General features: G+C 69.3%; 53 protein-coding genes and 1 pseudogene (1 of these 54 running past the window's edge). 35 read left to right on the top strand and 19 right to left on the bottom strand.

The window, feature by feature from the left end; genetic code table 11:
- Positions 1–360: the final stretch of an FAD-dependent monooxygenase gene (locus ACFOSH_RS04555; RefSeq protein WP_378237376.1), read on the top strand. The gene continues 1098 nt to the left of window position 1, outside the view; the window shows 360 of its 1458 coding nt (coding positions 1099–1458); its start codon lies beyond the left edge, outside the window; its stop codon occupies positions 358–360.
- A gap of 105 nt (positions 361–465) precedes the next feature.
- Here ACFOSH_RS04555 and ACFOSH_RS04550 read toward each other — a convergent pair whose 3' ends face one another.
- The 5 genes from ACFOSH_RS04550 to ACFOSH_RS04530 all read right to left on the bottom strand — a co-directional run bounded on the left by ACFOSH_RS04550 (position 466) and on the right by ACFOSH_RS04530 (position 5959).
- Positions 466–1968, bottom strand: a complete 1503-nt coding sequence (locus ACFOSH_RS04550) for an MDR family MFS transporter (RefSeq protein WP_378237375.1) — start codon at positions 1966–1968, stop codon at positions 466–468.
- Between the two features lie 78 nt (positions 1969–2046).
- Complete coding sequence (locus ACFOSH_RS04545) at positions 2047–2613, bottom strand: TetR/AcrR family transcriptional regulator (protein ID WP_378237373.1); 567 nt, start codon at positions 2611–2613, stop codon at positions 2047–2049.
- A gap of 70 nt (positions 2614–2683) precedes the next feature.
- Positions 2684–3238, bottom strand: a complete 555-nt coding sequence (locus tag ACFOSH_RS04540; RefSeq protein ID WP_378237371.1) for a flavin reductase family protein — start codon at positions 3236–3238, stop codon at positions 2684–2686.
- A gap of 213 nt (positions 3239–3451) precedes the next feature.
- Positions 3452–4912, bottom strand: coding sequence for an FAD-dependent monooxygenase (locus tag ACFOSH_RS04535; RefSeq protein ID WP_378237370.1), 1461 nt, complete (start codon positions 4910–4912; stop codon positions 3452–3454).
- A 9-nt stretch (positions 4913–4921) separates the two neighbouring features.
- Entirely contained in the window at positions 4922–5959 is a 1038-nt protein-coding gene (locus ACFOSH_RS04530; RefSeq protein WP_378237369.1) for a methyltransferase, read from the bottom strand.
- Positions 5960–6130: 171 nt separating this feature from the next.
- Here ACFOSH_RS04530 and ACFOSH_RS04525 point away from each other — a divergent pair, with 171 nt between their 5' ends.
- Positions 6131–7387, top strand: a complete 1257-nt coding sequence (locus ACFOSH_RS04525) for a beta-ketoacyl-[acyl-carrier-protein] synthase family protein (protein WP_378237368.1) — start codon at positions 6131–6133, stop codon at positions 7385–7387.
- 63 nt (positions 7388–7450) lie between these two features.
- On the opposite strand, the gene ACFOSH_RS04520 is transcribed toward ACFOSH_RS04525, so the two are convergent.
- From ACFOSH_RS04520 to ACFOSH_RS04510, 3 genes are all read right to left on the bottom strand, one after another.
- Entirely contained in the window at positions 7451–8233 is a 783-nt protein-coding gene (locus ACFOSH_RS04520; protein WP_378237366.1) for an AfsR/SARP family transcriptional regulator, read from the bottom strand.
- A gap of 176 nt (positions 8234–8409) precedes the next feature.
- Positions 8410–9186 (bottom strand): cyclase family protein, encoded by a 777-nt coding sequence (locus ACFOSH_RS04515; protein ID WP_378237365.1) that lies wholly within the window; start codon positions 9184–9186, stop codon positions 8410–8412.
- Position 9187: 1 nt separating this feature from the next.
- Positions 9188–10825, bottom strand: a complete 1638-nt coding sequence (locus tag ACFOSH_RS04510; RefSeq protein ID WP_378237364.1) for an FAD-dependent oxidoreductase — start codon at positions 10823–10825, stop codon at positions 9188–9190.
- 162 nt (positions 10826–10987) lie between these two features.
- Between ACFOSH_RS04510 and ACFOSH_RS04505 the strand changes: the two genes are divergently transcribed.
- Genes ACFOSH_RS04505 through ACFOSH_RS04490 form a run of 4 tightly spaced genes read left to right on the top strand, consistent with a single transcriptional unit; the run spans position 10988 to position 14877 of the window.
- A complete protein-coding gene (locus ACFOSH_RS04505) occupies positions 10988–12550 on the top strand; it encodes a class I adenylate-forming enzyme family protein (protein WP_378237363.1) in 1563 nt (520 codons plus the stop codon).
- Position 12551: 1 nt separating this feature from the next.
- Positions 12552–12857 carry an antibiotic biosynthesis monooxygenase family protein gene (locus ACFOSH_RS04500; RefSeq protein ID WP_378237362.1) on the top strand — a complete coding sequence of 102 codons (306 nt, stop codon included), beginning with the start codon at positions 12552–12554 and terminating at the stop codon, positions 12855–12857.
- A complete protein-coding gene (locus ACFOSH_RS04495; protein WP_378237361.1) occupies positions 12854–13876 on the top strand; it encodes a methyltransferase in 1023 nt (340 codons plus the stop codon). The genes ACFOSH_RS04500 and ACFOSH_RS04495 overlap by 4 nt, the downstream gene beginning before the upstream one ends.
- Before the next feature lie 56 nt (positions 13877–13932).
- Positions 13933–14877, top strand: a complete 945-nt coding sequence (locus ACFOSH_RS04490) for an acyltransferase domain-containing protein (protein WP_378237360.1) — start codon at positions 13933–13935, stop codon at positions 14875–14877.
- Positions 14878–15052: 175 nt separating this feature from the next.
- Here the strand turns inward: ACFOSH_RS04490 and ACFOSH_RS04485 are convergent, their stop codons facing one another.
- Positions 15053–15460 (bottom strand): nuclear transport factor 2 family protein, encoded by a 408-nt coding sequence (locus ACFOSH_RS04485; RefSeq protein WP_378237359.1) that lies wholly within the window; start codon positions 15458–15460, stop codon positions 15053–15055.
- A 146-nt stretch (positions 15461–15606) separates the two neighbouring features.
- Here ACFOSH_RS04485 and ACFOSH_RS04480 point away from each other — a divergent pair, with 146 nt between their 5' ends.
- Together ACFOSH_RS04480 and ACFOSH_RS04475 are read left to right on the top strand one after the other, a co-directional pair.
- On the top strand, positions 15607–16506 hold the full coding sequence (locus ACFOSH_RS04480; RefSeq protein WP_378237357.1) for an SRPBCC family protein: 900 nt from the start codon (positions 15607–15609) through the stop codon (positions 16504–16506).
- Positions 16503–17183: a class I SAM-dependent methyltransferase gene (locus tag ACFOSH_RS04475; RefSeq protein WP_378237356.1), complete on the top strand. Its 681-nt coding sequence runs from the start codon at positions 16503–16505 to the stop codon at positions 17181–17183. Before ACFOSH_RS04480 ends, ACFOSH_RS04475 begins: the two co-directional genes overlap by 4 nt.
- Positions 17184–17189: 6 nt before the next feature.
- On the opposite strand, the gene ACFOSH_RS04470 is transcribed toward ACFOSH_RS04475, so the two are convergent.
- Positions 17190–17978, bottom strand: a complete 789-nt coding sequence (locus ACFOSH_RS04470; RefSeq protein ID WP_378237355.1) for an isocitrate lyase/PEP mutase family protein — start codon at positions 17976–17978, stop codon at positions 17190–17192.
- A 4-nt stretch (positions 17979–17982) separates the two neighbouring features.
- The gene (locus ACFOSH_RS04465) at positions 17983–18561 is read right to left on the bottom strand and encodes a TetR/AcrR family transcriptional regulator C-terminal domain-containing protein (RefSeq protein ID WP_378237354.1); all 579 of its coding nucleotides are present in this window, start codon (positions 18559–18561) and stop codon (positions 17983–17985) included.
- Positions 18562–18701: 140 nt separating this feature from the next.
- Here ACFOSH_RS04465 and ACFOSH_RS04460 point away from each other — a divergent pair, with 140 nt between their 5' ends.
- Complete coding sequence (locus tag ACFOSH_RS04460; RefSeq protein WP_378237353.1) at positions 18702–20018, top strand: DHA2 family efflux MFS transporter permease subunit; 1317 nt, start codon at positions 18702–18704, stop codon at positions 20016–20018.
- Here ACFOSH_RS04460 and ACFOSH_RS04455 read toward each other — a convergent pair.
- Positions 20011–20814, bottom strand: a complete 804-nt coding sequence (locus ACFOSH_RS04455; protein ID WP_378237352.1) for a dienelactone hydrolase family protein — start codon at positions 20812–20814, stop codon at positions 20011–20013. The two genes, ACFOSH_RS04460 and ACFOSH_RS04455, sit on opposite strands and share 8 nt — an antisense overlap.
- Here ACFOSH_RS04455 and ACFOSH_RS04450 point away from each other — a divergent pair.
- The 22 genes from ACFOSH_RS04450 (at position 20795) to ACFOSH_RS04345 (ending at position 50409) form a co-directional block, all read left to right on the top strand.
- Positions 20795–21874, top strand: coding sequence for a GlxA family transcriptional regulator (locus tag ACFOSH_RS04450; RefSeq protein WP_378237351.1), 1080 nt, complete (start codon positions 20795–20797; stop codon positions 21872–21874). The two genes, ACFOSH_RS04455 and ACFOSH_RS04450, sit on opposite strands and share 20 nt — an antisense overlap.
- A 115-nt stretch (positions 21875–21989) precedes the next feature.
- On the top strand, positions 21990–23192 hold the full coding sequence (locus tag ACFOSH_RS04445) for an ROK family transcriptional regulator (RefSeq protein WP_378237350.1): 1203 nt from the start codon (positions 21990–21992) through the stop codon (positions 23190–23192).
- 14 nt (positions 23193–23206) lie between these two features.
- On the top strand, positions 23207–23689 hold the full coding sequence (locus ACFOSH_RS04440) for a hypothetical protein (RefSeq protein ID WP_378237349.1): 483 nt from the start codon (positions 23207–23209) through the stop codon (positions 23687–23689).
- Positions 23690–23909: 220 nt separating this feature from the next.
- Positions 23910–25109 (top strand): ROK family protein, encoded by a 1200-nt coding sequence (locus tag ACFOSH_RS04435; protein ID WP_378237348.1) that lies wholly within the window; start codon positions 23910–23912, stop codon positions 25107–25109.
- On the top strand, positions 25106–26608 hold the full coding sequence (locus ACFOSH_RS04430; RefSeq protein ID WP_378237347.1) for a sugar ABC transporter ATP-binding protein: 1503 nt from the start codon (positions 25106–25108) through the stop codon (positions 26606–26608). The genes ACFOSH_RS04435 and ACFOSH_RS04430 overlap by 4 nt, the downstream gene beginning before the upstream one ends.
- A gap of 35 nt (positions 26609–26643) precedes the next feature.
- On the top strand, positions 26644–27621 hold the full coding sequence (locus ACFOSH_RS04425) for an ABC transporter permease (RefSeq protein ID WP_378237551.1): 978 nt from the start codon (positions 26644–26646) through the stop codon (positions 27619–27621).
- A gap of 34 nt (positions 27622–27655) precedes the next feature.
- Entirely contained in the window at positions 27656–28708 is a 1053-nt protein-coding gene (locus tag ACFOSH_RS04420) for a substrate-binding domain-containing protein (protein ID WP_378237346.1), read from the top strand.
- Positions 28709–28749: 41 nt separating this feature from the next.
- A complete protein-coding gene (locus ACFOSH_RS04415; protein WP_378237345.1) occupies positions 28750–29919 on the top strand; it encodes a Gfo/Idh/MocA family protein in 1170 nt (389 codons plus the stop codon).
- Between the two features lie 120 nt (positions 29920–30039).
- Positions 30040–31197: an inositol-3-phosphate synthase gene (locus ACFOSH_RS04410; protein WP_378237344.1), complete on the top strand. Its 1158-nt coding sequence runs from the start codon at positions 30040–30042 to the stop codon at positions 31195–31197.
- Complete coding sequence (locus ACFOSH_RS04405; RefSeq protein WP_378237343.1) at positions 31194–32042, top strand: SCO3242 family prenyltransferase; 849 nt, start codon at positions 31194–31196, stop codon at positions 32040–32042. Before ACFOSH_RS04410 ends, ACFOSH_RS04405 begins: the two co-directional genes overlap by 4 nt.
- Positions 32039–33454, top strand: a complete 1416-nt coding sequence (locus tag ACFOSH_RS04400) for an EboA domain-containing protein (protein ID WP_378237342.1) — start codon at positions 32039–32041, stop codon at positions 33452–33454. The genes ACFOSH_RS04405 and ACFOSH_RS04400 overlap by 4 nt, the downstream gene beginning before the upstream one ends.
- A gap of 2 nt (positions 33455–33456) precedes the next feature.
- The gene (locus ACFOSH_RS04395) at positions 33457–34320 is read left to right on the top strand and encodes a TatD family hydrolase (RefSeq protein WP_378237341.1); all 864 of its coding nucleotides are present in this window, start codon (positions 33457–33459) and stop codon (positions 34318–34320) included.
- Entirely contained in the window at positions 34317–35396 is a 1080-nt protein-coding gene (gene eboE, locus ACFOSH_RS04390) for a metabolite traffic protein EboE (RefSeq protein WP_378237340.1), read from the top strand. Before ACFOSH_RS04395 ends, eboE begins: the two co-directional genes overlap by 4 nt.
- Positions 35393–36766 carry an alkaline phosphatase family protein gene (locus ACFOSH_RS04385; protein ID WP_378237339.1) on the top strand — a complete coding sequence of 458 codons (1374 nt, stop codon included), beginning with the start codon at positions 35393–35395 and terminating at the stop codon, positions 36764–36766. Before eboE ends, ACFOSH_RS04385 begins: the two co-directional genes overlap by 4 nt.
- A gap of 224 nt (positions 36767–36990) precedes the next feature.
- Positions 36991–40083: a ThuA domain-containing protein gene (locus tag ACFOSH_RS04380; RefSeq protein ID WP_378237550.1), complete on the top strand. Its 3093-nt coding sequence runs from the start codon at positions 36991–36993 to the stop codon at positions 40081–40083.
- Positions 40083–41087: a sugar phosphate isomerase/epimerase family protein gene (locus ACFOSH_RS04375; RefSeq protein WP_005157792.1), complete on the top strand. Its 1005-nt coding sequence runs from the start codon at positions 40083–40085 to the stop codon at positions 41085–41087. The genes ACFOSH_RS04380 and ACFOSH_RS04375 overlap by 1 nt, the downstream gene beginning before the upstream one ends.
- 10 nt (positions 41088–41097) lie before the next feature.
- A complete protein-coding gene (locus tag ACFOSH_RS04370; protein WP_378237338.1) occupies positions 41098–41994 on the top strand; it encodes a sugar phosphate isomerase/epimerase family protein in 897 nt (298 codons plus the stop codon).
- 14 nt (positions 41995–42008) lie between these two features.
- Complete coding sequence (locus ACFOSH_RS04365) at positions 42009–43037, top strand: multicopper oxidase domain-containing protein (RefSeq protein ID WP_378237337.1); 1029 nt, start codon at positions 42009–42011, stop codon at positions 43035–43037.
- A gap of 13 nt (positions 43038–43050) precedes the next feature.
- Positions 43051–47016, top strand: a complete 3966-nt coding sequence (locus ACFOSH_RS04360) for a ThuA domain-containing protein (protein ID WP_378237336.1) — start codon at positions 43051–43053, stop codon at positions 47014–47016.
- A gap of 69 nt (positions 47017–47085) precedes the next feature.
- Positions 47086–48969 carry an OmpL47-type beta-barrel domain-containing protein gene (locus ACFOSH_RS04355; RefSeq protein ID WP_378237335.1) on the top strand — a complete coding sequence of 628 codons (1884 nt, stop codon included), beginning with the start codon at positions 47086–47088 and terminating at the stop codon, positions 48967–48969.
- A 70-nt stretch (positions 48970–49039) separates the two neighbouring features.
- Positions 49040–49903, top strand: coding sequence for a sigma-70 family RNA polymerase sigma factor (locus ACFOSH_RS04350; protein ID WP_378237334.1), 864 nt, complete (start codon positions 49040–49042; stop codon positions 49901–49903).
- 29 nt (positions 49904–49932) lie between these two features.
- Positions 49933–50409 (top strand): carboxymuconolactone decarboxylase family protein, encoded by a 477-nt coding sequence (locus ACFOSH_RS04345; protein WP_378237333.1) that lies wholly within the window; start codon positions 49933–49935, stop codon positions 50407–50409.
- A 53-nt stretch (positions 50410–50462) separates the two neighbouring features.
- Here ACFOSH_RS04345 and ACFOSH_RS04340 read toward each other — a convergent pair whose 3' ends face one another.
- Entirely contained in the window at positions 50463–52211 is a 1749-nt protein-coding gene (locus ACFOSH_RS04340) for a BCCT family transporter (protein WP_378237332.1), read from the bottom strand.
- Positions 52212–52439: 228 nt separating this feature from the next.
- Complete coding sequence (locus tag ACFOSH_RS04335; RefSeq protein ID WP_378237331.1) at positions 52440–52583, bottom strand: hypothetical protein; 144 nt, start codon at positions 52581–52583, stop codon at positions 52440–52442.
- Positions 52584–52669: 86 nt separating this feature from the next.
- On the opposite strand from ACFOSH_RS04335, the gene ACFOSH_RS04330 reads away from it, so the two are divergent.
- Positions 52670–53626, top strand: a complete 957-nt coding sequence (locus ACFOSH_RS04330; protein ID WP_378237330.1) for a GlxA family transcriptional regulator — start codon at positions 52670–52672, stop codon at positions 53624–53626.
- Positions 53627–53651: 25 nt separating this feature from the next.
- A complete protein-coding gene (locus ACFOSH_RS04325) occupies positions 53652–53996 on the top strand; it encodes a hypothetical protein (RefSeq protein WP_378237329.1) in 345 nt (114 codons plus the stop codon).
- A 36-nt stretch (positions 53997–54032) separates the two neighbouring features.
- Here ACFOSH_RS04325 and ACFOSH_RS04320 read toward each other — a convergent pair whose 3' ends face one another.
- The 4 genes from ACFOSH_RS04320 to ACFOSH_RS04305 all read right to left on the bottom strand — a co-directional run bounded on the left by ACFOSH_RS04320 (position 54033) and on the right by ACFOSH_RS04305 (position 55371).
- The gene (locus tag ACFOSH_RS04320; protein ID WP_378237328.1) at positions 54033–54527 is read right to left on the bottom strand and encodes a hypothetical protein; all 495 of its coding nucleotides are present in this window, start codon (positions 54525–54527) and stop codon (positions 54033–54035) included.
- Positions 54528–54570: 43 nt separating this feature from the next.
- Positions 54571–54771 (bottom strand): hypothetical protein, encoded by a 201-nt coding sequence (locus tag ACFOSH_RS04315; protein ID WP_378237327.1) that lies wholly within the window; start codon positions 54769–54771, stop codon positions 54571–54573.
- 94 nt (positions 54772–54865) lie between these two features.
- Positions 54866–55096 (bottom strand): hypothetical protein, encoded by a 231-nt coding sequence (locus ACFOSH_RS04310; RefSeq protein WP_378237326.1) that lies wholly within the window; start codon positions 55094–55096, stop codon positions 54866–54868.
- Positions 55093–55371 carry a hypothetical protein gene (locus ACFOSH_RS04305; RefSeq protein WP_378237325.1) on the bottom strand — a complete coding sequence of 93 codons (279 nt, stop codon included), beginning with the start codon at positions 55369–55371 and terminating at the stop codon, positions 55093–55095. The genes ACFOSH_RS04310 and ACFOSH_RS04305 overlap by 4 nt, the downstream gene beginning before the upstream one ends.
- Before the next feature lie 130 nt (positions 55372–55501).
- Here ACFOSH_RS04305 and ACFOSH_RS04300 point away from each other — a divergent pair, with 130 nt between their 5' ends.
- Both ACFOSH_RS04300 and ACFOSH_RS04295 read left to right on the top strand, forming a co-directional pair.
- Positions 55502–56071: a TetR/AcrR family transcriptional regulator gene (locus tag ACFOSH_RS04300; RefSeq protein ID WP_378237323.1), complete on the top strand. Its 570-nt coding sequence runs from the start codon at positions 55502–55504 to the stop codon at positions 56069–56071.
- Positions 56072–56091: 20 nt separating this feature from the next.
- Positions 56092–57288, top strand: coding sequence for an FAD-dependent monooxygenase (locus tag ACFOSH_RS04295; protein ID WP_378237322.1), 1197 nt, complete (start codon positions 56092–56094; stop codon positions 57286–57288).
- A 200-nt stretch (positions 57289–57488) separates the two neighbouring features.
- On the opposite strand, the pseudogene ACFOSH_RS04290 reads toward ACFOSH_RS04295, so the two are convergent.
- Positions 57489–57671: pseudogene (locus ACFOSH_RS04290) on the bottom strand (HNH endonuclease signature motif containing protein); the annotation flags it as partial.

Raw genomic sequence — 57671 nt, 5'->3', positions numbered from 1 at the left:
GCGATCGACGAGGTGAACCTGCACCTTTCGCGCCTGCTCACCGGCCTCGACGCGCGATACCCGGCGCCGGAGGGCGCGCATCCGCTGGTGGGCGCGCTGGTTCCGCCGATCGCGCTGGACGGCGGGGTCCGCGTGGCCGAACTGCTGCGCTCGGCGAAACCGCTGCTGCTCGACCTGACCGGGCGGTTCCCGCTGCCGCCGGGCTGGGCGGGCCGCGTCGAGCGGGTCGAGCACAAGGCCGCCGGGGGAACCGGTCCCGGCGCGATCCTCATCCGCCCGGACGGGTATGTGGCCTGGGCGGCCGAGGACGGCGACCAGGGCCTCGCCGAGGCGCTGAGGACCTGGTTCGGAACTTCCTGAGCGAGGGAAGAAGGCCGCCTTGCCGGTGGGGGATCCGGCAAGGCGGCCTTCTTTTATCGGTGTCCTCTGTGGACTGTACACACAGGACGGACACGGGTTACGGGCTCAGACGTCGATCTCGACGTCCTCGTCGACCTTGATGTTCTTCAGCAGGGCGCTGAGCAGGAGGCCGGCGGCGACCACCGGGACGGTCCAGAGGAAGACCTCCGAGATGGCGTCCGCGTAGGCCTGGTGCACCAGCGCCTGGGTTTCGGGCGACAGCGAGCCGACCGACTCCGCCGAGGCGGCCTCCTGGGTCAGCCCGGCCGTGGTCAGCCGTGAGCCGAGCCAGCCGGAGAACAGCGCGGCCATCACGGCGAACCCGACCGCCCCGCCGATCCGCTGGGAGAACGTCCCGGCCGCGATCGCGGCCCCCATGTCGGCCTCGGGCGCGGTCACCTGGATCGCCACCAGCAGCGGCTGCATGCACAGCCCGATCGCGATCCCGAACAGCGCCATGTACGCCATCAGCAGGAACTGGCTGGTGTCCGGCGTCATGCTGGAGAACAGCAGGAGCGACACGATCCCGAGCGCGGTGCCGAGCACCGGGGCCCACTTGTACCGCCGCCACTTGGTGATGAGGTTGCCGCTGACCGTCGAAACCACCATGAGGGCGAGGATGTTCGGCAGTTGCAGCAACGCGGTGTTCGTCGCGGTGCGCCCCATGGCCAGCTGCACGAAGAGCGGCACGAAGGCCGGGACGACGGTGGCCCAGGTGTGCACGAAGACGTTGGCCAGGCAGGCGAGCGTGACCGACGAGACCTTGAACATCCGCGGCGGCATGATCGGCTCCGGCGCCGTGAGCTGCCTCGCCACGAACAGCACCAGCAGCACCACGGACGCGCCGATGAGCAGCAGGATCGTGGAGGAGCTCCAGGCGTACTCGCCGCCGCCCCACGAGGTGACCAGGGTGATCGCCGCGACCAGGCCCGCCAGCAGGACGAAGCCGAGGAAGTCGATCGGCCGGTCGGACCGCTTGGGCGGGAGCTTCAGCGCACGGAAGATCGCCACCAGCGCGATCAGGCCCAGCGGCAGGTTGATGTAGAAGATCCAGCGCCACGACAGCGCGTCGGTGAGCAGGCCGCCCAGCAGCGGTCCGGCGATCGCGCCGACGCCGAGCACACTGCCGAACATGCCCATGTACTTGCCGCGTTCGGCGGGCGGGACGACCTCCGCGATCACGGTGATCGTCAACACCGTCAGCCCGCCGGCCCCGATCCCTTGCAGGGCACGGAAAGCCACCAGCTGGACCATGGTCTGCGCCAGCCCGCTGAGCGCGGAGCCGACGAGGAAGGTGGTCAGCGCGAACAGGTACAGCCGTCGCGTGCCGAACATGTCGGAAAGCTTGCCGTACAACGGGGTGGTGATCCCCGCGACGATCACGTAGGTGTTGAAGAGCCAGGAAAGGTAGGGCAGTCCGTCGAGTTCGCCGACGATCTTCGGCGCGGCCGTCGACACGATCGTCAGGTCCAGCGCGCTGAGCGTCATGCACACCATGATCGAGATGACGATGACGCGCAGCTGGCCGCGCTGGAGACTGCCCGTCTGCGCTTCTTGTTCTGTGGCCATTTCGGTGCCTTCCGGTGGATGAGGGCAGGATCGGGCGCCGGCCCTCCCCCGGGAAAGGGCCGGAAAGTGCGGTGGAGCTCAGAGACCGCGTTCGAGCAGGTCCAGTGCTTCGTCGACGAGGTCTTCGACGGTCTTGTCCGGAACCGACCACGAAGCCCTCGCCGCGCAGTGCATCGCGCCGAACACCGAGGTCACGAGCAGGCTCGGGTAGATCGGATGCGGGGAGGCGTCACCCAGCCGCTCGGTGACGGCGTCGATCAGGGCAGGGAAGATCTCTTCTTCGTCTTCGGGTTGAGCCAGCGTGAGCAGTTCGGGATGCCGTTGCCAGAGCTCGAGTTCGTCCGGCGACGGCGCGTACGAATCGGCGATCTGCTTCGCCACGCCCCGCAGCGACCGCAGCGGCGTTTCGTCCGCGGGCTGGGCGTTGAACAGGTCCAAGAGTTCCTGCGCCGTCCAATTGCTGTCCGGCGTCAACGCTTCGTCCTTGCTGGAGAAGTAGTTGAAGAACGTCCGCGGGGCGATGTCGGCCGCCGTGCTGATGGCGTCGACGGTCACCTCGCCGGGACTGCTCGCCAGGGCGAGCCGGACGGCGGCCATCTTGATCTCGTGCCGTTTCCGGGCGCGATGACGTTCCCTGCGGGACATGGATTGCAGAGTATGCCAACTTTGCACGGTCTGCAAGTTAGAGTACGTGAGCTTCCCGTACCGCCAGTGCTCAGCCTTCGGTGGCATGGGTGAGCGCCACCGCCATCGTGTCCTCGTCGGCGGGCCAGGTGCCGTAGCGACGGCGCCAGTACATGAGCGGGCTCCGCGCTTCGTGCGCCGCGCCGTGCGTGAGCGCGCCCAGCACCACGACGTGGTCCCCGGCGTCCACGGTCCGGACGACCTGGCATTCGGCGTGCGCGACGGTGTCCCACGGCAGCCACGGGAGCCCCGATCGCGGGCTGGCTTCCCAAGGCACGGAAGCGAACCTGTCGCTCGTGCGGGAGGCGAAGAGCACGGAGGTGTCCTCGCGGTTGTCGCGGAGGAAGTTGACCACGAAGCCGCCGCGGTCCACCAGCGCGGCGAGCACGGAACTGGCGCGGTGCAGGCAGACCAGCAACAGCGGCGGGTCCTGCGAGACACTGCACGCGGCGCTGCACGTGACGCCGACGGGCTCGCCGCCACCGTCCAAAGTGGTCACCACGGTGACGCCGGAGGGGAACGCGCTCATGATCGACCGGAACGTCTCCGGATCGACCACCTGCCGGGGGAGTGGGGTTTCCGTCATACCGCTCACGGTGCCGACCGGCCTTCGAGGACGGCTGGTGCCGCCGGGGGCAGAGGGGCGGGGAGGGGAGGGCCGGAGGGGCGGCGGCGGTGAGTGGTCGGTCCAGGTGGTCGTGAGTGGTAAGTGTCGTTAGAACGACCCGAAACACTCACGACCAACCCGACCGTCGCCTCACCGCCGCCCGCTCCCCCCTGCCCTGCCTCCCGGCGCCCCCTACAGCGGCGCCCCGAACCAGGTGCGCAGCGCGAGGTCCAGGCCCGCTTCGTCCGCGTCCGGATCGCCCGCCCAGCAGACGTAGCCGTCCGGCCGCACGAGCATCGCGGGCCCCTCGAACTCCCCTTCGACGGCCGTCACCCGGTCCTTCCACCGCTCCGCGGCCGCGCCGGCCAGCACGCCGAGACCGTCGTGGAAGTACCCGCTGAGCCGCTGGACGCCGTCGGGGGTCAGCACGTCCAGGTCGGGCATGCGCGCGCCGGTGAGGGGGTGCTCGCCGGGCAGGTCGTACCGGACGTCGAGCGCGGAGCCGAGACCGGTGAAGTGGCGGTTCACCTGGTCGATGCGCAGGAGGTCGGTGAACGTCTCCCGGACGGCGTCCAGCCGGGGGTCGGGGTCGAACAGCGCGCACTGCGTCCGGGTGTTGCGCAACACCGTCTGCCCCACCGGATGCCGCTCGGTGTGATAGGTGTCGAGCAGTTCGGCGGTGCCCCACCCATTCACCGCCGCCGCGAGTTTCCAGCCGAGGTTCATCGCGTCCTGCAGCCCCATGTTCAGCCCCGGCCCGCCGGACGGGAAGTGCACGTGGGCCGCGTCGCCCGCGAGCAGCACCCGGCCTTCCCGGTATCGCTCGGCCTGGCGGGAGACGTCGGTCAAGCGTGTGAGCCACTGGATCCCGGTCAGACCGCAGTCGTGCCCGACGAGTTCGGTGATCGCCTCGCGCATCTCCGTCTCGGTGACCGGCAGGCCGCGGTCCGGCCAGACGTGGTCGTAGCGGAACACCATGGCGCGGTAGATCCCCGGTTCGAACAGCGGCACCGCCGAGAACCACGCCCGCAGGTCGCGCCGGATGACACCGTACGGGCGCAACGGCCCCATGCCCTCGCCCTTGGGCAGTTCGCCCGAGAACTCGGCGTCCGCCATGAGCACGGCCAGTCCCGGTTCCTGGCCGGGGAAAGGGATCCCGGCGAGTTTGCGGGTCCGGCTGCGGCCGCCGTCGCAGCCGACGACGTAGCCCGCCCGCACCCGGTATTCGCCGTCCGGCCCGGTGATGGTGGCCGTGACGCCGTCTTCGTCCTGCGCCAGCGCGGTGAGTTCGTGCCCCCGGCGGATTTCGGTGCCGAGCTCTTCGGCGCGTGCGGTGAGCAGGCGTTCCGTGTCGACCTGTTTCTGGTACAGGCCATAGGGATGACGGGTCTCCAGGGCCTGGTAGTCCAACCCGACCGGGAGGCTCGCGAAGTGCCCGCCCGAGAGCAGCGGCGCGCCGTCGAGGAACCGGTCGTGGATGCCGCGCAGTTCGAGGAGTTCGATGCTGCGGGCATGGATGCCCAGCGCCTTCGAGAACGCGTAAGGCTCTTCCAGCCGCTCGACGACCAGCGGGCGGACCCCGGCCAGCCGCAGTTCGGCGGCGAGCATCATTCCGGTCGGCCCGCCGCCGACCACCAGGACGTCGTAGTCCACTTCACTCCCTCAGTTCGGTTTGACGGCGATCACGAAGTGGTCGCGCGTGATGGTGTCGGTCCGGAAGGCCCGTTCGTTCCGGAAGCCGGCCGCGGCCAGCCAGCCCTGGCACTCGGCGACGCTGTACTGCGAGTTGTCGTCGCGGATGATCGCGCTGTTGATGCGCTGCAGCAACGTGTCGAGCCGTTCGTCGCCACGGTCGATCATCGCGTCGTAGACGACGATCGAGCCGCCGGGGCGGAGCGCGGCGTAGGCGCGGTCGATCAGGTCGAGGCGCGATTCGGTCGGCCAGTCGGCGAGGACGTGGCCCAGGATCAGGACGTCCACCGCGGGCATCAGTTCGGCGAAGAAGTCGCCGCCGGTGAACTTCACCCGGTCCGCCACGCCGAGGTCCTTGAGCAGTTCGTCCGCCAGCGGCGCCAGTCCCGGAAGGTCGAAGACCTCGCCGGACAGATGCGGGTGGGCGAGCGCGATCCGTGCCGCGACGTTGCCCCGCGCGCCGCCCACGTCGGCGAAGCTGCGATAGCGGCTCCAGTCGATCTCGCGGGCGAGTTCGTCGCCGGTGAACCCGTTGTGCGCGTCCATATGCGCCATCACGTGCCGGGCCTTGTCGAGGTCCTGGTAGAACGTCGGGTAGGCGGCGGGGCCGAGGCCCGCCACCGGCGAGGTCGCCTTGCCCTCCCGCAGCGCTTCGGTGAGCTTGCCCCACGCGTGGTAGTGCATGTTCGCGTGCTGCTTGGCTGTCCCGCCCAGGTACGTCGGGGCGCCGGGGACCAGGAATTCCGAGGCCAGCGCGCTGTTGCGGTACTCGGTGCCGTCGCTTTCGAGCAGGCCCAGTTCGCACAGGACGTCCAGGAACTCCGGGAACAGGCGGTGTTTCACGCCGAGCGCCAGCCGGGTGGACTCGGCGGTCGCGGGGGCTTCGGCGAGCAGTTCGAACACGCCGAGTTCCACGGCGCTCTGCATCGCCTTCGCCCGGAAATAGGCGGTGTTGAGCTCGATCACCGAACGGGCACGAGCCACCGCGGTCGTGGTTTCTTCGGGCATGGGAAGACCTTTCGCTCGCCGGCGCGGCGGGAACCACACCGTGGGACGGCGATCACCGTGACAGCGCCGGTTCGCGCGCCCGTCGAGCGCGCCGCGTCCAAGACGAGTCGAGGACGCTACGAACGCGGACGCGCATCCTCGCCCGGTAACTGCGGTGGAGAGAGGTGGCGGATGCGGCGAGCGCGACGAGTGGTGGTGACCGGGATCGGGGTGGTGGCCCCGGGCGGGATCGGCACCCGGAACTACTGGGATCTGTTGACCGCCGGGAGAACGGCGACCAGGACCATTTCCCTGTTCGACGCGGGCCCCTTCCGGTCGAGGGTGGCGGCGGAATGCGACTTCGACCCGGTGGCGGCCGGGTTGAGCCGCCGTCAGATCCGGGCGTGGGACCGGACGACGCAGTTCGCCGTCGTCGCCGCGAGGGAGGCGCTGGCCGACAGCGGGCTCGGCGGCGCTTCGACCCCCGAGCGCACCGGCGTGATGGTCGGCACCGCGTGCGGGATGACGATCAGTCTCGACCGCGAGTACGCGATCGTCAGCGACGAGGGGAGCGGCTGGCTGGTCGACGACCGGCACGGCGCGCCCTATCTGTACGACTACTTCGTGCCGTCCTCGATGGCGAAGGAGATCGCCTGGGAGACCGACGCGCAAGGCCCGGTCGGCATCGTCTCGACCGGCTGCACCTCGGGGATCGACGTGCTGATCCACGCGAGCGACCTGATCGCCGACGGCGCGGCCGACGTCATGCTCGCCGGTGCCTCCGACGCGGCGATCTCCCCGATCACCGTGGCCTGTTTCGACGCGATCAAGGCCACCACGCCGCGTAACGACGATCCGGCGACCGCGTCCCGGCCGTTCGACCGGACCCGCAACGGGTTCGCCCTCGCCGAGGGATCGGCGCTGGTCGTGCTGGAGGAGTACGAGCACGCCCGGCGGCGCGGCGCGCACATCTACGCGGAGATCGCCGGGCACGCGTCCCGCAGCAACGCCTATTCGATGACCGGCCTCCGGCCCGACGGCGCGGAGCTCGCCGACGCGATCACCTCGGCGCTCGACATGGCGCGGCTCGACCCCACGGCCCTCGACTACGTCAACGCGCACGGGTCCGCGACGAAACAGAACGACCTGCACGAAACGGCCGCGTACAAGCGAAGCCTCGGAGCGCACGCCCACCGGGTGCCGGTCAGTTCGATCAAGTCCATGATCGGGCATTCGCTCGGCGCTGTCTGCGCGCTGGAGGTGGTGGCCTGCGCGCTCGCCATCGAACATTCGGTGATCCCGCCGACGGCCAACCTGACCGAGCCGGACCCCGAACTCGATCTCGACTATGTGCCGATCACGGCCCGCGAACAGCGGACGAACGCGGTACTGAGCGTGTCGAGCGGCTTCGGCGGCTTCCAGAGCGCGATGGTCCTCACGCGACCCTGAACCGGAAGTACGTGAAGGCCCCCTTCATTGCGCCAGGCGCAGTGAAGGGGGCCTTCACGTACTTCACGGCATGGACTGCAGCAGGTGTTCCGCCGAACGCGGCCGCTCGACACCGACCAGGACGTCGTGATGCAGCTGGTGCAGGGGTTGCGAAGGGGCGATCCCGAGCTCGCGGTCGAGGGTGCGCTGAAGGCGCTGGTAGGTCTCGAGCGCGTCCGCCCGCCGCCCGACGGCGTGCAGGGCCACGATGAGCTGTTCGTGCAGCCATTCGTCGTAGGGATGCGCGTGCGTCAGGAAACGCAGCTCCGGGATCAGCTCGCGGTAGCGCCCGAGGTGCGCGTCGGCGAGGGTCCGCATGCGCAGCGCGCGCATCCTGATCTCGTCGAGGTGGGTGATGTAGGGCGTGAGGATCGGGCCCGCCGGGATGTCCGAAAGCACCGGTCCGCGCCACAGGGCCAGTGCCGCGCGGAGCCGGTCCGCGGCCCGGACGGCGTCTCCGGCGACCAGGGCGGCGCCGCCTTCCTCGGTGAGCCGTTCGAAGACGAACGTGTCGATCTCCGCCGGGTCGGCGTGCAGGACGTAGCCGGGGGCGCGAGTGGTGATGAACGGCCCGGAAAACCTTGCCCGGTACCGTTTTCGGAGCTGGTAGATGTAGGTCTGCGCGGTGGTCAGCGCGCTGCGCGGCGGCTGCTCGCCCCACAGTTCGTCGATGATGGCGGACCGGTCGACGACCTGGTTCGCCCGCAGCAGCAACTGGGCCAGCGTCCACCGGATCTTGGTGGCCGAAGGCAGGTCGAGTTCTCCGTCGAAGTGGACCTCGAGCGGTCCGAGCAAGGTGAAGATCATGCCTCCTTGCTACTCGCCCCTGCCCCACCTCCGGAAGCGGAATCGCCTTAAGTGGCAGGGAAAACGGGCTCCTCGATGAGCCCGCATCCCTCCGGGGAAACAGTCCGGCTCAACCACGGGGTACCCCTCGTGCGAGCCGGTGGCGGGGCACCGCCGTGGCATGCCCCGCCGCCCGCTCAGCTCTCGTCGACGATCGCGACCGCGCGGGCCCAGCCCGCCCCCGCACCGGCGAGCTTCACCGGCAGGCAGCTGACGGTGAACCCGGTCGGCGCGGGCAGCGCGGCCAGATTGCTCAGCCGCTCGATCTGGCAGTACTCGCGTTCCCTGCCGAGGAAGTGCGCCGGCCACAGCACGCCGTCGTCGCCGGTCCGCTGGTACTCGCGGATCATGTGGCCGAACGGCGCGTCCAGGCTGAACGCGTCGGTGCCGATCACCCGCACGCCCAGATCGAGCAGGAACGCCGTGGCGGACCGGTCGAGCCCGGTGAAATCGGTGAAGTAGGCCGGGGTGCCGGACCGGACGTCCGCCCCGGTGCGCAGCAGCACGATCTCGCCGGGACCCGGGGTGTGCCCGATGTCCGAGCAGGCGCGGCGCAGGCGGGCGGCGTCGATCGTGCCGGTGCCCGCGTCGCTGATGTCGAGCAGGACCCCCGGCCCGATGAACCAGTCGAGCGGCAGTTCGTCGATGTGGCGCGGTGTCCCGTACGACGTCTTCGTGCCGTAATGCGACGGGGCGTCCACATGGGTCCCGGTGTGCGTCGTCAGCGTCATCGTGTCGAGGCTGAGCAGCTCGCCGTCGGGCAGCACGGCCGGATCGAAGTCGAGCCCGTGGTTGTCCCGCATGCCTTCGGCCATGTGCACGGCGCCTTCGGCGGGGGAGAGCACCTCGTGCACCACGGGATTCGGCTCCCAGACCTTCGCGTCGACAGGCGTCGAAAGATCGATGATCCGCACGTCAGACCTCCTCGGCCGGGACGGCTTCCGCCTGCCGCAGCCCGACCTCGCGCAGGACGCCGTCGAGGTCCGCGGTCACCGAACCCTTGGCCGCCAGATGACCGTCCGGCCTGATCAGCGCGAACCCGCCCTCGGGAATCCCGACCGCGGTCCGGACCGCCCGGCCGGGGTCGGTGAGCGGCCTCGCCCCGCAGCTTCCGACGGGCGCCGCCGACAGCGTGCGGACCGAAACCGCCGCCCCGTGCCCGTCGATGACGTCGTCCAGCGCCGCGGCCACAGCGGCCGCGCCCGTGCCCTGTCCGGCGTCGGCCAGCAGCGTCCACCGGGGATCGGTGAGTTCGGCGGCGATCGCCTGCCAGCCGGGATGCGCGGCGGCCTGCCGTGCCGACCAGGCCACCCGATGGCCCGGAAGCAGCCCGTCCCCGTTCCCGGACGGCAGGCTGAGCGGGCTTGCCGAGTAGTCGAGGGCCAGCCCGGACATGGTGGTCATGATCTTGCGCTCGACCCGCCGCTTCAGGGGTTTCACCAGGTCCAGGAAGCCCAGCCCGAGCGGCAGGGCGATCGGTGCGACGGCGTTGCGCAGGGCGATCAGCGCGGTCGCGGTGCGCGTGGTGCGCATCAGCACCTCGCCGACCGGCGTGCGCTCGTGCTGGTAGCTGTCGAGCAGCTCCTCGCTCGCGTGTCCCCGGACGACGTCGGCGAGTTTCCACGCGAGGTTGTACGCGTCCTGGACGCCGGTGTTCATGCCCTGTCCCGACGCCGGGCTGTGCACGTGAGCCGCGTCCCCGGCGACGAAGCACCGGCCCTCGCGCATCCGGTCGATCATGCGCTGCTGGATGGTGAACACCGAGACCCAGGTGGGCCGCTCCACCCGGACCTCGCGGCCGAGCGCGCGGGCGATCTTGCCCTGGAACCGCTCGGCGACGAGGCGTGGGTCGTCGGACTGGGCGACGTCGGCGGTGTCGACCAGCCGCCACTTGCCCGGCGTCGGGAACGGCACCATCAGCACCGTCCCGTCGCCGCCGTGGATCCAGTGCAGGCTGTCGCGCGGCAGGTCGGCGTCGATGACGGCGTCGGCGATCAGCCACGTCTCCGTCGACTCTCCCGACAGGTTCAGCCCGAGCGCGCGGCGGACCGTGCTGTGCCCGCCGTCGGCCCCGATCAGCCACGGGACGACGCACCGTTCCTCCCGGCCGGAGGCGTGCCGCAGCCGGCCGGTCACCTGGTGCTCGTCCTGGTCGAGGCCGGTGAGTTCGACCCCCCATTCGACTTCGACCCCGCGTCCGGCCAACGCGGTCCGCAGCACCTCTTCGGTGAGGACCTGGTCGATCTGCAGGGTGAAGGGATACCGGGTGGGCAGGTGGTCGTAGCCGCTGCCGAACCGGATCATCGCGCGGCCGTTGCGGTGCATGGTGAAACCGTCGACCCGCTGACCGCGGCCGAGGATCTCGTCGGACAGGCCCATCTGTTCGTAGATCTCGAGGGTGCGGGCGTGGATGGCGGTCGCGCGGCTGGTCACCGCGGGACCGTCGGCGCGGTCGACCACCCGCACCCGCACACCGCGGCGGGTCAGTTCGAGCGCGGCGGTGAGGCCGACCGGTCCCGCTCCGGCCACCAGGACGTCTGGGATCTGCTCCATCAGCGGTTCACTCCTTTTCCGGGCAACCCCGGGAGAGTCCACTCCGGACTTCGATTCCCGGACGCCGCCCGTTCGAGCACCGGCTCGGCGGGCGCTCGAACCGCGGCCGAACGCCGTGCCGCACCGTCGGGTCCCGACCAAGGCGGGAAAGGAGCCGACTCGATGCCGGAAGAGGAGCACGTGGTGGCGGGTCCGCCGCTCGCGGTGCTGGGCGGGCTGCCCGGCGGGCCGCGGGTGGAGCAGCTGCTCGAACGGGCCGTCGGCGCCGCGCCCGGCAGGCTGGCGGTCGCCTCGCTCACCTATGCCGAACTCGACCGCGCCTCGACCCGGTTCGCGCTGGCGTTGCGGGAGCGGGGGATCGGGCGGGGTGACGTCGTGGCCTTGCCGATGGCGCTCGACCGGCGGTTCGCCATCGGGTTCTTCGGGATCGCGAAGGCGGGGGCGGTGAGCGCGCTCGTCAATCCGCTGCTGCGGGAAGAGGCGCTCGCGCACGTGCTGGCGCTCTGCGAGGCGAAGACGGCGTTCGTCACCGAAGGGCAGCACCGGGTGCTCGCAGCGGTCCGCGACAGGTTGCCGGCGCTCGAAAACGTCTTCCTGCTCGGTGAAGGCACGGAGACCGGTCTGTCCTCAATGGACGATCTGATCGCCGCGGCCCCCGAGGCGACGCTGCCGGAACCCACGGCCGGGCCGGACGATCTGGCGTGCCTGCAGTTCACCAGCGGGACCACCGGACCGGCCAAGGCCGTGCGGCTCAGCCACCGGAACCTCACCGTCAACGCCGCCCAGACCGCTTGGTGCCACCGGCTTTCGGCGGATTCGGTGCTGGTGAACCATTTGCCGACGTTCCACCTGATGCACCTGACCATCGGGGTCACCGTCTCGGCCCGGCACGTGCTGTGTCCCGGCGACGATCTCCTCGGGGCTGTCGCGACGGCCGACGCCGAGGGCGGGACGCACTTCTACAGCCTGCCTGTGCGCCTGGCCCGGCTCGCCGCCCGGCCGGAGTTGCCGTCGCTGCGGGTGCCGTCGCTCCAGGCGATCCTCTCCGGCGGTTCGGCGATGCCGCCTTCCGCGACGGACACGCTGTCCGCCGCGTTCGGCGTGCCTGTCGTCCAGGGATTCGGGCTGGCGGAGACGGCGCCGTCGACCCACCTCGGCAGCCTCGACCGGCCGAAGACGGGTTCGTCCGGCCCGCCCGTTCCCGGCACGTCCGCCCGCGTCGTCGACCTCGACACCGGCGTGCCGCTCGGGCCGGGCGCGAACGGGGAGATCCAGGTGCGGGGGCCGCAACTGATGCTCGGTTACCTCGGCCGGGACCGGGACGAGGATCTGCCGGGCGGCTGGCTGGCCACCGGGGACGTCGGCCACCACGACGAAGACGGCTACCTGTTCGTCGTGGACCGGATCAAGGACGTCTTCAAATGCGACAACTGGCTGGTGACCCCCAGCGAGATCGAAAAGGTGCTGAGCCGGCATCCCGGTGTCGCCGACTGCGTCGTCCTCGACCTGCCCCACGAGTTCAGCGGTGCCGTCGCGCACGCCGTCGTCGTCCCCTCGGCCGACCCGGCCACGACGGAGGAACTGGCGTCGTTCGTCAACACCCGGCTGCCCTACTACGAACATCTGCACGGCGTCCATTTAGTCGACTCGGTCCACCGGTCGCCGACGGGCAAGGTGCAGCGGCGTGATCTGCGAGAACAGTTGATGGCGAAGACAAGGAGATAGCGTGTTCATCTTCATCGACCGGATGACCGTGACCGGTGACCTGGCGGACTACCAGCGGATCATCGGCCGGATTTCCGAACATATGGCCGCCCAGCCCGGTTTCCGGTCCCACCGGCTGTACCGGAACTCGAAGAATCCCCTCGAATACGTGGAAATCGCCGAATGGGAGAACGCGGAGCTGCACAAGGCGGCCACCGGGCAGGCGGGATTCCGCGAGCCGCTCGGCGAGCTGCTGAAGCACGCGACCGTCGATTTCGCCACCTACGAGCAGGTTTCCGCGCACGACGCCGCCGAGGTGACCCGGTGAGCGCGACGGCCTTGCCGCGTTCGGTGCGGCGGTTCCGGGAACTGTTCCTGAGCGCCGCCTGCGCGGCCGCCGTGCGCGCGGCGGCGCGGCTCGGGCTCGCGGACGCCATCGGGGAGGAGGCCGAGCCGGTGTCCACTGTGGCCGAACGGCTCGGCGTCGACGCCGGGGCGCTGCGGCGGCTGCTGCGGGCGCTGGCCAGCAACGGCATCTTCGCCGAGGCACCGGACGACGGGTTCGTGCACACGGAGATGTCGAAACTGCTCCGGGAAGACGCGCCCCGCAGCCTGAAGTACAGCGCGCTCTGGGCGACCGAGCCGTGGACGTGGACGCTGTGGCCGCATCTCGACGAGGCTGTCCGCACCGGCCGGCCGGTCTTCGAAGACTTGCACGGCAAGGAGTTCTTCGGCTACCTGCACGCCGAGGCGCCGGAGTCGGCGGAGGTCTTCGACCGCGCGATGACCCAGTCGAGCAGGCTTTCGGCGATCGCCATCGCGGACGAACTCGACCTGTCCGGCGCCGAAGTCGTGGCCGACATCGCCGGTGGCCAGGGGCATGTCCTGGCGACGCTGCTCGAACGCCATCCCGGCCTCCGCGGCGTGCTGTTCGACCTGCCGGAGGTCGTCGCCAACGCCGATCCGCGGCTCACCGGGAAGGGGGCGCTGGCGGCCCGGACCGAACTCGTCCCCGGCGACTGCCGTCACGGCGTGTCCGCGGACGCCGACGTGTACGTGCTGAAGAACATCCTCGAATGGGACGACGAAAGCACGATCGCCACCCTGCGCGGGATCGCGGGCGGCCGCCCCGGTGCCCGGGTGTACGTGCTGGAGAACCTGCTCGACGGCAGTCCGGAGCTGAAGTTCACCACAGCGATGGATCTGTTGCTGCTGCTGAACGTCGGCGGCCGCAAGCACACCAGGGACGGGCTCGCCGACCTCGTCCGCCGGTCGGGGCTGCGTCTCGACGAGGTGCGCCCGGTGAACTCCTATCTCCATCTGTTCGCCTGCACCGTGCCGGAATAGCGGAGCTGGCCCGCCGGTCCCTCGGGGGCGGGCGGGCCCTTCGCCGAGAGGACGTCGTGTCGGACATCGCCTTCCTGTTTCCCGGCCAGGGCGCCCAAAACCCGGGCATGGCCGTGGAGTTGTACGACGAGGAGCCCGTGTTCACCGCCGTGCTGGACGAACTGTTCGGCCTGCTCGGCGCGGAGGGCGCGGCCCTGCGCCGGGACTGGCTCAGTGCGGAACCCCTGGTACCGCTCGAAGACGCGTCGAGGGCGCAGCCGTTGCTGTTCGCCGTCGGCTACGCGCTCGGCCGGACGCTCGTCGCGCGCGGCGTCGTGCCGTCCGCGGTGCTGGGGCACAGCATCGGCGAGCTGGCCGCGGCCGCGCTCGCGGGGGTGTTCGATCTGCCGCACGCGGCGCGGATCCTGTCCTGCCGGAGCCGGGTGCTGGCCGAGGTGCCGGCGGGAGGTCTCCTCGCCGTCGCGGCCCGGCCCGAAGCCGTCACCCCGTTCCTGACCGGCGAGGTCGTGATCGGCGCGTACAACGCGCCCGCGCAGACGGTGCTGGCCGGCTCCGCCGGTCCGCTCGCGGAGGTGGCCGCCGTCCTCACCGAGGCGGGCCTGGTCCATCAGCGCGTCGCGGCCCGGCAACCGTTCCATTCCCCGGCCGTCGCCGAGGCCGCGACGCGGTTCGAGGACGGGTTCACCGCCGCGGAACTGCGTCCGCCGTCGATTCCGGTGCATTCGACCCGCACGGCCGCGGTGGTGACCGCCGACGAGGCCGTGAGCCCGGCTTTCTGGGCGGGGCAGCTGGCCGCGCCCGTCCGCTTCCGGTCCGCTTTGGACAGTCTGCTCGACGGCGGCGCGCGGACACTGGTGGAAGTGGGCCCGCGCGGCCTTTCCCTGCTCGCCCTGCGCCATCCACGGGTCCGCCGTGGCGGGCACCAGGTGCTCAGCGCCCTGCCGGCCACCTCCGCGGGCACCCGCGAGACCTGGACCACCCTCCTGGACACCCTGACCTGACCCCCGTGCTCCCCACGGCCACACCCGTGCTTACCGGGGGCATACCCGTGCTTACCGGGGTATGACCCCTCCAAGCACGCGTGATGCCCCTCCAAGCACGCGTGATGCCGTGGGGAGCACGCGTGAAGGGCTCCTTTCCTCGGTCGAGCCGAGGGAAGGAGCCCTTCGGTGTGGTTCAGGGCAGGTCGTCGCGGGTGACGAAACGGGCCTTCACGCGCAGTTCGCCGTTCTCCCGCACCAGGATGTCGCGGCAGACGCACGTCCGGCGCAGCTGGGGATCCTTGCCCTGGAACGTCGAGAACACCAGCGCGTAGCACGTCGCCTGGAGGTTTCCGTCCGGCAGTTCCTCGACGTCCACCATCCCGTGCCAGTGCCGCCGCTGCTCGCCCGCCGCCTTCTGCTCGGCCGCGGCCTTGCTCATCGTCGCGATCAGTTCGGCCCGGCCGCGCAGGGGTTCCGGCTCGCCGGGGCCGGTGAACGTGCCGTCCTCGGTGAAGGTGGCCGCCCAGTCCTCCGCCGCACCGGCGTCGAGCAGGTGCATGTGCCGCGCGTAGAACTGCTGGACCTCGACATACGGGCTCACGGTGTCTCCTCATCCTCGATGTGCGCCGAGGATCACCCAGCGGCTTCGACTCCCGTTCGCGCGCGCCGCGTCCATCCCTGCTGGACGTCTGCTCGAAGCCGGGCCGCGATCGTGGGCGCACCAGCCGACGAGGAATGGAGACAGCGGTGCGGAAATCGATCGTCGAAGACCAGGTGATGGTGGCGGCTCCCGCCGAACTGGTCCGCCAGCTGATCTGTGACGTGACTTCCTGGCCACAGTGGTACCGACCGGCCGTGCACGCCGAATTCCTCGAACCGGACCTGTTGCGGCACTGGATGCTCGTCGACGACAGCAGCGTCCGGACCTGGACCGAGCGCCGCCGCCTGTCCGACGACGGCACGCAGGTCGTCGCGGTACGCGAAGACGGCGGCGGGGCGGAGGTCACGACCTGGACCGTCGAGGAGCAGCCGTACGGCAAGACGGCCCTGCGCGTGCGGACGGAATTCTCCGCCGTCGGCAGGGAAGCCGAAGACGCGATCGCGGACGAGAACCGGGAATTCCTGGCGGCCGTGCGAGACCGCGCCGAGCGAGACGAGGAACTGGAGCGCCTGGTCATCTCGTTCGAGGACCCGCTTTTCGTCTCCGGCGGGATGGAGGACTGCTACGCCTACCTGTTCGAGGCGGACAAGTGGCCGGAGCGCGTCCCCCACGTGCTCGCGCTCGCACTGGAACAGCCCGAGCCGACGGTCCAGTTCTTCGACATGGACACGCGCTCCGCCGACGGTTCGGAGCACACCACCCGGTCGGTCCGGATCTGCCTGAGCGGGAACAAGATCGTCTACAAGCAGATCAAGCCGCCCGCCACGATGAACGCGCACACCGGCCACTGGACGTTCACCGAGACACCCGAAGGCATCCTGCTGGGCGCGCGGCACACCTGCACCATCAGGCCGGAGGGGATGCACCTGCTCGGCGAGGGCACCACCGTCGAGGGCGCCCGCCGGTACCTCCGGAAGGTGTTGAGCGCCAACAGCATGGGCAACCTGCGCCTCACCAAGGAGTACGCCGAGGAGCTCGCCAAATGACCGGGGGAACAGCGGAACCCCGCACGGACGAGGTACTCGCCGGCGCGGCCGTGTACAGCCGGAAGCCCATCCTCGCCGCCTACGACCTGTGGGTCCTCGGGTTCGTGTGCTCGCGGGTCTGGCGGTGCCCCAACACGAACATGAAACGGCTCTACGACCGCAATGTCGAGGCAAGGCATCTCGACCTCGGTCCCGGTACCGGGTTCTTCCTCGACAAGGCGAAGTTCCCGGTCGCGGATCCGTCGATCGTGTTGCTGGACCTCAACGAGGACGCCCTGCGCCGCACCGGCGCCAGGCTGGCGCGGTATCGCCCCGAGGCCTACCGGCGTGACGTGTTCGAGCCGCTCGACCTCGGTGAGGCGCGGTTCGGCTCGGTGGGCCTGAACTTCCTGCTGCACTGCCTTCCCGGTTCGATGGAGCACAAGGCGACGGTGTTCGACCAGGTGCTGCCCTACGTCGAACCCGGCGGACGGATCTTCGGCAGTACCGTGCTCGCCCGCGGCGTCGAGCACGGCAAACTGGCGCCGAAAGCGCTGGAATCGCTCAACGGCGACGGCGTGATGAACAACCTCGAAGACTCCTTCGAGGAGCTGGACGCCCAGTTGGCCGCGCGGTTCTCCCGCTATCGCCTGTGGGCGCAGGGTTCGGTGGGGCTGTTCGAGGTGACCGTGGTCTGAGTGTCCTCAGTGGACATCCGGGGTGAGGAGGCCGTTGAGCTCGCCGTAGCCGACGGCCTCCTCCAGCCGCGTGTACGTGCCTGTCGAGAAGAGCTCGCGGGCGCTTTCCCGTGCGACGGCGTACGCGGCCTGGCTGATCCCGGAGCCGACGCTCACCCGCGCGACCCCGAGGCCGGCCAGTTCCTTGACGCTCGGCGCGCCCGGGTGGGCCATCACGTTCACCGGCGCGTCGATGCCCTCGACGAGCGCGGCGATCACGGCGGGATCGGTGGCGCCGGGCACGAAGATCCCGTCCGCGCCCGCCGCCAGGTAGGCCGCGGCACGCTCCAGCGTCTCCGGCACCCCGCCGAGCCCCCGGAGGAAGGTGTCGATCCGGGCGTTGACGAACACCTCGGCGCTCGCCGCGCGGGCCGCCGCGATGCGCGGGACCACCTCTTCGGGCGGGCGCGGGCCGTCCTCGATGTTGATCCCGGCCGCGCCGGCCGCCACCACCGCGGCGACGGTTTCGGTGACGCCACCGGGTGTGTCCGCGTAGCCGCCCTCGATGTCGGCGGTCACCGGAACCGTTGTCACGCGGGCGATCCTGGCGATCAGGTCCACCGCGAGGTCGCGGCCGAGCAGGTCGCCGTCGGGGACGCCGAGGCTCCACGCCACCCCGGCGCTGGTGGTGGCGATCGCCGCGGCGCCCGCGTCCTCGATGATCCGGGCGCTCGCGACGTCCCACGCGTTGGCCAGCACCAGCGGGCTCGACGGGACGTGCAGGGAACGGAACAGCCGGGCGGTTTCGGTCGTCATGGGCTCAGTCCAGCAGTTTCGCGACACCGGAGTCTGGCGGGTTTGCGACATCGACGTCGGCGCGCAGCCCGGCGATCAGGCGGGCGAGGCCGTACTCGAAGGAGGCGGCCGGATCTTCGGCGTGGTCGCTCTCGGCGTGCTGCTGTTCGTCGATCGCGCAGCCGAGGGTGTACCGGCTGATGGCGAGGATCGCGTGCGTCGCGTCCTCTTCGCCGAAACCGGCCGCCAGCAACGGTTTGATCAGCGGCGTCATCGCCGTCCGCTCGGTGGGGCGGGAGCCCGCGTGCAGGCGCGCGCCGTCCCGGTAGGACAGCAGCGTGCGGCGGATGGTGCGGGCGCGCCGGGCCAGCCACTCGGCCCAGTCGTCCATCGCCGCGGGATCGTCCAGCGGGGCGAGCTGGTCGTCCAGCATGGTTTCGGCCATCTGATCGAGCAGCGCCTGCTTGCTCTTGAAGTGCGTGTAGAGCGCGGGACCCCGCACACCGAGCTTTTCCCCGAGCTTGCGCAGGCTCAAACCGTCCAGCCCGACCTCGTCGAGGAGTTCGAGCGCGGCTCGAACGTAGCCATCCCGTCTCACGACCATGGGCACACCTTCGCCCGTCCGTATCGGACTTGACAACTCGGGTTGATCTTATCACCGTTAAGATCTTAACGACGATAAGAGTGGCAGGTAGGATGATCGGGAGTACTGATGACGAGCGCATAACCCCCGCGCTGTGGGGGTTGGCTTCGATCTTGATCCTCGGCGGGTTCCTGTCGATGTTCACCTCGACCGTCGTCAACGTCGCGCTGGGCACGATCGCGGCCGGATTCCGGGCATCGCTCGGTACCGCTCAGTGGATCGCCACCGGCTATCTGCTCGCGCTCGCCGCGATGGTGCCGGTGAGCGGCTGGGCGAGCCGCCGCTTCGGGACGACAAGGCTCTGGCTGGGGTGCGTCGGCCTGTTCGCGGGGTTCTCCGCGCTCTGCGCGACGGCGACGTCGATCGAGGCGCTGATCGTCTTCCGTGTCCTGCAAGGCGCCGCGGGCGGACTGCTGGTCCCGGCGGGACAGATCCTGTTCGCGATGGCGGCGGGGCCGAAGCGGCTCGGCCGGATGATGGCCGTGCTGAGCATCCCGATCTACCTCGCGCCGGTGCTCGGCACCCTGGCGGGCAGCGTGCTCACCGAGCGGTTCGGCGTGCCGTGGCTGTTCCTGGTGAACGTGCCGATCGCGGTGATCGGCCTGCTGCTGGGCCGGAAATGGCTGCCGAGGGATGGACCCGCCGTCGCTCAGCCGCTGGACCGGCGCGGTCTGGCCCTCACCGTGACCGGGCTGCCGTTGCTCGTCTACGGCTTCGCCGAGACAGCCCCGATCCCGGTCGCCGCCGGGGCGATCCTGCTCGCCGTCTTCGCGGTCACCGCGCTGCGATCACCCGCCCCGTTGCTCGATCTGCGGCTGTTCGGCGACCGCGCGTTCGCCTCGGCCGCCGCCGTCATCTTCGGCATGGGGGCCGCGCTGTTCGGCGCGATGATCGTCCTGCCGCTGTACTACCTCGACGTCCGGCACGAAAGTCTCGTCGCCACCGGGTTCCTGACCGCGCCGCTGGCACTCGGCACGGTGCTGGCGCTTCCGCTCGCGGGCAGGCTGACCGACCGGATCGGCGGCGCGCGGGTGATCTTCGCCGGGTTGATCGTCACGATCGCCGGGACGGTGCCGCTGGCGCTGCTCACCGGATCCGACGGCTACTGGTGGCTCTCGGCCGTGCAGTTCGTCCGCGGCTGCGGCATCGGGCTGACCACGACCCCGGCGCTCGCCGCCGGGCTGGTGTCGGTGCCCCGGGAGCGCGTTTCCCACGCGATGCCCCTGTTCGCCATGCTGCAACGGATCGGCGGATCCTTCGGGACGTCGATCCTGACCGTGCTCGTCGCCGCGCGCCTCGCCGCCGCTCCGGGGACCGCGGCGGCCATCGCGGGCACGCACTGGTGGATCGTCGGGATCACCGCGATCGTGCTGATCCCGTCGTGGCTCCTCGTCCGCGCCGAGGCCCGGCTCAGCTGAGCCGATCGGCGAGGAAGGCCAGGATCTCGTCTCTCGCCCGAAGGGTGGGGTGGCCTTCCTGGTCGACGAAGTGGGCGGTGACGACGCTGTGGGGGCAGCCCACGATTTCCCGGAAGAACGGCGGCGGTTCGGGGTTGGCCGCCTCGGCCGGGAGGACGCGACCGTCGAACGCGTCGCCGAGAAGTGCCCGGTACGCGGCGAATCGCTGTCCGGTGCACCACCGGTCGTTCTCGAAGCGGTAAGCGAGCACCTTCAGTCCGTCTCGCTCGACGCGCTCGCGTATCGCGGCGGCGTCCGCCTCACTGATCTCCAGCCCGCCGGGGTCGTCCAGCGGCAACGAAGGGTGGTTGACCACAGGCGCGATGACGGCCGGTTCGAGGGTCATGCTCAGGGCGAAGTTGCCGGTGAAGCAGAGGCCGATCGCGCCGACGCCCGGCCCGCCGCACTCCTCGAACGCCTTCCTCGCCAGCCCTCGCAGCCAGGTCACGACGGGGCTCGTGCCGCCGCCGGCGAAGGCCCGGAACTCGGCGCTGACGCAGGCGCGGCGCGCGACTTTATCGCCGTCGGCGGCGGTCGGGAAAGCGCCGTCGACACCGAAGAGGGACGGAAGGTAGACCGTGAAACCCGCGTCCCGGATCCAACGTGCGAAGCGGACGACGTCCGGGCTGATCCCGGGCATCTCCGGCATCAGCACCACCGCCGCCCCGGATCCGGCGACATAGACGGTTTTGCCGACGCCGTCGACGTCGACAAGTCGTTTCGAGAAGTCCGCGAGGGTGTCGTCCGCGATCGTCATCGGTCCATCGTCCGGTGCGCCGTCCGATCCGGACAGGGGCGAGATCGCCACCCGGCCGGGTAATCTCGCCATCATGGTGACCCCGCCGCGCATCGGAGTACTCGCCTATCCGGGATGCTTCGCGTCGGAGGTCTTCGGCGTTCCCGATCTCCTCACGATGGCCTCGCATGTCGCCGCGGCCGGGGATCCTCCGTACGAGGTCTCGATTCTGTCGCCGAGGCGGCGCGTGGTCGCCTCCGGCGGAGCGGTGATCACGGTTTCCCCGGTGCGGCGGGTCGATGTCCTGGTCGTCCCCGGGTTCGAGCTTTCGCCGGGACTGGACCTCGATACGCGGCTCAGGTCGCTGCGCCCCGAGATCGAAACCATCAAGTCGGTCTTCCAGTCGGGGGTCGCGGTGGTTTCGATCTGTGTCGGCGCGTTCCTGCTGGCCGACGCCGGCCTGCTCGACAAGCGGCGGTCGACGACTTCGTGGCTTTTCGCCGACCGGCTGGCGGACCGATGCCCCGGCACCGAGGTCCTCCCGGAGAAACTCGTGGTCACCGACAGCGGGGTGACCACGACGGGCGCGTTCAGCGCGATGTACGACTTCGCCCTCGGTCTCGTCCGTGCACACCACGGCGGCCGGGTCGCCCGCGCGACCGCGCGGATCGCCCTCGTCGACGACGCGCGGTCGAGTCAGGCGCCGTATGTCGACACGGACCTGTTGCCCGCCACCGGCAGGGGATTCTCCCAAGGCGTCAAGCGACGGCTGGACCAGAACCTGCACGAGCGCTACGACCTCGGGCTGCTCGCCGCGACGTTCCACGTCAGCACGCGGACGCTCCTGCGGCGGTTTCGCGACGAGACCGGCAAGACGCCGCTCGGATACCTGCAGGAGGCGCGGGTGCGCCGATCGAAACACCTGCTCGAAACCACGGAGAGAACGGTCGCCGGGATCGCCGCCGAGGTCGGCTATCGCGATCCCGGGACGTTCAGCACGGTCTTCGCCCGGCTGACCGGGCACCGGCCGCGGGACTACCGCGCGATGTTCAGGCGAAGCCGAGTGTCCACAGTGGACTAGCGTCCTCGGGTGGGTTTGTTCCCGCCATGGAGCCCTTGAGGGTTTCGAATCCCGTGAGCGCGTCTCCGCCGTGGCATTCGGGACACTCGGTGGGCAACGCCGTAGGCTCAGGGGAATGAGCACGGCATCCACCACGGAGCATCCGATGGTCGAAACCCGGCACCAGACCCAGTTGCTCACGCTGCTGCGGGACGAAGGGCCGATGTCCCGGGTCGAACTGGGGGAGCGGCTGGAATTGCCGCGTGCCCGGGTGGGCGCCGAGGTCGCGCGCCTCGCCGAGGTCGGCCTCGTCGAAACAGCGGGCCCGTCGGCGAGCCGGGGCGGCAGGCGGTCCACGCTGGTACGGCTGGCGGGAGACCTGCGGGTGCTCTCCGTCGACGTCGGCGCGACGTCGGTCGGGGTCGCCCTCACCGACGCGTCGTGCGAGGTGCTGGTGCACACCGTCGAGGACTGCGACGTCCGGCAGGGGCCGCACGCGGTCCTCAAACGCGTGGCCGCCCTCGCGGAGAAGATCCGCGAAGAGGTGCCGGGCAAGCTGATCGCCGCCGGGATCGGCCTCCCCGGGCCGGTGAGCTTCGCCGAGGGCATGGCGGTCGCGCCGCCGATAATGCCCGGCTGGGACCGGTTCTCCGTGCGCGACCATCTCGGCGGGCTGCTGCGCTGCCCGATCACCGTCGACAACGACGTGAACTCGATGGCGCTCGGCGAACGGCACGCCGGGGTCGCCCGCTCCATCGACGACCTGGTGTTCGTCAAGATCGGTACCGGTATCGGCTGCGGGATCGTGCTGGGCGGCAAGGTGTACCGCGGCGTCGCCGGCACCGCGGGCGACATCGGGCACATCCGCCTCGACGACTACGGGCCGACCTGCGCCTGCGGCGAGACAGGCTGCCTCGAGGCGTACTTCGGCGGCGCCGCGCTGGCCCGCGACGGACTGACCCTGGCCCGCAGCGGCCGGTCGACCTACCTCGCCGACGTCGTCGCGGCCCGCGGCGCGATCACCGCCCAGGACGTCGGCCGCGCGGCGGCTTCGGGCGACTTCGGCGCCGTCAACCTGATCCGCGACGGCGGACGGCGGCTCGGCCAGGTGGTCGCCTCGCTGGTGAGCTTCGTGAACCCGGGCATGGTCGTGATCGGCGGCGGCGTCGCGCAGCTCGGGCATCAGCTGCTCGCCGAGATCCGCAGCTCGGTCTACCGGCGGTCGCTGCCGCTCGCGACCGGGAACCTGCCGATCGTGCTGTCCGAACTGGGCGACACCGCCGGGGTCATCGGGGCCGCCTGGTCCGCTACGGACAGGGCTTTCACGCTGAGCAGCTGACGAGAGGAACTTCGTTGCGCCGCATCGGAATCACCGGGCACTCGAATCTGTCCGAGACGACGGCGCCGTTGATCGCCGATGCTCTTCACCGGGTGCTCGCCGTCCTGCCGGACGGGCCTCTCGTGGGCGTGACCTGCCTGGCCCGTGGCGCCGATCAGCTCTTCGCTCGCGCCGTGCTCGATCTCGGCGGCTCGCTGGAGGTCGTCCTCCCCGCGCACGACTACCGCGATCGGAAGGTCAAACCGGACAACGCGGCCGACTTCGACGAGCTGCTCGGCCGGGCGGCGGTCGTCGACACCCTGCCCTTCCCCGAGTCCGGCCGCGAGGCCTACATGGCGGCCGGCGAACGGGTGCTGGCCAAGGTGGAGGCCATGATCGCGGTCTGGGATGGCGGGCCTTCCGGCGGCCACGGGGGCACCGCCGACGTCGTCGAGGCGGCACGTGAGCGTGGTCTGCCGGTGACGCTCGTCTGGCCCGTCGGAGCTACCCGCGAGTGACCTCGGAGCACGTTGGGCATCCACGCGATTCCGATTAGTAACGTCAAGATCGTGCAGACTTTCGCTCGACAAGTACGAAAGTCTGCACTGTTCTGGACGGCTATTCGGGTGACGACGGGCATTTCTGTCCTGTTGTCACCTTGACGAGTGACACGGACCACCCTACTTTCGCTGGCTAAGTAACAAAGTTTGTTACGGCCGATTCGTAAGTGAGGGATGTGTGGCCGGGACCGATCCACGCACGGCGAACCTCGCCGCGCTCCTGCGGGCGTTGCGCGCGGGGCCGCTTTCGCGCACCCAGCTCGCGGCGCGCTGCGGGCTCACCAAGGCGGCCGTCTCCGGGCTGATCACCGAACTGACCGACCGCGGCCTCGTCCGCTCCGCCGGGCTCCAAGGCGGCGGCAACGGCAGGCCCAGCCAGCTGGTCGAGCTGAACGGCGCCAGCGCCTGCGGGCTCGCGCTCAGTGTCGAGGCCGACCGCTTCGCCGCCGTCGTCACGAACCTCGACGGCCGCGTCGTCGCCGAGCGCACCGAGACCGCCGACGTCGCCGCGCTCGGCCTGCACCGGAGCATGGACGAACTCGCCTTCCTCGCCGGGCAGGTGCTGCGCGACGACCGGCCCGTCGGGGTCACGGTGTCCGTTCCCGGCCTGGTCGACTCGGCCGCCGCCGTGCTGCGGTTCGCGCCGACCCTGCGCTGGCGCGACGCCGAGATCGCCGACCTCCTCGCCGCCCGGCTCGGCCTGCCCGCCGACGCCATCGCGGTCGACAACGAGGCCAACCTCGGCGCGGTCGGCGAAGCGGTCGCCGGTGTCGGCCGCGGCGTGCGCGAGCTCTTCTACCTCAGCGGCGGGATGGGCGTCGGCGGCGGACTCGTGTCCGGCGGCGCGATCCTGCGCGGTGCCAGGGGTTTCGCCGGCGAGGTCGGGCACATCACCGTCGACCCGTCGGGCGAGCAGTGCCCCTGCGGGCGCGTCGGCTGCCTGGAGACCAAGGCCGGGCTCAACGCCGTCCTGCGCGGCGCCGCCTCGCCCGGTGACCCGCTGCACGATCCCGCGCTCGGCGTCGACGGCCGGGTCGGGCTGCTCAAGCACCGCGTGCAGCGCGGCGACCAGCGCGCGGTCGGCGCGGTCTCGGAACTCGGGGTCGCGCTCGGCATCGCGGTGTCCACTGTGGTCGACGTGCTCGACCCGGACGTCGTCGTACTCGGCGGCTACTTCGCCGAACTGGGCGAATGGCTGGTCGAGCCGGTGCGCCGCGAACTGTCCGCGCGTCCGCTCGGACACGAGCCCGCCTGCCGCGTCGAGCCGTCGCCGCTGGGCACCACCGCCCCGCTGCGCGGCGCCGCGCATCTGGCCATCGAACGACTTTTCGCCGATCCGACGCTCGTCCCGCTCACTTCCCAGGAGGCACCGGCATGACCCTGCTATCCGTCCGGGGGATCGTGAAGACGTTCCCGGGGGTGCGCGCCCTCGACGGGGTCGACTTCGACGTCGAGCCCGGCGAGGTGCACTGTCTCCTCGGCCAGAACGGCGCCGGCAAGTCCACGCTGATCAAGACGCTCGCCGGGGCCCACCGTCCCGACGGCGGCGAGATCTTCTGGCAGGGCGAGCCGGTGACGCTGCCGTCGCCGGTCGCCGCGCTGAAGATCGGGATCGCGACCATGTACCAGGAACTCGACCTGGTGCCCGGCCTTTCCGTGGCGGACAACATCTTCCTCGGCCGCGAGCGCGCGAAGTTCGGGTTCACGCGGATCACCGAGTCCCGGAACAAGGCCGCGAAGCTGATGGCCCGCCTCGGGCATCCCGAGATCACGCCGTCGACCGAGGTCGGCAAGCTGTCCGCGGCCGGGCAGCAGCTGGTCTCGATGGCGCGGGCGCTCGCGTACGACGCGAAGCTGCTGGTGATGGACGAGCCCACCGCGGCGCTGGCGGGCGAAGAGGTCGACAACCTGTTCCGCATCGTCGGCGAACTGACCGCCGAGGGCGTCGCGATCATCTACATCTCCCACCGGCTCGAAGAACTGCGCCGGATCGGGCACCGCGTCACCGTGCTCAAGGACGGCAAGACCGTTTCCACCGGCCTCGACGCCAAGGAGACGCCGACCTCCGACCTCGTCGCGCTGATGGCGGGCCGCAAGGTCGAGACCGTCTTCGGCCCGCGTCACCAGGAGCACGTGGACCCGGACAACGAGGTCCTCAAGGTGGAGAACCTGACCACCGTCGGCGAGTTCGAGAACGTGAACTTCACCGTGCACGCCGGTGAGGTCGTCGGGATCGCGGGCCTCGTCGGCTCGGGCCGCAGCGAACTGCTGGAGACGATCTTCGGCGCGCGCAAGCAGGACACGGGTTCGGTGTCTGTCGACGGCGAGCCGGTCCGGCCGGGCAGCGTGTCCGCGGCGGTCAAGGCCGGGATCGGCCTGGCGCCGGAGGAACGCAAGAGCCAGGGGCTGCTGCTGGACCTGCCCGTCGTGCACAACGTGACGCTGGCGAGCCTCTCCAAGTACGCGACGTTCGGCTTCACCGAACGGGGCAAGGAACTCGACGACGCCGGGGAAAGCCTGCGGCGTCTCGATCTCCGGCCCGCCGACCCGCACCGGATCATCCGCACGCTGTCCGGCGGCAACCAGCAGAAGGCGGTGCTCGCCCGCTGGCTGGTCCGCGGCTGCCGGGTCCTGCTGCTGGACGAGCCGACGCGCGGGGTCGACGTCGGCGCGCGGGCCGAGCTGTACCGGCTGATCGAGGAACTGGCCGCGACCGGCGTCGCGATCGTGCTGGTCAGCAGCGAGATCCCCGAAGTACTCGGACTGTCCGACCGGGTGCTGGTGCTGCGTGAAGGACGTGTCCTGGCTGAAAAGCCGTCTGCGGAGCTGACAGAGGCGGATGTGCTCGACGTGATTCTCGAGGGGAGTGCGGCGTGACTGACCAAGCCGAGTCGCTGCGTACGGAAAAGGCCGTGGAACCCTTGCCACCCAAGAAGCAAGGCTTCAAGTTCACCGTCGACCCCAGGCTGCTCGGGCTGACCGGTGTCCTGGTGATCCTGTGCATCGTCGGGAGCGTGACCCGGCCCGACCAGTTCTTCACCGACGGCAACATCTCCACGATCCTGCGGCTCGCCGCGGCGATCGGGGTGGTCAGCGTCGGGATGACGTTCGTGATCATCGCCGGCGGCATCGACCTCTCGGTCGGGTCGATCGTGGCGCTCTCCAGTGTCTGGCTGACCACCTTGGCCACCCAGGCCTACGGCCCGTTCGTGATGATCCTTTGTGGACTCCTGGTCGGCCTCGGCTGCGGGCTGGTCAACGGGATCCTGGTGTCCTACGGGAAGATCGTGCCGTTCATCGCGACACTGGCGATGTACGTCTCCGCCCGCGGGCTCGCGGAACGCATCAGCGGCCGCCGCACGCAGGTGGTGTCGGAGGCGAGCTTCCTGGAGTTCTTCCGCGGCGACCTGCTCGGCATCCCGGTGCTGATCTGGATGTTCGCGCTGGTGTTCGCCATCGGCTGGGTGGTGCTGAACCGCACCACCTTCGGCCGCCGCACCTTCGCCGTCGGCGGCAACGCCGAGGCCTCGCGGCTGGCGGGCATCAACGTCAAGCGCCACACCGCACTCGTCTACGGCGTCGCCGGCCTCTGCTGCGGCATCGCCGCGCTGATGGTCGTCGCCCGCACCACCGCGGGCGCCTCGACCAACGGCATGCTCTACGAACTCGACGCCATCGCGGCGGTCGTCATCGGCGGCACCCTGCTCACCGGTGGCCGCGGCTCGCTCATCGGCACCCTGATCGGCGTGCTGATCTTCACCGTGCTGTCCAACATCTTCACGCTCAACAACCTGGACACCGACATCCAGAACATCGCCAAGGGCGTGATCATCGTGCTGGCCGCGCTCCTGCAGTTCCGGTCGGTCAAGAAAACCAAGACGAGTACTTAGTGGTCACCCCCGTCACCGTGGATGGAGAGTCCTCATGACCGAACAATCCCTGCATCGCCGCCGTTTCCTGCTGGGAGGCGCGGCCGTCGGAGCGGGTGCGCTGCTGACCGCGTGCACCTCGAACGAGGCACCGGCGCAGAACAACGCCGCCAACGTCGCCAACGCCGGGGCCAACTCACAGCCCGGAACCCCGGTCACCATCGGGTTCTCGGCCCCGGCCGCGGACCACGGCTGGATGGCGGCCATCACCAAGAACGCCCGCGCGCAGGCGCAGAAGTTCAGTGAGGTCACGCTCAACGCGACCGAGGGCACCAACGACGTCAACCAGCAGATCTCCCAGGTGGAGACGCTGATCAACGCCAAGGTCAACGTCCTGGTGATCCTGCCGTTCGACGGCAAGGCGCTCACCGCGGTCGGCCAGCAGGCGATGGACGCCGGTATCCAGGTGATCAACCTCGACCGCGTCTTCGACACCCCGCTCGCGTACCGCACCTGGATCGGTGGCGACAACTACCGCATGGGCGTCAACGCGGGCAACTACATCGCCCAGCAGATGAAGGCGAAGAACATCGCCGCCCCGGTGATCGGTGAGGTCGCGGGCATCGACTCGCTGCCGCTGACCCAGGAACGCAGCAAGGGCTTCAAGGACGCCTTGGCCCGTCAGGGTTTCGCCGTCGGTCCCCGGGTCTCGGCGGACTTCACCCCGGAGTCGGGCGAGAAGCAGACGTCGAACCTGCTGCAGTCCGCGGCCAAGCTGGACGCGCTGTGGAACCACGACGACGACCAGGGGGTCGGGGTCATCGCGGCGATCAACAACGCCAACCGCAAGAACTTCCTGATGGTCGGCGGCGCGGGTTCGAAGAACGCGATGAACCTGATCAAGTCCGACGCCGAGCCGCTGAAGGCGACCGTGCTCTACAGCCCGTCGATGGCGTCTTCGGCGATCTCGCTCGCGCGCCTGCTCGGCCAGGGCAAGGGGGCCGGTGACTTCGCCGAGCACGAGATCCCCGCCGAGATCACCACGTACTCCGCGGTGGTCACCAAGGAGAACGTCGACAAGTACATGGACGTCGGCTTCGACTCGTAAGACCTGCGTACCCGACACACGCACGCTTATCTAGGAGGGGCATGAGCACGGCAAGGGAAACGATCGGGATCGGCATGGTGGGCCACGCGTTCATGGGTGCGGTGCATTCGCACGCGTGGCGCAGCGTGCACCGGTTCTTCACGCCACCGCTGATCCCGAGACTCGCCGTGCTCGGCGGCCGTGACGAGGCGCGGGCGAAGGCCGCGGCGGACCGGTTCGGCTGGGAAGACGTCGAGACGGATTGGCGCGCGCTGATCGCCCGCGACGACGTCGACCTGGTCGACATCTGCACGCCGGGCGACAGCCACGCCGAGATCGCGATCGCCGCGCTCGAAGCCGGGAAACACGTGCTGTGCGAGAAGCCGCTGGCCAACACCCTCGCCGAGGCCGAAGCGATGGCCGAGGCGGCGGCGAAGGCACGGGCCGACGGCGTCCGGTCCATGGTGGCGTTCAACTATCGCCGGGTGCCCGCGCTCGCGCACGCCAGGAAACTGGTCGCGAGCGGGGCGCTCGGCGAGATCCGCCACGTGCGGTCGGTGTATCTGCAGGACTGGCTGTCCGACCCGCAGTCGCCGATGACCTGGCGGCTGCACAAGGACAAGGCGGGCTCGGGCGCGCTGGGCGACCTCGGCGCGCACATCGTCGACGCCGCCCAGTTCGTCACCGGCGACACGATCACCGGGGTCTCCGCGCTGACCAACACCTTCGTCAAGGAGCGGCCGGACGGCGACGGCGGCACCGGGCAGGTCACCGTCGACGACACCGCGCTGTTCCTCGGCCGGTTCACCGGCGGGGCCGTGGCGAGTTTCGAGGCGACCCGGTTCGCGCTGGGCCGCAAGAACGCGATGCGGCTGGAGATCAACGGGTCGAAGGCGAGCCTCGCGTTCGACTTCGAGTCGATGAACGAACTGTCCTTCTTCGACGGCGGGCAGCCTGCCACCGAGGCCGGGTTCCGCCGGATCCTGGTCACCGAACCCGAGCACCCGTACGTCGGGGCGTGGTGGCCGCCGGGTCACCTCCTCGGCTACGAGCACACCTTCACCAACGAGGTCGCCGACCTGCTCACCGCGATCGGCGACGGCACGGATCCCGAACCGTCCTTCGAGGACGGGTTGAGGGTTCAGCAGGTCCTGGACGCGGTCGAGCGCAGCGCTTCCGACGAGGCCCGATGGACCGCTGTGCCCGGCGTCACTGCCAACGGGAGTAACTGAGAAGTAGATCCAGCCGAAAGTCGCATGGACGTACATCACTGCGACTTGGTTCGATCCGAAACGTCCGACCATCCGAACACAAACGCAGTTGGACATTCCGGGTTGGGAAAGGTGGAGGAAATGCCTGCTCAGGAACGCACGGGCATCTGGTTGATCGGGGCGAGGGGGTCCGTCGCCACCACTGCCGCGGTAGGGCTGCTCGCCCTCCGCGCGGGGGTGACGGGCGGTGGCGGCTGTGTCACCGAACTGCCCGCGTTCGCCGATGTTCCGTTGCCCGGCTGGGACGATCTGGTGCTCGGCGGACACGACATCGTGCACACGCCGCTGGAGAAACGCGCCGAACAGCTGGCGCACGCCGGCGTGTTCGGGCACTCGGTGTTCTCGGCTGTCCGGTCCGGACTGGCCGAAGTGGACGCCGAGATCCGCGACGGCTACCACCCGGCGACGCATACGGGTGCCCAGGCCGACGCGGCCGCCCGGCTCACGGCGGACATCAGAGCTTTCGCCGACCGGAACGACCTCGCACGGGTCGTGGTCGTCAACGTGTCCTCCACCGAGGCCCCGTGCCCCCACCTGCCCGAACACGACGATCTCGACGCGCTGGAGGCGGCGCTGGCGGATCCGACACGAGCAGTGCTCCCATCGAGTTCCCTGTCGGCCTACGCGGCGCTGAAGGCGGGAAGCCCGTACGTCGAGTTCACGCCGTCGGCCGGGATCACCCTGCCCGCGCTGCGGGCGCTCGCCGAACGTGAAGGCCTGCCGTACGCGGGGTCCGACGGCAAGACCGGCGAGACCCTGCTCCGCACCGTCCTCGCGCCGATGTTCAGCGCGCGGGCGCTGAAGGTCCGCTCCTGGGCGGGCACCAACCTGCTGGGCGGCGGCGACGGCGAGACCCTCGCCGACCCGGTGACCGCGAACAGCAAGCTGGAATCCAAGGCCCGCGGGCTCGCCGCGCTGCTCGGCGGCGACGTCACCGCGCCGCTGCACATCGACAACGTGCCCGACCTCGGCGAGATCAAGACCGCGTGGGACCACGTGTCGTTCGAGGGGTTCCTCGGCGCGCGCATGAGCCTGCAGTTCACCTGGACCGGCTATGACTCCGCGCTCGCGGCGCCGCTGATCCTCGACCTCGCCCGCTTCGTCACCGCCGCGCACGCCGGCGGCCAGAGCGGCGCGCTGACCGAACTCGGCTTCTTCTTCAAGGACCCGCTGGGCAGCGACGAGCACCGGTTCGCCGAGCAGACCGCCCGCCTGGTCGCCTGGGCGGGAGCCCTGTGAAGGCCTATGTAGAACTCGTGCGGGCGCCCGCCGCGCTGACGGTGCTCGGCGACACGGTCGCCGGATCCGCCGCGGCGGGACTCAAGATGACCGGGCGACGGCTGCTGCTGCCGCTGTCCTCGGTCGCCTTCTACTGGGCCGGGATGGCCCTCAACGACTGGGCGGACCGGAAGCTCGACGCCGTGGAGCGGCCCGAGCGGCCGATCCCGTCCGGGCGGGTGAGCGCGGGCGCGGCGCTCACCACCGGCGTCGCGCTGACCGCGGCCGGGCTGGGCCTGGCCGCGCTCGGCGGCGGACGTCAGGCGATGCGGGTCGCGGTCCCGCTCGCGGCTTCGGTCTGGGCCTACGACACGGTGCTCAAGCCGACCCTGGCCGGACCGGTGGCGATGGCGGCCTGCCGCACGCTCGACGTCCTGCTGGGCGCGGGTGGCGAACCTCGGCTCGCCGCCACCGCGGCGGCGGCCGTGGGCGTCCACACGCTCGGCGTCACGGCCCTGTCCACCGGGGAGGTCCACGGCGCGAACCCGGCGACGGCGCGTGCCGCACTGGCCACCAGCTGTGCGGCGACAACGTTGGCATTGACCGGACCGGCGAAGGGCGGCTGGCACCGCGCGGCCTCGATGGCGGCCGGTTCGGGCTACGCGAGCCTGGTCGGCAAGGCGCAGGCGGACGCCGTCCGTGACCCGTCGGCGAAGTCCGTGCGCTCGGCGACGCGCTCCGGCATCCACGGCATGGTCCCGCTGCAGGCGGCGGTCACGGCGAAGGGTTCGGTCCTGGGGGCCGCGCTGGTCGCGGCCGCGCTGCCGATCGCCCGCAAGCTGTCGCGGAAGGTGAGCCCCACATGAGTTTTCACCTCGGATACGGCACCAACGGCTTCTCCAACCACCGCCTCGACGACGCGCTCGCGATCATCGCCGACCTCGGGTACACCGGGGTGGCGCTGACCCTGGACCACGACCACCTCGACCCGTTCGCCGACGATCTGGCGCGACAGGTCGACCACGTGGCTTCGCGGCTTTCGGCGCTCGGCCTGAACCGGGTCGTCGTCGAGACGGGCGCGCGGTACCTGCTCGACCCGTGGCGCAAGCACTCGCCGACGCTGCTTTCGGACGATCCCGCGCCGCGGATCGACTTCCTGGCGCGGGCCTTGCAGATCGCCGGCGACCTCGGGGCGGACTGCGTTTCCTTCTGGTCCGGGGTATCTACTGTGGACACGGACGTCGCGTGGTCCCGGGTGCGCGAGGGGGTCGCCGCGGTCCTGGAGCACGCCGCGCGGCTGAACGTGCGGCTGGCGATGGAACCCGAGCCCGGGCATCTCGTGCAGCATCTGGGCCAGGTCCTGGACCTGCGCAAGGAGCTCGGCGAGCCGGAGCTGTTCGGGGTGACGCTCGATGTCGGGCACTGTGTCGCCGTCGAGCCGGTCAACGCGGCCGAATGCGTCCGCCTCGCCGGTCCGCTGCTGTGGAACGTCCAGCTGGACGACATGCTGCCGCGGGTCCACGAGCATCTGGAATTCGGTGACGGGCATCTGGATCTGCCCGGGACGCTCGCCGCGCTGGCGGAGATCGGCTACACGGGGCTGGCCGCGGTCGAACTTCCCCGGCACAGCCACGCCGCGCCGGACACCGCACGCCGGGCTTTCGAGGCGCTCACCGCCGCGATGCCGCAGACGTGGGAGGCCAAGGCGGAACGCCGGATCCGGGAGAAGCCGTCGGTGATCGGCGCGATCTTCCCGGCCGTCGGCCGTGAAGTCGGCCGTGCGGCACTGCGTCCGGACACCGACCCGCAGGGCCTGGTCCACGGCACCGTCGACGACCGGGCGCGGGTCCGGCTCGTGACGGTACTGGCCGACGTCCTCGACGACGCCGCGCTGGCGGCGGAACTGCGCGATCTGTACCGCTACGGCGACGACGCCGAGCGGCGCGGGGTGCTGCGGGCGCTCTCCACGCTGGAGTCGCCGGGTGCCGAGGTCACCGATGCCGGGATCAAGCTGGTCGAGGACGCCTTGCGCGCCAACGACATCAGGCTGGTCGCCGCCGCCATGGGTGCCTTCGCCCGGTTCCTGGACGACCACGCCTGGCGCCACGGCGTCCTGAAATGCGTCTTCGTCGGGGTGCCGCTGGCCGCCGTGGCGGACCTCGGAACCCGCGCGGACGACGAGCTGATGCGCATGCTCGCCGATTTCGCCGACGAACGCAGGGCGGCCGGACGTGACGTTCCCGCCGACGCCCTTTCATTGCTCAAGGAAGGCCACTGACCGTGCGCATCTTCGATCCCCACATCCACATGTCCTCCCGGACCACCGACGACTACGAAGCCATGTACGCGGCCGGTGTCCGCGCGCTGGTCGAACCCGCGTTCTGGCTGGGGCAGCCGCGCACCAGCGTCGGCTCGTACACCGACTACTTCGACGCGCTCATCGGCTGGGAACGGTTCCGCGCCGCCCAGTTCGGCATCCGGCACCACTGCACGATCGCGCTGAACCCCAAGGAGGCCAACGACCCCCGCTGCCGCGAGGTGCTCGACGTGCTTCCGAGGTACCTGGCCAAGGACGGCGTGGTCGCGGTCGGCGAGGTCGGCTACGACTCGATGACCAAGGAAGAGGACGAGGTCTTCGCCCGGCAGCTGGCGATGGCCCTCGACCACGACCTCCCGGTGATGGTGCACACCCCGCACCGCGACAAGCTCGAAGGCACCAAGCGCACCCTGGACGTCGTCCGCGAGGCGGGGATCGCGCCGGAGCGCGTCATCGTCGACCACCTCAACGAGGTCACCGTCAAGCTGGTCAAGGATTCCGGTGCCTGGATGGGGTTCTCGATCTACCCGGACACCAAGATGGACGAGCACCGGATGGTCGAGATCCTGCGCCAGTACGGGCTGGAGAAGATGATCGTCAACTCCGCCGCGGACTGGGGCCGCTCGGATCCCTTGAAGACCGCCAAAACCGGGCAGGCGATGCTCGACGGCGGCTTCACCGACGCCGACGTCGACAAGGTCCTGTGGCAGAACCCTGTCGCCTTCTACGACCAAAGTGGACGGCTCACCCTCGACCCGCTGCCCGGCTTCACCGGCGAGGCGGAGACGTTCGAGGGCAACTCGGTCCTGCGAGGTGCCCGCAAATGATCTCGTACTGCACGAACGTCCATCCCGCCGAGGACGTCGCCGGCATCGTCGCGCAGCTGGAGCGGTACGCGCTCCCGGTGCGCGAGCGGCTGGGCGACGACAAACTCGGCGTCGGCCTCTGGCTCTCCGCGCCTGTCGCTCGTGGGCTCGCCGACGATCCTCAGGCGCGCAAGGCCTTCCGTTCCGAGCTCGACGCGCGCGGGCTCAGCGTCTACACGCTGAACGCGTTCCCGTACGGCGGGTTCCACGACGAGGTCGTCAAGCACGCCGTCTATAGTCCTAAGTGGACTCATTCGGACAGGGTCGCTTACACGATCGACTGTGTCACGGTGCTGTCGGACCTGCTCGCCGAAGACGCCGCTTACGGCAGTATCTCAACGCTGCCGTTGGCTTGGCGTGAACCGTGGACCGAACACGACGATCACAGCGCGGCCACCGCCTTCGAACAGGTCGTCCGCGCGATCCGGGCCACCGGTGACCGGCCGATCCGGCTGGCCGTCGAACCCGAACCCGGCTGCGTGCTCGACACCGTGGCCGACGCGCTGGGTTGGCTTTCCGGCCGCGTCGACCCGGAGTACGTCGGACTGTGCCTGGACACCTGCCACCTCGCGGTGTCCTTCGCCGATCCGGCGGAGACCCTGGCCGCGATCGCGAAGTCCGATGTGGACATCGTCAAGGTGCAGGCTTCGGCCGCACTGCACGTCGAAAAGCCCGCCGAGGCGCGGGAAGCCCTGGCGACGTTCGCCGAACCCCGTTACCTGCACCAGGTCCGCGAGCTTTCGGGAGGTGTCGTGCACAAGGCCGACGACTTGCCCGAGGCATGGCGGGAATTACCAGGAGAAGGCCCGTGGCGCGTGCACTTCCACATGCCGCTGCACCAGGCCCCGGCCGCGCCGCTGGCCACCACGACGGACGTCCTGCGCACCGTCGCCGCCGGACTGCCCGGCGAACCGCATATCGAGGTCGAGACCTACACCTGGAGTGTCCTCCCGGACGCGGGAGACCTCGTCGGCGGGATCGCCGCCGAACTCGAGTGGGCCAAGGCGAACCTGGTCAAGGAAGAGGTGTCCGCATGAAGCCGCTGGTCGTCATCGACGTCGTCGGGCTGACCCCGAAGGCGTTGCGGGACATGCCGAACCTGTCCGCCGTCGCGCGAGACGGCTGGCAGGCCGAACTGGGCACGGTGCTGCCCGCCGTCACCTGCAGCGCGCAGTCGACGTTCCTCACCGGGCTCATGCCCGCGCAGCACGGGATCGTCGGCAACGGCTGGTACTTCCGCGAACTCGGCGAGATCTTCCTGTGGCGCCAGCACAACCGGCTCGTCGGCGGCGAGAAGCTGTGGGAGACCGCGCGGGCGGCGCACCCCGGCTACACCTCGGCGAACGTGTGCTGGTGGTACGCGATGGGGATGAGCACCGACGTCACGGTGACCCCGCGGCCGATCTACCACGCCGACGGCCGCAAGTCGCCGGACGCCTACGTGCGGCCGCCCGAGCTGCACGATCAGCTGACCGGCGCGCTGGGGGAGTTCCCGCTCTTCCAGTACTGGGGCCCGACCGCGTCGATCAAGTCGAGCAAATGGGTCATCGGTGCCTCGCGGCAGATCCTGCGGGAAAAGCGACCCGACCTGCTGCTGACTTACGTCCCGCACCTGGACTACGACCTGCAGCGCTTCGGCCCGGACGCTCCTCAAGCGGCGCTGGCCGCGCGGGAGCTGGACAAGGCGCTCGCGCCGCTGCTCGACGACGCCCGCAACGCCGGGGCGACCGTGGTCGCGCTCAGCGAGTACGGCATCACCAACGTGCACCGGCCCGTCGACATCAACCGGGCGTTGCGGCGCGAGGGCCTGCTGGAGGTCTACACCCAGGCGGGCATGGAGTACCTCGACCCGTGGGCGTCGCGCGCGTTCGCCGTCGCCGACCACCAGGTCGCGCACGTCTACGTCCGCGACTCCGCCGATCTGGAGCGGGTGCGGTCGATCGTCGGCGAGCTGACCGGCGTCGACGAGGTCCTCGACCGTGAGGCCCAGGCTCGTTATGGGATTGACCATGAGCGCGCGGGGGAACTCGTCGCGGTCGCCGAGCCGGACTCGTGGTTCACCTACTACTACTGGCTCGACGACGAGCGGAAGCCCGACTTCGCGCGCGGCGTCGAGATCCACCGCAAACCGGGCTACGACCCCGCCGAGCTGTTCTTCGACCCGGAGGACAAGTTCGCCAAGGCGCGGGCCGGGCTCAACCTGGCGAAGAAGTTCGCCGGGCTCCGGTACGCGATGGACGTCGTCCCGACCGATCCGCGCTGGGTGCGCGGTTCGCACGGGCGCCTGCCGGATGCAGGCGAGGACGGTCCGGTGCTGCTGTGCTCCGACCCCGCCTTCCAGCCGTCCGGTCGTGTGGGGGCGACTGATGTGCATCCGCTGCTGTTGTCACTGCAGGGGTTGAAGTGACGGTGGGGCTTCGGTCCAGCGGGTCGTGAGTGGTAAGTGGCGTTAGAACGTCACTTACCACTCACGACCACCCCGACCCACTCCCCACCCGCCGCCCTCCCCACCCCACCTCCAGAAAGGACGCTCCCCCTCTCCCGCATCCCCTTCCTTGATCGCCGCCGCTCATCGAAAGGATCGCTACTGCTATGTCCTTGAAACGACGACTAGGCGTGCTCGTCACGTCGATGGTCACGGCTTTGACAGGCGTCGCGCTACCGGTGCAAACCGCATCGGCGCACGAAGCAGCGACGGTGCTCGTGTTCTCCAAGACCGCGGGCTTCCGCCACGATTCGATCCCCGACGGGATCAAGGCGATCAAGGAACTGGGGGCGCAGAACCACTTCGGGGTCGAGGCCACCGAGGACGCGGCGGCCTTCACCGACGCGAACCTCAAGCGCTTCAACGCGGTGGTCTGGCTTTCCACCACCGGTGACGTGCTGAACGCGGACCAGCAGGCCGCGTTCGAGCGGTACGTGAAGGGAGGCGGCGGGTACGTGGGCGTGCACGCCGCCTCCGACACCGAATACGACTGGCCCTGGTACGGCGACCTGGTGGGCGCGTACTTCAAGTCCCATCCGCAGATCCAGAAGGCGAACGTCAAGGTCGAAGACCACGACCACGTGTCCACTGTGGACCTTCCGGAGACCTGGCCGCGCACCGACGAGTGGTACAACTACCGCGCGAACCCGCGGAGCAAGGTCAACGTCCTCGCCAGCCTGGACGAGAAGAGCTACCAGCCCGGCGACGGCGCGATGGGCGATCACCCGATCGCCTGGTGCCACGAGAACTCCGGCGGCCGCTCCTGGTACACCGGCGGCGGGCACACCAAGGAGTCCTACACCGAACCGGCCTTCCTCAAGCATCTCGCCGGTGGCATCAAGTACGCCACCAAGCTGAGTGAGGCCGGCTGCGCCAAGAAGACCCAGGAAGACCCGGTCGACGCGGACTTCGACCAGATCACCCTGGCCAAGGGCGAGGAGAAGACCGGCGAGCCGATCGCGCTTTCGGTGCTGCCCAACCGCGACGTCCTGCACACTTCGCGCGACGGCCGCGTCTGGTACACCAGCTCGTCGGCGACGACCTCGCTGGCAGGGCAGATCCCCGTCTACAACCACGACGAGGACGGCCTGCAGGGTGTCGCCATCGACCCGGACTTCGCCAAGAACCGCTGGGTCTATCTCTACTACGCGCCCAAGCTGAGCACCCCGTCCGGTGACGCGCCGGAGAACGGCACCCCGGCGGACTTCGAACCGTTCAAGGGCTACAACCAGCTCTCGCGGTTCAAGCTGGGCACCGACAACAAGCTCGACGTCGCCAGTGAGCAGAAGATCCTGCAGGTCCCGGCCGAACGCGGCATCTGCTGCCACGCGGGCGGTGAGATCGACTTCGACGCGCAGGGCAACCTGTATCTGTCCACAGGGGACGATTCCAACCCGTTCTCCTCCGACGGTTTCACCCCGATCGACGAGCGCGCCGACCGCAACCCGGTCTACGACGCCCAGCGCTCCTCCGGCAACACCAACGACCTGCGCGGCAAAGTGCTGCGGATCAAGGTCGGAGCGAAGGGCAAGTACACCGTCCCCAAGGGCAACCTCTTCCCGAAGGGCAAGGCCAAGACCAAGCCCGAGATCTACGCGATGGGCTTCCGGAACCCGTTCCGGTTCGCCGTCGACCGCAAGACCGGCTGGATCCACCTCGCCGACTACGGCCCCGACGCGGGCGCAGCCGACCCGAAGCGCGGACCCGGCGGGACGGTCGAGTTCAACCTGATCAAGAAGCCCGGCAACTTCGGCTGGCCGTACTGCATCGGCGACAACCAGCCGTTCATCGACTACGACTTCGCCACCAAGCAGTCCGGCGCCGCCTTCGACTGCGCCAAGCCGAAGAACACCAGCCCGCGCAACACCGGGCTGACCGACCTGCCGCCGGTCGAGAAGGCTTGGATCCCTTACGACGGTGGTTCGGTGCCCGAGTTCGGCACCGGCCCCGAGTCCCCGATGGGCGGCCCGGTCTACCAATACGACGCGAAGAACCCGTCGCAGACCAAGTTCCCGGAGTACTTCAACGGCAAGACCTTCGCCTACGAATGGGAACGCGGCTGGATCAAGGAGATCACCGTCGGCAAGAACGGTGAACGCGGTGCCATCAAGCCGTTCTTCGACTCGATGGACCTGGTGCGTCCGATGAACGTCGAGTTCGGCCCGGACGGCGCGCTCTACGTCCTCGACTACGGCACCGGCTACTTCGGCGGCTCCAAGGAGTCCGCCGTCTACCGCATCGACTACACCAAGGGGCGCCGGACGCCGGTCGCCCAGGTGGTCGCGGACAAGACGTCCGGCCAGGCACCCATGACGGTCAAGTTCGACCCGGCCGGGACGAACGACCCCGACGGTCAGGCCCTGACCTATGCCTGGGACTTCGACGGGAACGGCACCACCGACTCCACCGAGGCCGCCCCGGTTTCCCACACCTACACCGCGAACGGCCAATACACCGCGAAGCTCTCCGTCACCGACGCCACCGGGCTGACCGGCTCGGCGAGCGTGGTGGTCACCGTCGGCAACACCGCGCCGGTGGTCACGCTGAAGACCCCGGTCAACGGCAGCGTGTTCAGTTTCGGGGACACCGTCCCGTTCAAGGTCGAGGTGACCGACGCCGAGGACAACCCGATCGACTGCTCGAAGGTGACCGTCGAATACATCCTCGGCCACGAGGGGCACGGACACCCGCTGAGCCGCGCGACCGGTTGTGAAGGCACCATCGCCACGCCCGCCGACGAAGGCCACGGTGCGGACGCCAACGTCTTCGGCGTCATCAACGCCAGCTACACCGACAACGGGGGGAACGGCGTGCCCGCGCTCACCGGTGACGCGGAATCCATCCTGCAGCCCAAGCTGAAGCAGGCGGAGTTCTACACCCAGTCCAGCGGGGTCGAGGTCGTCGCGCACGACGGCGCCAGTGGCGGCAAACGCGTCAACCACATCGAATCCGGTGACTGGATCAAATTCGACCCGGTGAACCTCGTCGGTGTCCGCGGCATCGGCTACCGCGTCTCGTCCGGCGGCGAGGGCGGCACGATCGAGGTCCGCTCCGGCGCGGTGGACGGTCCGCTGGTGCAGACGGTCACCGTCGCCAACACCGGCGGCTGGGACACCTACGCCGACATCCCGGCCTCCGCCATCACCGACCCCGGCGGCACCGGCTCCTTGTTCCTCGTGTTCAAGGGCGGTTCCGGTGGCTTGTTCGACGTAGACGCGATCACCTTCGAGGAGAACTGATGAGCCGTCCGATCACCCTGTTCACCGGCCAGTGGGCGGATCTCCCGTTCACCGAGGTGTGCAGGCTGGCCAGCGAGTGGGGCTACGACGGCCTCGAAATCGCGTGTTCCGGTGACCATTTCGAGGTCGACCGCGCACTGTCCGAAGAGGACTATGTGCCCGGCCGCCTGAAGCTGCTCGCCGAGCACGGCCTCAAGGTGTGGGCGATCTCCAACCACCTCGTCGGGCAGGCCATCTGTGACGACCCGATCGACGAACGCCACCAGGCCATCATCCCTTCGAGGGTGTGGGGCGACGGTGAACCGGAAGGCGTCCGGCAGCGGGCGGCGAAGGAGATGGCCGACACCGCCCGCGCGGCGGCGAAACTCGGCGTGGACACGGTGATCGGCTTCACCGGTTCGAAGACCTGGAAGTACGTCGCGATGTTCCCGCCGGTCTCGCAGGCGGTCATCGACGAGGGCTACACCGACTTCGCCGACCGGTGGAACCCGATCCTCGACGTCTTCGACGAGGTGGGCGTGCGGTTCGCCCACGAGGTCCACCCGTCGGAGATCGCTTACGACTACTGGACCACGAAACGTGCGCTCGAAGCTGTCGGCGACCGTCCGGCATTCGGGCTGAATTGGGATCCTTCGCATTTCATCTGGCAGGACCTCGACCCGGTCGGTTTCATCCTCGATTTCGCCGACCGGATCTACCACGTGGACTGCAAGGACACCAGGAAGCGGTTCGACGGACGGAACGGAAGGCTCGGCTCGCATCTCCCCTGGGGAGATCCCCGACGCGGCTGGGACTTCGTTTCGACAGGGCACGGCGACGTGCCCTGGGAGGACTGTTTCCGCGCACTGAATTCGATCGGCTACGCCGGTCCGATCTCGGTGGAGTGGGAAGACGCCGGCATGGACCGGCTCCGGGGCGCGGCGGAAGCCGTGACCTATCTGCGGGGGCTCCTGTTCGACAAGCCGTCGGCGGCCTTCGACGCGGCTTTCAGCAACCAGAAGTGAGGGCGGTTTCATGTGCGGTGAAGAAGCTGAGCGGTTCCACTCTCGACGGTCGCTCCTGCGAGGTGCCACGACGGCGGCCGTCGCGGTCGGTGCGGCGGTAGCCCTGCCAGGACTGGCGGACGCCGCCCCGGCGGCGCAAGCGGAGACACAGGGTCACGGCTACGGCCACGGTCACGGCCGGGTCCCGGTGGAGAAGATCAGCATCCAGCTCTACTCCCTGCGCACCGCGCTGCAGGCCGATCTGCCGGGAACCCTGTCCGCGCTGGCGGACATCGGTTACCGGAAGGTCGAACTGGCCGGCACCTACGGCCGTACGGCGCAGGAGTTCCGCGGTCTGCTCGACAAGAACCACATCAAGGCGACGTCCACGCACGTCGGCATCGACGGTGACCTCGACAAGACCATCGCGGACGCGAAGGTCCTCGGGAACACCCGCGCCAACGTGCCGTTCGCGGCCTTCGACACCATCGACGGCTGGAAGCAGTTCGCCGGACGGCTCGACACGGCGGCGCGGAAGTTCCGCCGGGCCGGGATCCCGCTCGGGTACCACAACCACGCCCACGAGTTCGCGGCCATCGACGGCGTGCGCCCGTACGACGTGCTCACCAGGGGCACCAATCCGCGTTACGTGCACCTGGAGATCGACCTGTTCTGGGCGGTGGAAGGCGGCGTCGACCCGATTTCGCTGTACCGCCAGCACTTCCCGCGCGTGGTGCAGTACCACGTGAAGGACCGGACGGCGGACGGCAAGATGGTCGACCCCGGCAAGGGTGTCATCGACTTCCCGCGCATCTTCGGCCGCACCCGCCCGAACCTGCACGAGTACATCGTCGAACACGACAACCCCACGGATCCCCTGAGCACCGCCCAGACCGGATTCACCTATCTCCGTAACGTCCGCTTCTAGCTGGGGAATCCACCATGGACAAGAGTAAACGCGGGCTGTCCCGCAGATCGATGCTCGCGGGCACCGCGGCCGGGGTCATCGCCCCGGTCGTGGTGTCGGCCAGCGCCGGTTCGGCACCCGCGGCCGCGGCCGGGATGACCCGCAACATCACCGTGTACGCCGACTACGTTCCCGGCTCGACCCGGGTCGGTTACGGGCTGGAGCCCGGCAAGCCGACGATCCCCGGACCGCTCCTGGAGTGCTACGAGGGCGACACGCTGGTGATCGAGCTGGTCAACAACACCGACCAGCGGCTTTCGATCCACCCGCACGGCGTCAACTACGACACCAAGTCGGACGGCTCGCCGTTCAACGACTCCTTCAACAAGCCCTACGAGACCAAGACCTACACCTGGAAGACGCGGACGGCTTACCAGGCGGCCAACGGTTTCTGGATGCCCGGCAGCGCGGGCTACTGGCACTACCACGACCACGCGTTCGGCGGGGACCACGGCACCGTGGGCCTGATGAAGGGTCTCTACGGCGGCCTGATCGTGCGCAAGCGCGGGGATCTGTTGCCCAGCAAGCAGTTCACCGTGGTGTTCACCGAAATGTGGATCAACCACCAGGTCGCCCCGAACACCCCGATCTTCGAGGCGAACCTGGGTGAACGCGTCGAGTTCATCTGCATCGGGCACGGCAACCTGATGCACACCTTCCACCTGCACGCGCACCGCTGGGCGGACACCCGCACCGGCATGCTCACCAGCGCGACCGACAACGCCCCGATCCTCGACAACAAGACCCTGGACCCGGGCAACTCCTTCGGGTTCCAGGTGATCGCCGGTGACGGCGTCGGGCCGGGCGCGTGGATGTACCACTGCCACGTCCAGCAGCACTCGGACGACGGCATGTCCGGAGTGTTCCTGGTCCGCAACGCCGACGGCGGGATGCCCGCGGGCGCCCAGGACGCGATCGACCGCTTCAAGGGACACCAGCACGGAACCACCGCGGCCAAGCCGGACGCCACCGGCGCTTCGGCCCACTCCCACCACCAGTCTTGAAAGGAGCGAGAACTTGAGACGAATCTTCTCGCAACGCCGTCTCCGCAGACGGTCACTGGCCGCGCTGGCGGTCGGCGCCGTCGTCACCTCCGGGCTTCCGCTGGCCATCGCACCGGTGACCGCCGAAGCCGCGACGAACGTCCCGGTCAACGTCCTGGTCTTCCACGGCACCGCCGCGGACCAGAAGGACCCCGTCCTGCGCGCCACGGACGCGATCGCGAGCCTGGGGCAGGCGAACGGGATCTCCGTGGCGTCCTCTTCGGACCCCACGGTGTTCACGAGCGCGAACCTCGCGAAGTACCGCGGCGTCGTATTCCTTTCCGCGCAGGGCATCACGCTCAACCGCGACCAGGAAACCTCGCTGCAGAACTACATGAAGGCGGGCGGCGGTTTCCTCGGACTGTCGGACGCCGCACGCGCCCAGGACGGTTCGCAGTGGTTCTCCGGCCTGATCGGAGCCCGTCCGGTGGGGGCACGTCCCACGCCTGAAGCGGTCGCCGCTGTCACCGCGAGCGCGGAGAACGCGCCCAACGAGGGCAAGGAGAAGCTGGCCGACAACAACGAGAACACCAAGTGGCTGGCCTTCACGAACACCGCCTGGATCGCCTACAAGCTGGCCGCCCCGGTCGCCGTGAGCAGCTACGCGCTCGTCTCGGCGAACGACTTCGCCGGACGTGACCCGAAGAGCTGGACCCTGCAGGGCTCCAACGACGGGACCGCGTGGACCGATCTGGACACCCGCACCAACGAGGTGTTCGCCGACCGGTTCCAGAACCGGACCTTCACCTTCGCCAACACCACGGCCTACTCGAACTACCGGCTGAACATCACCGCCAACGCCGGTGAATCGGCCACCCAGCTGGCCGACTTCAAACTGTTCAAGGACCAGTCGAACACCCCGCCGCCACCGGAGAACGCGCCGGCCGAGGCCACGGTCGACGTCCTCGACAAGGCGAACCCCACGACGGCGGGGCTGCCGCAGAAGTGGGTGCGCACGGACCGGTGGCTCAACTGGGAGGTCAACCCGGTCGGCACCGTCCACACCGTCGCTCAGGTCGAAGAAGCGGGCTACAAGCCGGGTGTCGGCGCGAACGGCGCCTTCCACCCGATCTCGTGGTGCCGTGACTACGACGGCGGCCGCTCCTTCTACTCCGGCATGGGCCGGACCGAGGCGAGCTACGGCGAAGCCCAGTTCCGCAGCCACATCCTCGGCGCGCTGAAGTGGACCACCGGCATGGTGCGCGGGGACTGCAAGGCGGGCATCGCGGCCAACTACAAGGTCGAGCGCCTGACCGCGAAGAACCAGACCGGTCAGATGGACCAGATCGGCGAACCGCACGGCCTGACCATCGCCCCGGACGGCAAGGTCTTCTACATCGGCCGCGCCGCCTGCGCCGGCAACGTCGTGCCCGCGCCGAACGACTGGAGCAACCCCGAGATCGGCGCCGGCTGCGGCACGATCCACCAGTGGGACCCGGTCAGCAAGAAGCCGAAGCTGCTCACCACGCTCAAGGTGATGGGCAACCGCGGCAGCGGCGACGAACTGGTCAAGAACGAGGAAGGCCTCCTCGGGCTCGAGCTGGACCCGAAGTTCAGCGAAAACGGCTACATGTACGCCTACTGGATGCCGCACGAGTCGATCGACCGCGACAAGCAGATCGGCAAGCGCACGGTCTCGCGGTTCAGCTACGACCTGAAGAAGCAGACGCTGGACCAGGCGACCCGCAAGGACCTGCTGTCCTGGGACGTCCAGATCCACAGCTGCTGCCACGCCGGTGGCGGCATGGCCTTCGACAAGGACGGAAACCTCTTCGTCGGGTCCGGTGACAGCAACTCGTCGCAGGGCTCCAACGGGTACTCCGGCAACAACTGGACCGAGGACTACAAGGGCGTCTCGTTCCAGGACGCGCGCCGCACCGCCGGTAACACCAACGACCTCAACGGCAAGATCCTGCGGATCCACCCCGAGGCCGACGGCACGTACACCAACCCGGCGGGCAACCTGTTCCCCGAGGCCAACGACCCCGGGAACAAGACCAGGCCCGAGATCTACGTGATGGGCGTGCGGAACATCTCGCGTCTGCAAGTCGACAAGAAGACCAACTGGCTGACCGCCGCGTGGGTCGGTCCGGACGCGTCCACCCCGAGCCCGGAACTCGGCCCGGCCAAGTACGAGACCGCCACGATCATCACCGAGGCGGGCAACCACGGCTGGCCGTACTGCATGGGCAACAAGCAGCCCTATCGCGACCGCAGCAGCACCAACGCCGGAGTGCTCACCGGCTGGTACGACTGCGACAACCCGGTCAACACCTCGCCGCGCAACACCGGTCTGGTGAACCTGCCGCCGGTCAAGAAGAACATGATCTGGTACTCGCCGGACGGCGGCGGGCCGGTGTTCCCCAACCGTCCCAACAGCTCCGTCCCGTCGTACAACGCGGCCGAGGCCACCTACACGCAGCCCTACCTCAAGGGCGGCGGCCAGGCGGTCATGACCGGGCCGACGTACCACCGCGACCTGGTCAACACCACCAGCGGGGTGGCGTGGCCGTCGTACTGGAACGACAAGTGGTTCATCGGTGACCAGAGCAACGGGCAGAACCGGATCGCGGTCACCGTCGACCCGAACGGCGTCGCGAAGCAGGACCCGCCGATGTTCGCCGAGACCCTGCGGCAGATCATCCCGACCGGTGGCGGCGACGCGAAGCTCCAGAGCTGGATGGACGCCGAGTTCGGTCCGGACGGCGCGCTGTACGCGCTCGACTACGGCAGCGGCTTCTTCACCCTGCAGGACAACCAGAAGCTGGTGAAGATCAGCTACACCGGCGGCGAGGCGACCCCGTCCGCCGCGGCGATGTCGACGATGGTGCAGAACAAGCCGCTCACCGCGGCCTTCACCGGGTCGAAGTCCGGCGGCGTCTCCTACAAGTGGGAGTTCGGCGACGGCACGATCTCGACGCAGGCCGACCCGCGGCACACCTACCCGCGCACCGGGCTCTACACCGCCAAGCTGACCGTGACCTACGCGGACGGCGAGACGGTGACCACGCGGAACTCGGTCAGCATCGGGTGTTTCGTGGCGGATCCCGGTACCACGGTGACCATCGGTGACACCGACACCGGGGTGACCAACCGGAACGCCGGTGGCGGCTGCACGGTCGACGACATGATCGACGACGAGAGCACGTGGACCTCCCACGCCGGTTTCGTCAACCACGTCACCCAGGCCGTGGACCGCCTGGGCGACCTCGGCGTGCTGAACTCGGCCGAGTCGGACAAGATCAACGCCGCGGCCGCCGCGTCGCCCATCGGCAACAAGGGCGTCACCGGCTACGACGCGATCTACGACGGCACGGCGGAATCCTTCCGCAACTGGTCGCAGGCACCGTCCGGGCAGTTCGCCATCCAGCCGGACGGGTCACTGCGACCGTCGGGTGGGCTGGGCATGCTCTGGTACTCGGCACGGCAGTTCGGCAACTTCTCGGTGAAGCTGCAGTTCAAGGACGTCGCGCCGACGGGCAGTGCCAACAGCGGAGTGTTCGTCCGGTTCCCGGACCCGCGCACTCCGCTGGAGCAGCGTCCGCCGGGCAGCTGCGGCACGGTCGGGTCGGCGAAGACGTCGCAGGCCTGGGTCGCGATCTACTGCGGTCACGAGGTCCAGCTGTACGACGGGGCCACCGGTGAACCGCAGAAGACCGGGTCGATCTACAACTTCGACCCGCGGCCGCTGGACCAGGCGGGTGTGAAGCCGAAGGGGACCTGGAACGAGTACGAGGTCAAGGTCGTCGGGCAGAAGTACACCATCATCCGCAACGGCGTCGTGATCAACGAGTTCGAGAACGCGCCGGGCATCCAGTCCACGCGCGCGGGTGACCCGTCGACCGACTTCCGGCAGTTCGTCAGCGGGTTCATCGGTCTGCAGAACCACAGCGACAACGACCTGATGGAGTTCCGCAACATCCGGGTGCGGCAGCTGTAGCGCGAAAGCCGGCCGGGCGCGACCTCCCTCGCGCCCGGCCGGTCTCCCTGTACGGAAGGTTTCCCTGCGATGTCCCCAAGAACCCTCGTCGTGGCCCTGCTGGCCGCGACGCTCGCGATAGCCGGCCTGGTGTTACCGGGCTCCGCCGCACCCGCCGTCGCCGCGCCCGTCCAGACCCTGGAATGGACCGCCGGAGACAGCACCGACCACTACCTCAGCGCGCCGACCACCGCGGTCGCCGGTGAGACCACGATCCTGTTCAAGAACACCGAAGCGCTCGGCTCGACGATGTCGCACACGCTGACGTTCGACACCACGACCGCGGGCTACAACCACGACGTCAACCTCAACATCCTCGCGAACCCCTACGACGAGCAGAACGGCGAGCACCAGGCGACGGTGACGCTGACCCCGGGGAAGTACCGCTTCTACTGCACGATCCAGGGGCACAGCAAGATGGTCGGTGAGCTCGTCGTCACCGACGGCGGCGGCGCCGACACGACCCCGCCGACGGTGACCGCGAACGTCACCGGCACCAAGGACACCGCCGGGAACTACGTCGGTTCCGCGACGGTGAACCTGGCCGCCAGCGACAGTCAGTCCGGTGTGGACAAAGTCGAGTACAAGCTCGACAGCGGCGCCTGGACCGCGTACTCCGCGCCCGTGGTGGTCAACACCGTGGGCTCGCACATGGTCCACTACAAGGCGACCGACAAGGCGGGGAACGTTTCCCCGGAAGGGATGGCGTCGTTCAGCGTCGTCACCGGGCAGCCCGGTGACACGACCCCGCCGACGGTGACCTCCGAGGTGACGGGGACCAAGGACGGTGCGGGCAACTACCTCGACGCCGCCACCGTGAAGCTCACCGCCACCGACGCCGGCTCCGGTGTCGACAAGGTCGAGTACAAAGTGGACGAGGGCGCGTGGACCGCGTACACCGGCCCGGTCGCGGTTTCCGCGCCGGGTATGCACATGGTCTCCTACCGTGCGTCGGACAAGGCGGGCAATGTCTCGCCGGAGGGCATGGCGCACTTCACCGTCGTCAGCAGTGACACCACCGCCCCGACGGTGACCTCCGAGGTGACCGGGAACAAGGACACCGCCGGGAACTACGTCGGCAAGGCGACGGTGACCCTCGCGGCCACCGACGCCGGTTCGGGTGTCGGCAAGGTCGAGTACAAATTGGACGGTGGCCCGTGGCTGACGTACTCGGCGCCGCTCGCGCTGACCGTCGTCGGCGCGCACACGGTGACCTACAAGGCCACCGACAAGGCGGGCAACGTCTCGGCCGAAGGCACGGCGACGTTCACCATCGTCGAAGGCGACGACAGCACAGCACCGGTCGTTTCCGTGGTGGTGAGCGGTGATCTGGACGGAAGCTGGTCGTACATCGAAGACGCGACCATCAACCTGACCGCGACGGACACCGGATCCGGTGTGGACAAGGTCGAGTACAAACTGGACGGTGGGGCCTGGACGGCCTACACCGCGCCGGTGAAGGTGACCGCGCTGGGCACGCACACGCTGACGTATCGCGCGTCGGACAAGGCGGGCAACGTCTCGGCGGAACAGGGCGGCGCGTTCACCATCGTCGCCGCGCCGCCGGGGCCGGACGCCTGTCCGGACTCCGACGTCCGGGACACCGTGATCCTCGGTTCGGCGGACAGCCAGGTCGAGAACCGCGACACCGGCAACGGCTGCACGATCAACGACGTGATCGACGACGAGTCCGACTACTCGTCGAACGACCAGTTCGTGACCTACGTGCGGGCCGTGACACAGGAACTCCTCGACGGCGAGACCCTCTCGTCCGACGAGCGGAACCTGATCGTCACGGCGGCGATCGACTCCGGCATCGGCGGCCCGACCGCGGAGCCGGAGCCCAACAAGAAGCCGGAGACGAAGAACCCCGGCATGAAGAAGACCGTGAAGACGCCCATCCGGGAGCTCTGAGCGAATCGGTTACCTTTCTCGCGCCGGTCTCGTCATGTCCATGACGGATCGGCGCGAGAAAGGTATCGACATGACCGGCGAGGCCCTGGCCAGCGCGTTCGAGGAGCAGCGCGGCCGTCTGGTGGCGGTGGCCCACCGCATGCTCGGTTCCCGTGCGGACGCCGAGGACGCCGTCCAGGAGGCGTGGCTGCGGCTGGCCCGCCAGGACGCCGACACGATCGACAACCTGTCCGGCTGGCTGACCACCGTCGTCGGCCGCGTCTGCATCGACGTCCTGCGCTCCCGCAAGACCCGCCCCGAGGACTCCTACGAAGACCCGCCCGAGCTGCTGGTGTTCGAGGAGTCCCCGGAAGAAGACGCGCTGCTGGCCGAATCGGTCGGGCTGGCGCTGCTCGTGGTGCTCGACACCCTCGGCCCGGCCGAGCGGCTGGCCTTCGTGCTGCACGACCTGTTCGCGGTCCCGTTCGTCGAGGTCGGCGAGATTCTCGGCAAATCCGCGGACGCCGCCAAGATGCTCGCGAGCCGCGCCCGCCGGAAGGTGCAGGGACGGCGTCCGGTCGACGAACCACAGCAGCGAGGTGTAGTCGACGCTTTCCTCGCGGCAGCGCGCGAAGGCGACTTCGACGGGTTGATCGAGCTGCTCGACCCCGAGGTGACATGGCGCTCGCAGACCCCGCGCGGTGTGGTCGTACGGCTGGGCGCGGCCGAAGTGGCCACGCGGGTCCAGCGCGGCGCCCGTGCCGTGGCGACCCTGCGCCCCGCGCTGGTCGACGGCAAACCCGGCGTCGTGACCTGGGACAAGCGCGGCAGGCTGGGCGGCGTGATGGCGTGCACCGTCGTCGACGGCCGCATCGTCGCGATCGACTCCGTGAGTGATCCACGTCGCCTCGCGGCCATGGGTGTTACCTCTCTCGAGGCCCCCTCGTCGAAGTAAGTGAACACAGACGAGAAGGAGAGAATCCCATGCAGGCACGACTCGAACTCTTCAAGACCGCTCTCGCGCCGAAGCTGGTGAAGCACCTCGTCTCGGCGGGAAAGGTTCTCGAAAGCACCGAACTTCCCGCCGCGACAAGGGAATTGGTGAACATCCGGGCCAGCCAGATCAACGGCTGCTCGGGCTGCCTGGACATGCACACCAAGGAAGCCGCGCACGCGGGGGAGACGGCCGTCCGGCTGAACCTGGTCGCGTGCTGGCGGGAGGCGACGGTCTACACCGAGGCCGAGCGGGCCGCGCTGGAACTCACCGAACAGGGCTGCCGCCTCGCCGACAGCGCCGGTGTCACCGACGAGGCGTGGGAGGCCGCCGCCAAGCACTACGACGACGAGCAGCTCATGGCGCTGGTGACCCAGATCGCGCTCATCAACGCCTTCAACCGGCTGAACGTCATCACCCGGCAGCCCGCCGGGCACTACCAGGTCGGCCAGCTGCCCCCCCACTGAAAACAGGAAGGCCCCCTTCCGCGCGAAGGGGGCCTTCCTGTACTCACCTGTGATCAGGTGCGCTGCTTCGACCGTCCGAGGATGGTGCGACGGCGACCGTGGCCGTTGGTGCGTTCCTCGTGCAGTTCCTTCAGCGACAGCATCATCGCGTCTTCCTGCTTCATCAGCGGGTCGTTGCGCAGGTCCTTCCAGACCGATACGCACAACCCGACCATCACGAACACGAACGGCACCGCGATCAGGATCGTGAGGTTCTGCAAGCCTGTCAGCGCCTTGTCCCCGCCGACCAGCAGCATCACCGCCGCGACGGCACCCATCAGCACGCCCCAGAAGATGACGACGCTCTTGCTCGGATGCACGCTCCCGCGCTGGGACAGGGTGCCCATCACCACCGACGCCGCGTCCGCACCGGAGACGAAGAAGATGGACACCAGGAGCATCACGAGGATCGCGATGGGAACGAACCACGGCAGGGTTTCCAGCAGTTTGAACGTCGCGGACTGGGCGCTGCCCGCGCCCGCGATGTCCGTCCCGGCCCGTTGCCTGCTGATCGCCGCGCCGCCGAAGATCGCGAACCAGATCAGGCTCACCACGCTCGGGATCGCGATGACGCCGAAGATGAACTGCCGGATGGTGCGGCCGCGGGAGATCCGCGCGATGAACATGCCGACGAAGGGCGTCCACGAGATCCACCACGCCCAGTAGAAGACCGTCCAGCCACCGAGCCAGGTCTGCATCTCGTCGCCGCCGGTCATCCCGGTGCGGCCCGACATCTCCGCCAGCTCACGGAAGTAGTCGCCGATCGCGCCCGGCACGATGTTGAGGATCAGCACGGTCGGCCCGACCACCAGCACGAACACCGCGAGCACCGCGGCGAGCACCATGTTGATGTTGGACAGCCACTGGATTCCCTTGGCCACACCGGAAACCGCCGACGCGATGAACGCGACGGTGAGGATCGCGATGATCGCGACCAGCAGGCCCTTGCCGGGGTCGTCGATCCAGCCGACGGCGCCCATGCCGCCACCGACCTGCAGTGCGCCGAGGCCGAGGGACGCGGCGGAACCGAACAGGGTGGCGAAGATCGCCATGATGTCGATCGCCTTGCCCAGCGGGCCTTCGGTGCGCCGCTTGCCGATCAGCGGCGCGAACACCGAACTGATCAGCTGGGTCCGGCCCTTGCGGAAGGTGCTGTAGGCGATCGCCAGGCCGACGACGGCGTAGATCGCCCACGGGTGCACGGTCCAGTGGAACAGCGTCGTCGCCATCGCGGTGTGGACGGCTTCGTCGGAGTTCGGGGCCGCGGTGCCCGGGGGCGGGCTCGCGAGGTGGGAGACCGGTTCGTACACGCCGAAGAACATCAGGCCGATGCCCATCCCGGCGCTGAACATCATCGCGATCCACGACGACGTCCGGAATTCGGGCAGTTCCTTGTCCCCGCCCAGTGGGATCCGGCCGTACCGGCTGATGGCCAGACAGACCGCGAAGATCACGAAACCGCTGGCGGTCAGCACGAAAGCCCAACCGCCGTAAGGGATCACGGCGTCGTTCAGCAGAGACGACGCGACATTCGAGAGGCTGTCCGGGGAAAGCACACCCCAGACGATGATCGCGAGCGCGAGGCCGGCGGCGATACCGAAAACGGTCCGGTCGGTCTCGGCGGGGCGGTCGGCGGCGAGGTCGAGGGGGACGTGCTCATCGGGCGGGTGGCCCGGACCTGTCGTGTCCGGTGCGTTGGCGAGGTCTGTCGCGGTCCCCGCGACTACCTCTTCTTCCGCTGGTTTGCCGTCCTGCGAACTCATGTTTCAGCCGCGCCGATGACCGGCGCGATCTCCTTCCGCCCGAGTTAACCCGTTTGCACCACTGCACCCTAACCAGAAAACTGGTAACCGGCAGAAAATACGGGCGGAAAGGTTTAAACCGGCGATTGCGGGCCTGACCTCGGTGGATGCAGGCTGTATCGCCGGTCTCGGCGGGGAACGTGTCGCTCGTGACACCGGGCCGCGGAAACGTCAGGTGCCCGATGGTGTTCAGGCGGTGGTGCCACCCCTCCAGAACGGCCGGTTGAGCGGGTCGCCACCTGCGGCGTCCGGGCGTCCCTGCCGCGCGTGGTTGCGCTCCAGGAGGAAGGTGACGAGGGCGATGAAGGCGAGGGTGACGATGATTGCGGTCATGGCAGTAAGTTTGCGCCGCTCGACATCCTGCCAGAAGTGGCAGTTCTGTCGTTGTGCGTCAAAATCCTGCCAGCTATGCTGCGGTCATGCTGAAGAGCGTCGCTGTGGTGCTGTTGGACGACTTCGCCCCCTTTGAGTTCGGGGTCGTCTGCGAGGTGTTCGGCTACGACCGGACCGATGACGGAGTGCCGCTGCTCGACTTCCGCGTGTGCGGGGAACGGGCGGGGGAGTCGCTCAGCCTCGGTCACGGCGTTCAGGTGACCCCGGAACACGGCCTGGAAGCGACCGAGGACGCGGACCTCGTCGTAGTCCCCGCCTGCGACGTACGCGACGAATACCCGCCCGCGGTGCTCGATGCGCTCCGTGCTGTTTCGGAACGGGGTGCCACGCTGCTTTCGGTCTGCACCGGCGCGTTCGTCCTGGGCGCCGCCGGTCTGCTCGACGGGCGGCGGTGCACGAACCACTGGCGGCACAGCGACCGGTTCCGGAGGCGGTTCCCGCAGGCCCGGCTGGACCCGGACGTCCTGTTCGTCGACGACGGCGACATCATCACCAGCGCGGGGACGGCCGCCGGCATCGACGCCTGCCTGCACCTCATCCGCCGCGAACTCGGGTCCGCCGCGGCCACCGCGATCGCCCGGCGCATGGTGGTGCCGCCGCAACGGGAGGGCGGGCAGCGCCAGTTCGTCGAGGTGCCGATCCCCGAGTGCACCGGCGACAGTCTCCAGCCGGTGCTCACCTGGATGCTCGACACCATCGAGGAGGAGCATCCCGTCGCCGACCTCGCCCGCCGGGCGCGGATGTCCGAGCGCACCTTCGCCCGCAAGTTCGTCGCCGAGACGGGCACCACGCCGCATCGCTGGCTTTCCACGCAGCGCGTGCTGCACGCGAGGTCCCTGCTGGAGGAGACGACGATGGGCATCGACGAGGTCGCGCGCCGCTGCGGTTTCGGGTCGGGAGCCCTGCTGCGCCACCATTTCCACAAGGTGGTCGGGGTTTCCCCGCAGGACTACCGCCGGACCTTCGCGCCTCAGCGCGTCTAGGGAGTTCGCGGACCACCGCGCGCATGTGCTCGGCGCCGTAGACCACTCCGATCGTCCCGGGCTCGTGCCGTCGCCGTTCGTGCAGTCCCGCCAGCGCGTCCACGAGGAGCTTGTCGCGGCTGCCGCTGATCAGGTCGTCGAATTCGGGCATGGTCTCCGCGGATTCGGCCCGGAAGTCGTCCTCGTCGTCGACGGTCAGGAACCGCGCCAGCATCCCGCGCGTACCGAAGCCGCGCAGGAACACGCCCAAGGTCGGCGCCAGGAGGGACATCGTCAGCCTGTCCCCGAGCGGGACACGGCGCCAGCCCTCGCACGGACACCCAGCTCGTTCGCGACGATGATCTCCACGGCCCACTCCTCCCCGTTCTGAGGAGAACGCGCGGCGGGGCCGGAAGGTTGCCGCGGCTCAGACGGGGCGTCGCCCGACGGCCTCGAAGATGTCGTGAGCCAGCACGGCGGCGCCTTCGGTGAACCCGTTGATGAGGATCTTCCGGCCGTCGGTGAGCTTGACGAGGCAGCCGACGTCGCCACCGAGCGCCTTGGCGAAGACGTTCTTCTTGGTGTGATCGATGACCACGTCGACCGCGGTCCACGGCACGATGGTGGTCGACTTGCGCCAGGTGTGCACGAAACCCTGCTCGTACAGGGTGAAGGTCTCGCCTCGCTTGCCGACGGCGTTCCAGCAGAGCCAGACGCCCAGCAGCGCCACCCCCAGCCCGCAGCCGATGACGAGGCCGACGACCATTTCCCCGCCGGAGACCCCGGCTTCCTGACCCATCACGAACAGCAGGACCCCGACGAAGGCGATGGGCGTGCCGATCACGATCGCGGCCACTCCTCGGAGCGCGCGGCTACGCGAGTTCGTCTCGAAGCGTTCGACGTAGGCACCCAGTTCGGTCACGGGCAGGAGGCTAACGGCGAACGAGGGGACCGGTCCCTGAGCGCTAGTCCTGTGCCTGGTCCTTCCGGGACTTGTTGAACAGGCCGAGGGACTGGGCGAAGGTCGCCCCGCCGACCAGGAAGACGAGCGGCAGCGTCTTGGCCCAGAAAGCGCCCACCTCGAGCGAGATGAGCAACGCGAGGAGCCCGCCTGCCAGCGCGGCCAGGATGAGCATTCCCAGTGCGACGCGGGGTTTTGAGACCATGTGTCCTCCAAAGGTTCGGAGGAGTAAGCCTGGCGACGGTCGCGCCGCGGAAAGAGGTCATTTTTGCCGCGTCAGGGTTTCAGGCGTCTTCGTTTCAGGTGTCTTCGCGGAGGACGACGTGCAGCGTGCCGCCGGGCAGGCCGTTCTTCTCGTGGACGATGAACGCCGGGCCGAGGCCGATTTCCGCGCAGTAGTGCCTGGCCCGCGAGTCGCCGATCCTGGCAGGGCCGTTTTCGGCGACGTCACGAAGCTGGTCGCGGTCGTGCCGGTGATCCAGGTGGTCTTCAGAGGTGAAGACCGGGAAGGCGTCCGGCGGCAGCCTCACCGTGTGCGGCGACCCGCGCCGAGGCGTGATCGCACACTTTTCCAGCGGGACAAAAGAAACTGAAGACTGTGGCGCAGCAGGACCAGGTCGAGGTCCGGACCCTCGTTGCTCTGTTCGCGTGCCGACACCTTGTCCACGTCGAGTTCCGCGCCGTGCCAGCTTTCGATCAGCGGACCGTGGGAGGCAGGGCGTGCCGGGCGGATGACGCGGTAGGCGGCCCCGCCGAGGCGGACCTGGCTGATCCGCGTGCGCCACTTGTACCCGTCCAGTTTCACCGTGCTCCGTTTCTCTCCTCGTCGGCAACCGAGCTGTAGGGAGAGGACGACGCCGTGACCACCGAGTTTGCGCGCCAGACGGAACAGGGCATACGATCAGGGCAGTCGTACAGGACGAACGCCCTAGGAGATGATGGTGGCAGGCTCCCCGGCCGCGGAACGTGGTCAGGTCGCACGGCGGCGGTTGCTCGAAGCGGCTGTCGCGCTCGTGCCCGAACTCGGCTGGTCCGCGGTCAGCACCCGGATCCTGGCCGAACGCGCGGGTGTCACGCCGAGCGTCGTGCATTACCACTTCCCTTCACTGCAGGCCTTGATGATCGAGGCCGTGCTGGGGGCGATGCGCGAGGTCGCCGGTGCTTTCGAGCCGGCGATGGAAACCGCCGGGACGCCCGCGGAGGCTGTGGACGCGCTGCTGGCGTCGGTCGGCGAGTACTCCGGCACCGACCCGATGTCGTTGCTGTTCGCCGAGGCCTACCTGGCCGCGACCCGCGACGACACCTTGCGCCAAGGCATCCGTGAGCTCCTCGCCGAGCTGCGCGCCCGGTTCGGCGGCTGGCTGTCGGCGCAGGGAGTCGCCGATGCCGAGGGCACGGCCGCGGTGCTTTTCGCCGCGGTGGACGGGCTTCTGCTGCATCGCGCGCTCGAACCGGAGTCCGGCGCCGAGGTCCCCTCGGCCGTCCTGCGCAGACTGGTCGGCTGAAACGAACGGGAGGTAAATCCATGAAGGTGGCGATCTGCGGTGCCGGGATCACCGGTCTGGCGCTGGCGCACCGGCTCGCGATGCTGGACGTCGAGGTCGTGGTGCTGGAACGTGCCGCGGGACCGCGGGAACAGGGCTACATGATCGACTTCTTCGGCCCCGGTTTCGACGCGGTCGAGGAGATGGGCCTGCTGTCGCAGGTCGAGAACGCGGCCTACCAGGTGAACGAAGCGAGCCTGCTGGACGACCACGGCCGCCGACGAGCGGCGATCGACTACGTCCAGTTCGCCAAGTCGTTGCGCGGCAGGCTGTGCAGCATCATGCGACCCGACCTGGAACGCGTCCTGCGCACGGGCCTGCCGTCCACAGTGGACGTCCGGTTCGGCGCCGGGGTCACGGGCGTCGAGGACCTCGGCGACCGGGTGCGGATCACCTTGGCGGACGCCGAGGTGGTCGAAGCCGATCTGCTGGTCGGGGCCGACGGGATCCATTCGGCCGTGCGGCGGCTGGTCTTCGGCGAGGAGAGCCGCTTCCTCCGCTATCTCGGGTTCCACACCGCGGCGTTCGTCTTCGAGGACGAAGAGATCCGCGCGCGGGTGGGGGAGCGGTTCTGCCTGACCGACACCGTCGGCAGGCAGATGGGCTTCTACGGTCTCCGCGACGGCAAACTCGCCGCGTTCGCCGTGCACCGCGCGACGGATCCCGCCCTGCCGGACGACACACGAGCCGCGCTGCGCGCGACCTACGGTTCCCTCGGCTGGGCGGTGCCCAAGGCGCTCGAGCTCTGCCCGCCGTCCGGCGAGGTGTACTACGACCAGGTCGCCCAGATCGAAATGTCGTCGTGGAGCCGCGGCCGAGTCGTTCTCGTCGGCGATTCTTGTTATGCCGTCTCCCTTCTCGCCGGTCAGGGCGCTTCACTCGGTATCGCGGGCGCTTTCGTGCTGGCCGAACAACTCACCCGAGCACCGTCGATCGAGGCCGCGTTCGCGGAGTACGAAAGGCTGGTCCGCCCAGTGGTGACCGAGAAACAGCAGGTCGCCCGCCGGGGCGCCCGATGGTTCCTGCCCGCGAACCGGCTCCTCCTGCAGGCCCGCCGAGCCTTCCTCCGGCTGGCCCGCCTTCCGGGACTCGAACGGACACTCGCGGCCGCCGTCACGGGCAAGTCGACGGCACTGGTGACGAATCTGCGGCAGGGCACCGAGATCCGGAGCCGGTAAGCCGGACTGGTCGAGCTGCTCGACCGGTTCTGTTTGCTGGCGCCTTTGCCTGGCGGTAAGGCCGCAGCCACAGTCGCCGAGGCAGTGATCGCGGTGGCGGAGGAAGCGGATCTGGATCTGGCCGCTCAGGTTCGGCCGGGGCAACAGGCGCGGTTCCGGCTCGTTGGGTGGCGCAAGTAGTCGGCTGCTTGCGGGTCGGCCTATGTCCTGAGGTGCATGGTGTTGCGTCTGGGTTCTCCTGTCGGGTCGAGGTAGGCGGGTGCGGTGAATTCGGGAAGCCCGTCTTGGGCTATCCGGACTTTCCATTCGCTGCGGTGAATCAACCGGTGATGACGCGAGCACAGGAGCACGAGATTATCGATTTTCGTTTCCCCGTGATGCCG

It is taken from the genome of Amycolatopsis speibonae (genome assembly GCF_042647925.1).
GTDB classification, from domain to species: Bacteria; Actinomycetota; Actinomycetes; order Mycobacteriales; family Pseudonocardiaceae; genus Amycolatopsis; species Amycolatopsis speibonae.
The sequence above is the reverse complement of the archived record's forward strand: the minus strand, read 5'-3'. Positions and strand labels throughout refer to the sequence as shown.

Coding starts and splice junctions, on each gene's coding strand:
- ACFOSH_RS04550 (WP_378237375.1), bottom strand. CDS start 1,968: ATGGCCACAGAACAAGAAGCGCAGACGGGCAGTCTCCAGCGCGGCCAG.
- ACFOSH_RS04545 (WP_378237373.1), bottom strand. CDS start 2,613: ATGTCCCGCAGGGAACGTCATCGCGCCCGGAAACGGCACGAGATCAAG.
- ACFOSH_RS04540 (WP_378237371.1), bottom strand. CDS start 3,238: ATGACGGAAACCCCACTCCCCCGGCAGGTGGTCGATCCGGAGACGTTC.
- ACFOSH_RS04530 (WP_378237369.1), bottom strand. CDS start 5,959: ATGCCCGAAGAAACCACGACCGCGGTGGCTCGTGCCCGTTCGGTGATC.
- ACFOSH_RS04525 (WP_378237368.1), top strand. CDS start 6,131: ATGCGGCGAGCGCGACGAGTGGTGGTGACCGGGATCGGGGTGGTGGCC.
- ACFOSH_RS04520 (WP_378237366.1), bottom strand. CDS start 8,233: ATGATCTTCACCTTGCTCGGACCGCTCGAGGTCCACTTCGACGGAGAA.
- ACFOSH_RS04510 (WP_378237364.1), bottom strand. CDS start 10,825: ATGGAGCAGATCCCAGACGTCCTGGTGGCCGGAGCGGGACCGGTCGGC.
- ACFOSH_RS04505 (WP_378237363.1), top strand. CDS start 10,988: ATGCCGGAAGAGGAGCACGTGGTGGCGGGTCCGCCGCTCGCGGTGCTG.
- ACFOSH_RS04475 (WP_378237356.1), top strand. CDS start 16,503: ATGACCGGGGGAACAGCGGAACCCCGCACGGACGAGGTACTCGCCGGC.
- ACFOSH_RS04470 (WP_378237355.1), bottom strand. CDS start 17,978: ATGACGACCGAAACCGCCCGGCTGTTCCGTTCCCTGCACGTCCCGTCG.
- ACFOSH_RS04465 (WP_378237354.1), bottom strand. CDS start 18,561: ATGGTCGTGAGACGGGATGGCTACGTTCGAGCCGCGCTCGAACTCCTC.
- ACFOSH_RS04455 (WP_378237352.1), bottom strand. CDS start 20,814: ATGACGATCGCGGACGACACCCTCGCGGACTTCTCGAAACGACTTGTC.
- ACFOSH_RS04445 (WP_378237350.1), top strand. CDS start 21,990: ATGAGCACGGCATCCACCACGGAGCATCCGATGGTCGAAACCCGGCAC.
- ACFOSH_RS04430 (WP_378237347.1), top strand. CDS start 25,106: ATGACCCTGCTATCCGTCCGGGGGATCGTGAAGACGTTCCCGGGGGTG.
- ACFOSH_RS04420 (WP_378237346.1), top strand. CDS start 27,656: ATGACCGAACAATCCCTGCATCGCCGCCGTTTCCTGCTGGGAGGCGCG.
- ACFOSH_RS04415 (WP_378237345.1), top strand. CDS start 28,750: ATGAGCACGGCAAGGGAAACGATCGGGATCGGCATGGTGGGCCACGCG.
- ACFOSH_RS04410 (WP_378237344.1), top strand. CDS start 30,040: ATGCCTGCTCAGGAACGCACGGGCATCTGGTTGATCGGGGCGAGGGGG.
- ACFOSH_RS04400 (WP_378237342.1), top strand. CDS start 32,039: ATGAGTTTTCACCTCGGATACGGCACCAACGGCTTCTCCAACCACCGC.
- eboE (WP_378237340.1), top strand. CDS start 34,317: ATGATCTCGTACTGCACGAACGTCCATCCCGCCGAGGACGTCGCCGGC.
- ACFOSH_RS04385 (WP_378237339.1), top strand. CDS start 35,393: ATGAAGCCGCTGGTCGTCATCGACGTCGTCGGGCTGACCCCGAAGGCG.
- ACFOSH_RS04380 (WP_378237550.1), top strand. CDS start 36,991: ATGGTCACGGCTTTGACAGGCGTCGCGCTACCGGTGCAAACCGCATCG.
- ACFOSH_RS04375 (WP_005157792.1), top strand. CDS start 40,083: ATGAGCCGTCCGATCACCCTGTTCACCGGCCAGTGGGCGGATCTCCCG.
- ACFOSH_RS04370 (WP_378237338.1), top strand. CDS start 41,098: ATGTGCGGTGAAGAAGCTGAGCGGTTCCACTCTCGACGGTCGCTCCTG.
- ACFOSH_RS04365 (WP_378237337.1), top strand. CDS start 42,009: ATGGACAAGAGTAAACGCGGGCTGTCCCGCAGATCGATGCTCGCGGGC.
- ACFOSH_RS04355 (WP_378237335.1), top strand. CDS start 47,086: ATGTCCCCAAGAACCCTCGTCGTGGCCCTGCTGGCCGCGACGCTCGCG.
- ACFOSH_RS04350 (WP_378237334.1), top strand. CDS start 49,040: ATGACCGGCGAGGCCCTGGCCAGCGCGTTCGAGGAGCAGCGCGGCCGT.
- ACFOSH_RS04345 (WP_378237333.1), top strand. CDS start 49,933: ATGCAGGCACGACTCGAACTCTTCAAGACCGCTCTCGCGCCGAAGCTG.
- ACFOSH_RS04340 (WP_378237332.1), bottom strand. CDS start 52,211: ATGAGTTCGCAGGACGGCAAACCAGCGGAAGAAGAGGTAGTCGCGGGG.
- ACFOSH_RS04335 (WP_378237331.1), bottom strand. CDS start 52,583: ATGACCGCAATCATCGTCACCCTCGCCTTCATCGCCCTCGTCACCTTC.
- ACFOSH_RS04330 (WP_378237330.1), top strand. CDS start 52,670: ATGCTGAAGAGCGTCGCTGTGGTGCTGTTGGACGACTTCGCCCCCTTT.
- ACFOSH_RS04315 (WP_378237327.1), bottom strand. CDS start 54,771: ATGGTCTCAAAACCCCGCGTCGCACTGGGAATGCTCATCCTGGCCGCG.
- ACFOSH_RS04300 (WP_378237323.1), top strand. CDS start 55,502: ATGATGGTGGCAGGCTCCCCGGCCGCGGAACGTGGTCAGGTCGCACGG.
- ACFOSH_RS04295 (WP_378237322.1), top strand. CDS start 56,092: ATGAAGGTGGCGATCTGCGGTGCCGGGATCACCGGTCTGGCGCTGGCG.